The sequence below is a fragment of the Nonomuraea sp. NPDC003727 genome, assembly GCF_053586935.1.
On record NZ_JBSFNE010000013.1, the window covers coordinates 1 to 54914 of the forward strand.

The window sequence follows — 54914 nt, forward strand, 5'->3', positions numbered from 1 at the left end:
CCGTGTCATCCGGCTTGATCCGACCGGCCCCCGTCGCCGACTCATCGACCACGAACCCGCCGCCCACCGAGAAGTACACCTTCTCCCGCACCACCTGCCCGGTGCCGTCCAACGCGGTGAACCGCATCCCGTTCGGATGCTCCGGCAACGAGATCTTCCGCTCGAACACCAGGTCCTCGCCCACCACGAACGGGATCTCCCGCTCGCCGAACACCCGGATCCGCCCCGAGGCGCGCATCTCGGCCAGCCGCTCGTCGACCCGGTCGACATCGACCAGCTCCGGCTTGTCCCCCGACAGCCCCAGCAGCACCGCCTTGTCGCTGCCGTGCCCCTTACCGGTCAGCCCGAGCGAGCCGTACAGCACCACCCGCACCCGCTCCACCCGCTCCAGCAGCCCGTCGGCGCGCAGCCCCCGGGCGAAGCGGTGCGCGGCCGCCATCGGCCCGCCGGTGTGCGAGCTCGACGGCCCGATACCGATCTTGAAGAGGTCGAAGACGCTGATCGCCATTGATGCATCCCAACTCTCGGGGGGTGAATGCCGGGGCCCGGACGGACCCCGGCGGGTGTGTCAGTTGTCGCCTGACGTGAGCGCGGTGTACTCCTCCGCGCTCAGCAGGTCCTCGGGGTCGCCGGACACGCGCACCCTGAACATCCAGCCCTCGCCGTACGGCTCGCTGTTGACCAGGTCGGGCTTGTCCACGACGGCCTGGTTGACCTCGACGACCTCGCCGGAGACAGGGGCGTAGATCTCGCTCACGGACTTGGTCGACTCGACCTCGCCGATCGAGTCACCGGCCTCGAACGTCGCACCGACCTCGGGCAGCTGCACATAGACCACGTCGCCCAGCGCCTCGGCGGCATAGGCCGTGATGCCCACCGTCAGGGTCAGGCCGTCGTCGAGTCCGGCGACCCACTCGTGCTCCTTGGTGTAGCTCAGATCGTCGGGAATGCTGCTCACTTGTTCCTCCTGTAGAAAGGCAGCTCAACCAGGTCCACGCCCTCTTGGCTGCCCCGGATGTCAACGGCCAGACCTTCTTCTATCCCAGTGTCCACGTACGCCATCGCGATGGGCTTGCCGAGGGTCTGCGACGGCGCGCCGCTGGTCACCTCGCCCACGACGGCCCCGTCACTGGTGACAGGGAACCCATGGCGAGGGACCCTGCGACCCGTCGCGACCAGGCCGACGAGGCGGCGGCGCGGCGGGACGTCCTTGACCTGTTCGAGCGCGGCCCTGCCGACGAAGTCGCCGGGCTTGTCGAACTTCACCACGCGGCCGAGGCCGGCGTCGAAGGGCGTGAGCGAGACGCCGAGCTCGTTGCCGTACAGCGGCATGCCGGCCTCGAGGCGGAGCGTGTCACGGCTGGACAGGCCGGCGGGCATGATCTCGTACGGCTCGCCCGCCTTGGCCAGCGCGTGCCACAGCGCGACGGCGTCGGCGTTGGCGACGAAGAGTTCGAAGCCGTCCTCGCCGGTGTAGCCGGTGCGGGCGATGAGCGCCTCGGCGCCGGCGACCGTGCCGGGCAGGCCGGCGTAGTACTTCAGGCCCGCGAGGTCGGCGTCGGTGAGCGTGGCGAGGATCTCCTGGGCGCGCGGGCCCTGGATCGCGATGAGCGCGTACTGGTCGGAGCGGTCGTCGACGACCGCGTCGAAGCCCTCGGCGCGCTCGGTGAGGCGCTCGGCGACCATGGGGTAGTTGGAGGCGTTGGCGACGACCATGTACTCGTCGTCGGCCAGGCGGTAGACGATGAGGTCGTCGAGGACCCCGCCCTGCTCGTTGACGATCATCGTGTAGCGGGCGCGGCCGGGCGCGAGCACGGACAGGTGGCCGACCAGCGCGTAGTCGAGCGCCTCGCCGGCCTGCGGGCCGGTCACGAAGATCTCCCCCATGTGGGACAGGTCGAACAGCCCGGCCCGCTCGCGTACGGCCTTGTGCTCGGCGGACTCGCTCCCGTAGCGCAGCGGCATCAACCAGCCGGCGAAGTCGGTCAGCGTCGCGCCGAGGCTCTCGTGTACGTCTCGTAGCGGTGTCGGTCGGGACATTGTTCGCACCTCAGGATGGGTTGGATGCCAGGATCCTCCCCCTCTGTCATCGGTGCCTGAGAGCTTCACCCGGTTTTGCCGGACTTTCACCTTCGGCGAGGCCCCGCAGGCCTGCTTTCCAGAGGTCACCTTGCCCGCGCGGTCCTTTGCCTTGAGAGGTTCGCGGGGAGTGCTTGCTCCTTCAGGGGTCCTGGCCGGGTGCCAGGACGCTCTCCCGCGTGGGTTCATCGGTGTCCGTAGGCAAGACTAGTACGGATCCGGCCATCAAGGGAAAGGTGCGGGCGGGGGGACTCGAACCCCCACAGTGTCACCACCAACAGGACCTAAACCTGCCGCGTATGCCGATTTCGCCACGCCCGCGCAACCGCCATCAGCTTAGCGCCCGGGCCGGGGCCGAGATACTCGTTTGCGATCAAGCCCGCGGACTTGATCGCAAACCTCAGACCAGGCCGAGCTTCTTCTTCAGGCCGGCCACGTGGCCCGTCGCCTTCACGTTGTAGAGCGCCTGCTCGATCTTCCCGTCGGGGCCGATGACGAAGGTCGAGCGGATCACGCCGACGACCTCCTTGCCGTACAGCTTCTTGGCGCCGTACGCGCCGTAGGCCTTGTGGATCTCCAGGTCGACGTCGGACAGCAGCGGGAAGGTCAGCGCGTCGCGCTCGACGAACTTCACCAGCTTGTCGGTCTTGTCCTTGGAGACGCCGAGAACGACGAAACCCTCGTCGGTCAGCTGACCGAGGTTGTCGCGGAAGTCGCACGCCTGCTTGGTGCATCCGGGCGTCATGGCGGCGGGGTAGAAGTACAGGATGACGCGCTTGCCGCGGTAGGCGTCGAGGGAGACGGCGCCGCCGTCGGCCGCGGGGAGCGTGAAGTCCGGAGCGGCGTCTCCTGGCTGGAGCTTGGTTTCGGTCACGGGCTCAACCTAACCCCAATCGAAGGGACACGTTTCGCCCGCCGTGCGGTACGGCGGCGCGACCTGACAGACTGATCACCCTGAGAAAGGAGAGCCATGGCCGAGACCGACCCTGAAGAGCTGGAGCGCAGGATCACCCGGACGCGCGCCGAGCTCGCGCGGACCGTTGACGCCATCGCCGACCGGGTGAGCCCCAAGCGGGTGGCCCAGCGCAGCATGGACGAGGTCAAGTCGAGGGCCGAGCACTTCGTGGCGTCGGTCGGCGATCTCGTGGGGGTGACGCCGCGGCCGGTGCGCTACGACGACGACGCCGGGGACCTGTGGGAGGACGAGCGGCCTGTCGGCTCGGCGCTGATCGCCGTGGGCGCGGTGCTGGTCGTGGGCGCGGCGATCGTCCTGTGGCGCCGGCGCCGCAGGCGCTGACGGGCAGGCGTCACCGGCCCGCCGGGCGCCCCGCGAGGGGCCGAAGGACGGGCGCCACGCACCCTCGCGGACGCCGAGCCTCGCGGGCGCCGAGCCGGAGGGTGCGGGTCAGAGGGTGGCGGGTCAGAGGAAGGTCCTGCCCTCACCCCGGTAGGTCGGGACCTCCTCGACGACCTTGTCGCCCTCGACCAGCAGCAGGCTCGCGAACCGCTCGCACAGCTCGCCCGACTTGGCGTGGCGGAACCACACCCTGTCGCCGACGCGCAGGTCCTCGGCGGGCTGGCCGAGCAGCGGGGTCTGCACCTCGCCCGCGCCCTCGTCGGAGGAGTAGCGCAGCCCCGGCGGCAGGTACGGCTGGGGCAGCCGCGACGGCCCCGGCGCCCCTGAGGCCAGGTAGCCGCCGCCGAGCACGGTCACCACGCCGAGCCCTGGACGCCGGACGACCGGAAGGGCGAACAGCGCGGCGGGACGGCCGCTGAAGCCCCGGTAGAAGTCGAAGAGCCTGGGGTGGAAGAAGCCCGAGCCGGCCGCGCACTCGGTGACGGCCTTCTCCCTGACCGTGCGGTCGACGCTGCCGGTGCCGCCGCCGTTGACGAACTCGAGGTCGGCGACCTGCCTGACGGCGTTGACGATGCGGCCGCGCCGTACGATCAGCTCGCGGGCCGAGCGGGCCTGCATCAGCCTGATGGCGCGGGCGAAGGCCGCGTTGCCGGGCGGGTCGTCGCCGACGCCCGCGATCTGTGCCTCGTAGGCCATGAGGCCGACCAGGCGGAAGGCCGGCCGCTTGGCGATCTCGGCGGCCAGGTCGGCGGCGTGGGCGGGTTCGCGGACCGGGGAGCGCAGGGCGCCGGCGCGGAAGCGCCCGCCGAGGGCGACGTATCCGGCGTCGATGTCGAGGCAGAGCCGCAGGACCGGGCCGCCTGCCGGCACCGCCGACTCGATGAAGTCGAGGTGCTCGGCGGAGTCGACCATGAGCGTGATCTCCCTCACGGCCCGCTCGGTGGCGGCCAGCGCCGCCAGCGCCGTCCTGTCGGCGGTGGGATAGGCGACCAGCACGTCGCTGAACCCCTGCTCGACCAGCCACAGCGCCTCGGGCAGGGTGAAGGCCATGACGCCGCTGAAGCCGTCCATGGCGAGGATGCGTTCGAGGACGGGACGCGAGCGGACCGACTTGCTCGCCACCCTGATCGGCTTGCCGCCGGCTCTGCGGACCAGGCCCGCCGCGTTGGCCCGCAACGCCTCCAGATCGAGGATGGCGAAGGGCGGCTCGAACGCGGCGGTGGCCCTGTCGTAGCGCTGGCGGTCGTCCATAGAAGCAGGGTAATACCGATGTTCGCCGGCAAAGATCCGGCAAACCGGCGGCGGGGAAGGGCTTTGTGGCGCGGCGGCCCCCTGTACCTCTGTCGGTGTGATGACAACACTCCAGGACCGCCTGCCTGGTGGAGCCGCTCCGAGCGAGCACGAGACGCCCCGCCGCAGGGCGTCCAGGGTGCTCAGACCGGCACGAACCCCCGCCGGTGTCGCGGTGGCCTTCACGACGTCGGCCGGGCTGACGCTGCTCGCCGCCGAGGTCCTCGCCGGGCTGTTGGGCGGCGGGCTCGGCCTGCTGCCCGTCGACCAGGTGCTCGCCCTGGCCGCCCGCACCGCATGGTCGGACCCGGAGCTGATGCTGGGCGCGGTCGGCGTGGCCGGCACCGGCCTGGTGCTGCTGGGGCTCGCCCTGGTGCCGGGCCGGTCCAGGCTGGTGCCGCTGGAGACCGCCGACCCGCGGATCGTCATGGGCATCACCAGGTCGGGCCTGCGCAGGACGCTCAGGGCCGTCGCCGAGGACGTCGACGGGGTGCGCAGCGTGCGGGTACGGCTGCGCCGCCGGCAGATCGAGGTCACGGTCGTCTCCGACGCCGAGCGCACGGGCGAGATGCTGCGCAGGACCGGGGCCGCCGTCGGCGAGCGGCTGAACGGGCTCGGCGCGATGTGCGCGGGCGAGGTCGTGGTACGGCTGCGCCGGAAGGGGCTGTGATGCGGCAGTACGGCGGCAACAGGATCGGGCTCGGTGTCGTCGGTGGTGTCCTGCTCGGCCTGGGCGGCTACGCCTACCTGCGGGGTGGAGGCGAGCTCGGGACCCGCAGGAACGCCAGGGTCCTGGAGGACGACGTCGCCGGCTACGTCGCCGCGCATGCGTGGGTCTCGTGGCTGCTCGCGCTCGTGCTGGTCTTCGCCGCCCTGCTGGCCTTGCGGTGGCTGCTCATCGCGCTCGGCTGGGGCAGGCTCGGCAACCGCTCGGGCACGGGGACGGCGCTGCTGTGCGTGGGCCTGAAGGACGTGGACGGCATCAGCCGTACGGCGGTGCGGGTCGTGGGCCAGGACCGGCTGCGGATCGCGGTGACCTGCCCCGCCCTCGCCGACGTGGGCGCCGTGGTGACCAAGCTGAACCGCGAGGTCGTCGGCAGGGTGCGCCGCGACGTGGGTGTCGACGACATGGGCGCGATCGTCCGCGTCCACGTCCGCCGCTGACCCGATTGGGCCTTACTGGAAAGCTTCTTTACTTTTAAGCTCGCGGTGTGGACCTTGAGGTTCGTCACCTGAGGGTGCTGTGCGCCATCGCGGACACGGGAAGCATCTCGAAGGCCGCCGCGACCATGGGCATGTCGCAACCCGGCATCGCCGCCCAGCTGCGCAGGATCGAGCGGATGGTGGGCGGGCCGCTGTTCGACCGCTCGCACGACGGCGTCCGGCCGACCCCGCGGGGCGAGTGGTTGCTGACGCGGTCACGGTCCCTGCTCCCGGCCTTCGACGAGCTCCAGCGTGACGCCGCCCGCTACGCCTCGCCGCCGGGCGGCCCGCTGCGCATCAGGGTGGGGTGCGCCCCGACCCGGCTGGCCATCTACCTGGCGCGCAGCCTGGACGGGCTGCTTCCGGGAGCGGAGATCAGCCTGCGCACCGAGGCCACCCTGGACCCGTTGCCGGGACTGCTCGAGAGCGAGCGGATCGAGCTGGCCACGCTCGACGACTACCCGGGACACGAGCTCGTCCCGCCGCGGGGCACCCGCTACGCGGTGATCGCCACCGAGCCGCTGTTCGTCGGCCTGTCCTCCCGGCATCCTCTCGCGGGCGCGGAGGAGGTGGAGCTGGGCGACCTCGCGCAGGAGGACTGGGCGCAGCCGTCGCTACTGGAGTCGGGGCCGCGCGAGCACATGGCGGCGACCTGCGCCGAGCACGGCTTCACGCAGCGCGTCACCTTCGCGGTGAACCTGGAGGTGGCGCTCGACCTGATCGGCGAGGGCAGGTGCGTCGGGCTGTTCCAGGCCACCGCGCCCGCCAGGGACGGCATCGTGATCAGGCCGCTGCGCGGTGCCCCGCTGCGCTTCCGCCACCTGCTCGGGTGGCACGAGAAGGGCCCGCTGGCGGCGCTGGCCGGCGATCTGGTGCAGACGGTGACCAAGACGTACTGGAGCGAGGCCCGGCGGGCGCCCGTGTATCAGGCCTGGCTGAAGCGCCACGGCCGCATATAACGTCAAATTATAGGAAAATGTTGGCTTACTAAGCCTTTTACTCTCGCGGTCAACTTGGGACGACTCCTCGCCCGACACCCCCAAGGAGCACGAGAGTGAAACCCACCCTCCGGCTGGGTGCTGCCGCCATGCTCGCGCTGGCACTGGTCGTGACCACGACCGCGGCGGCGGACCCGCCCACCCCCGCCGAACGCCGCACCGCCGCGTCGGCCGCCCAGAGCGCCCTCCTGGCCCACTCCGAGGCCCTGTTCGCCACCGCCGACGACGAGTTCGCGCTCGTCTCCTCGGTCGGCGGCGTGCGCGGACAGCAGTACCTGACCTACGCCCGCACGCACGCGGGCCTGCCCGTCTACGGCGGCGACGTCGTCATCGTCACCGACGAATCGGGCCAGGTCGTCCACCAGGTGACCACGGGCCAGCGCGCCGAAGCGGCCGCTCCCGCCACCCCCACCGTGACCGCCGAGCAGGCCGCGCTCGCCGCCCGCAAGCGGGTGCCCACGGTCTCCGGCGTCGGCACCCCCACCCTCGCGATCCACGCCGCCGGCGAGCGGCCCCGGCTGGCCTGGGAGGTGGTCGTCGAGGGGAAGACCGCCAAGGCGCCCAGCAAGCTGCACGTCTACGTCGACGCGTCGTCCGGCCAGATCGTCGACGAGTGGGACGAGGTGCGCGCGGGCACCGGCAACAGCTACTACAACGGCAACCCCGTCCAGATCGCCACCTCGCCGTCGTACTCGATGGTCGACCCGACCCGGCGCGGCCTCCAGTGCGGCGGCCAGAACGGCCAGGCCTACACCGGCACCGACGACACCTGGGGCAACGGCACCGGCACCAACCTGGAGACCGCTTGCGTCGACACGCTGTTCGCGGTCCAGAAGGAATGGGACATGCTGCGCGACTGGCTCAGCCGCGACGGCATCGACGGCCGCGGCGGCGGCTTCCCCGCGCGAGTCGGCCTGGCCGAGGTGAACGCCTACTGGACGGGCTCCTACACCAGCTTCGGCCGCAACTCCGCGGGCACGCAGCAGCTCACCGCGATGGACGTGGTCGGCCACGAGTACGGCCACGGCATCTTCCACACCACCCCCGGCGGCCCCGGCAGCGGCAACGAGACGGGCGGCCTGAACGAGTCGACCGGCGACATCTTCGGCGCGCTGACCGAGCACTACGTCAACGAGCCCGCCACCCTCGACCCGCCCGACTACCTGGTGGGCGAGGAGGTCAACCTGAGCGGCTCGGGGCCGATCCGCAACATGTACAACCCGTCGGCGCTCGGCGACCCCAACTGCTTCCGGCTGCCCGCCCCCGAGGTGCACGCGGGCGCGGGGCCGCAGAACCACTGGTTCTACCTGGTGGCGGAGGGCACCAACCCGCAGGGCAAGCCGGCCAGCTCGCGGTGCGACAACGGCCCGGCGATCACCGGTATCGGCATCCGCAAGGCCGGTGAGATCTTCATGAGCGCGCTGAACACCAAGACGCTCCCGTGGACCCACGCCAAGGCCCGCGTCGCCACGCTCAACGCGGCCAAGACCCTGTACCCGGGCAGCTGTGTGGAGTTCAACGTCGTCAAGGAGGCCTGGTCCGGCGTCAGCGTGCCGGCGCAGGCGGGCGAGCCGACCTGCCAGCAGGGCAGCGACTTCACCGTGGCGCTCGACCCCGCCTCGCGCACGGTCCAGCCGGGCCAGCAGGCGACCACGACCGTGCGGACGACCGCGATCGGCACCGCCCAGTCGATCACCCTGGGCACCGGCACGCTGCCGTCCGGCGTGACGGCGGCCTTCTCCCCCGCCACCATCACGGCGGGGCAGACCTCCACGCTGACCCTGTCCACCTCGTCGGGCACCCCGGTCGGCGCCCACTCCGTCACCGTCATGGCCGACGGCACGGACGTCGACAGGCAGGCGGCCTTCACGCTGACCGTCGGCACGCCGCCCGGCCCCGGCACGCCCGACATCCCGGTGGCCAACCTCACCGCGCACCTGAGCCAGCTGCAGAGCATCGGCCCGCGCCCCTCGCCGAGCACCGGCTACACCTCGGCGCTCACCTACATCAGGGGCAAGCTCGACGCGGCCGGATACGCCACCCAGGTGCAGAACTTCACCTACGGCGGCAGGACCCACCAGAACCTGATCGCCGACTGGCCCGGCGGCCCGGCCGGCCAGGTGGTCATGCTGGGCAGCCACCTCGACAGCGTCTCCGCGGGGCCCGGCGTCAACGACAACGGCACCGGCTCCTCCTCGCTGCTGGAGCTGGCCCTCACGCTGGCCGGCCGTAACCCCACCCTGACCAAGCACGTGCGCTTCGCCTGGTGGGGCGCCGAGGAGCTGGGGCTGCGCGGCTCGCAGTACTACGTGCAGACCAGCGGCGTGTCCGGCATCGAGGCCTACCTGAACTTCGACATGACCGGCTCGCCCAACCCGGGCTACTTCGTCTACGACGACGACGCGCAGCTGCAGCGGCTGTTCAACGACTACTACGCGGGCATCGGCGTCCAGACCGAGATCGAGACCGCGGGCGACGGGCGCAGCGACCACGCCCCGTTCAAGGACGCGGGCGTCAGGGTCGGCGGGGTCTTCACCGGCGCCGAGGCGGTCAAGACGACGGCCCAGGCGGCCAAGTGGGGCGGCACCGCCGGGCAGGCGTTCGACCGCTGCTACCACTCCGCGTGCGACACCTACCCGGCCAACGTCAGCACCACGGCGCTCGACCGCAACGCCGACGCCGCGGCCTACGTGCTGTGGAAGCTGGCCGTCGGCGGCGGCGCGGCCGACGACTACACGGTGACGCTGAACCCGTCGTCGGCCACCGTGCAGCCGGGGCAGACGGCCACGGCCACGCTGTCCACCCAGGTCACCTCGGGCAATCCGCAGAGCGTCACGCTGTCGGCGGCCGACGTGCCCAGCGGGGTCACCGTCACCGTCGACCCGCGGACCATCACCTCGGGCCAGACGGCGACGCTGACGATCGCCACGGCCTCGGGTACGGCGCCGGGGGCGTACCCGATCACCGTCAACGCCGACGGCACCGCCGCCGACCACTCGGCCCGCTTCACGCTGACGGTCGGCGGCGGCGGGGAGACCACGTGGGCGGCGTGGACGCCGTACGCGGTGGGTGACGTGGTCAGCTACCAGGGCGTCCGGTACCGCTGCCGGATCGCCCACACCTCGCTGCCGGGCTGGGAGCCGCCCAACGTGCCGGCTCTCTGGCAGCCCGTCTGATCCGTTCCTAGGCGAGCGCGTCCGTACGGCAAGCGGGCCGGCGGCGACCGGGTAGCCGGTGGCTGTACGGCAAGCGGGCGGGCGGCCACCGGGGTAGCCGGTGACCGCCCGCCCATCCCGCGTACTCCAGCAGAAGAACCGGCATAATCCCCCATATGCCCCGAAGGCCCCTCCTGGCGCTCCTGTACCTGGCCCCCGCCTTCGTCCTGGCCGCCACGGTCGTCGTCACCAGGACCGTCACCACCGAGCTCGTCCTGCTCAACGACACGCTCGACCACCCGCTGCTGTTCGGCCTGACCGCCCTGGTCCTCGGCGGGCTGGGCGTGCGCGAGCTGGTCAGGCCGACACCGTGGGCCAGGGCAGTCGTCGTGATCGCGACGATCGCCGGGATGCTCGGCTGGTCGGCCTACGGGCTGCGCTGGTCGATCTTCGACTCCGTCGAGGTGGCCGCGGTGAAGGGGCCGGGCCCGCTCATCCTGATCGTGCGGGAGCAGCACGGCATCTTCGAGACCACGATGACGCTCAGCATCCGCGAGGACGCCGGCCTGCTCAGCCGCGAGTGGTCGCTGTCCTGTCCCGACCTCGATCTCGAGAGGGAGGACCTCCGGTGGGTCGGGTCGACCAGGGTCGAGGCGCGCGTCCCGGGCGAGGACGCGCCCATCGGCGTCGACCTCGACGCGAAGGGCCGTCCGCTCGGGGCGTGCGGGTAGCCGGTCAGCCGGTAGGCGTGAGCTTGACCGTGGGCACAACGCTCGGGGCGTGCGGGTAGCCGGTCAGCCGGTAGGCGTGGGCTTGACCGTGGGCACAACGGTCGGCGGCGGCACCACGGTGACGGAGGTGGTCGGCATGGGCGACGGCAGCGGCGGGCGGGCGTACGGGTAGGTGCAGGTCCGGCCGCGCGGGGTGAACCAGCACTCGGCGGGCGGCTCCCCCCGGTACCCTTCGGGGCCACCCCAGCGATACACCTCGGGGCCGCCTAAGCGGTGCCCTTCCGGGCCGTCCAACCGGTAGCTTTCGGGCCCGCCGAAGCGGTGCCTGCCATGGTCTTCCCAGCGGGCCGTCCGGGGACGGTCGCCGTGGTCGGCGACGCGGAACAGGATCGCCACGGCGGCGCCGCCGAGAACGCCGCCGGCCAACAGGCCGATGAGCCCGGCGCCGATGATCTGGGCGTGCTTCTGCCGGACGAACCCGGCGAAGGTCTCCCGCGGCGGAGGCGGCGGGGACGGCGGAGGCGGTGGTCCTGCCTGCGACGCGCCGGAAGCGGGTGGTGGGGCGCTCTCGGGGTCCGGGCCGCGCGGTGCTTCCTCTTCACCGCGCGGCCCTGCGGCGCGATCATGATCCGCCATCACGATCTCCCTTTACTCGCCCAGAGGGCGCTCCCACCGATGACAATGCCGGATGCCCCATAAATACCGCGTAAATCCGGCATGCGACCAGGGTCGTACATCAGCCTCCGACTCCAGACGGAAGGGCGGCCCCGTGGCGATACGTACAGTGATGGAGTGTTCGGCAAGATTCGAGCCTGGTCGCAGCATCGCCGCATGCTCACGGACGTCCTGTGGGTCACCCCCCTCATCGCGCTGTGCGCCGCCCTGGCGGTCTCCTACACCCAGCCCACGGTCCGTCCACCGATCGACCTGGTGGGTTACCTGGTCCTGACGGCGACGCTCGTGGTGCCGCTGTTCTGGCGCAACAGCCATCCCCGCACCGTGTTCGCCCTCGTCGCGCTGATCAGCTTCGCGCAGTGGCTGACCGAGGTCCCAGCCTTCCCCGCCAACAGCGCGGTGCTGGTCGCGATGTACGCCATGGCCAGCCAGTGCACGTTCAAGTGGGCGCTGGCGGCGGGCCTGGTCTCCGAGCTCGGCATCTTCCTGGCCCTGTCCCAGTGGGACACCGTCAGCCTCGGCATGTTCCTGAGCTGCTCGTTCTTCGTGGTCATGATCTGGCTGACCGGCATCTACGCCAACACGCGCCGCCGCTACCTGGAGGGTCTGGAGGAGCGGGCCGAGCGGGCCGAACGCGAACGCGACCAGCAGGCCAGGATGGCGGCGGCGGCCGAGCGGGCCAGGATCGCCAGGGAACTGCACGACGTGGTCGCGCACAACGTCAGCGTGATCATCGTGCAGGCCGACGGGGCGAGCTACGCCATCGACACCGATCCCGAGCAGGCCAGGCAGGCCGTCCACGCGATCTCGAAGACCGGTCGCGAGGCGCTGGCGGAGATGCGGCGCCTGGTGGGCGTGCTGCGCGAGAACGCCGCCGACCCGGCGGGCGAGGCCGCCGACTACACCCCGCAGCCCGGTCTGGCCCAGCTGGAGGAGCTGGTGCGCGGCTCCGGCCTGCCGGTGGACCTGCGCGTGAGCGGCACCCCGCAGGACCTGCCGGAGGGCGAGCAGCTGGCGATCTACCGGCTGGTCCAGGAGGCGCTGACCAACACCCTCAAGCACGGCGGACCCGGCGCGAGGGCCACGGTGGAGATGGAGTACGGCAGGGGCGAACTCGTGGTCCGTATCACCGACAACGGCAGGGGCGCCGCCGCTCCACGCGGCGTGGGCGGCCACGGCCTGCTCGGCATGCGGGAGCGGGTCTCCATGTACGGCGGAGCCGTCCAGGCCGCCCCCCGGCCGGGCGGCGGCTTCGAGGTGCTGGCCAGGCTGCCGGTGGCCGCATGATCCGGGTCATGCTGGTCGACGACCAGGAGCTGCTGCGCGCCGGTTTCCGGATGGTGCTCGGCGCCCAGCCCGATATCGAGGTGGTGGCCGAGGCCGGCGACGGCGTCTCGGCGCTGGAGCTGCTGAAGGAGGTCCAGGTCGACGTCGTCCTCATGGACGTGCGCATGCCGAGGATGGACGGCGTCGAGGCGACCAGGCTGATCGACGGCCCGAAGGTGCTCATCCTGACCACGTTCGACCTGGACGAGTACGCCTACTCGGCGATCAAGGCGGGCGCCTCCGGCTTCCTGCTGAAGGACGTGCCGCCGTCCGACCTGGTCAGCGCGATCCGCTCGGTGCACAACGGCGACGCGGTGATGGCGCCCAGCGCCACCCGCCGGCTGCTCGACAGGTTCGCCGGGCAGCTGACCGCCGAGCGGCTGCCCGACGGCAGCCTGCTGACGGCCAGGGAGCACGAGGTCATGATGCTGGTGGCGCGCGGCCTGTCCAACACCGAGATCGCCGAGCGGCTGGCGCTGGCGGAGGCGACGGTGAAGACGCACCTGGGCAGGGTGCTGGCCAAGCTGGGGGTGCGCGACCGGGCGCAGGTCGTGGTCTACGCCTACGAGGCGGGGCTGATCGTGCCGTCCGACCGGTCGCCGGAGCGGAGCCCCGACCGGCTCGCACCGCGCATCCCGGATCGGCCGAAAGGCTGATACGGGTCATCTCAGGTGTGACGGGAAGTCCCTCCTCGGGTCCCAGGGAATGCGGTTGTTCCGCCCATAGCGTCTTGTGCGTGACAGCGACACAGATATCTCTACGGCCCGCCGTGGTGGCCACCGGACTGACCAAGACCTACGGGGAGGGCGACACGCGGGTCCACGCGCTGCGCGGCGTGGACGTCTCCTTCGCCACCGGCGCCTTCACCGCGATCATGGGCCCGTCGGGCTCGGGCAAGTCGACGTTGATGCACTGCCTGGCCGGGCTCGACACGGTCACCGGCGGCCACGTCCACATCGGTGACGTCGAGCTGACCGGGCTCGGCGACAAGCAGCTCACCCTGCTGCGCAGGGACCGGATCGGCTTCATCTTCCAGGCGTTCAACCTGCTGCCGACGCTGACCGCCGAGGAGAACATCCGGCTGCCGCTGGAGATCGCCGGACGCCAGGCCGACACCGTGCTGTTCGACCGGGTCATCGAGACCGTCGGCCTGAAGGACAGGCTCGGCCACCGGCCGACCGAGCTGTCCGGCGGCCAGCAGCAGCGCGTCGCCGTCGCGAGGGCACTGATCAGCAAACCGCAGGTGATCTTCGCCGACGAGCCGACGGGCAACCTCGACTCGCGCAGCGGCGCCGAGGTGCTGTCGTTCCTGCGCACCAGTGTCCGCGAGCTCAACCAGACCATCGTGATGGTCACCCACGACCCCGTCGCCGCCTCCTACGCCGACCGTGTCGTCTTCCTGCGCGACGGCCAGCTGGTCAGCGAACTGGCCCAGCCCACGCCCCAGTCGGTTCTCGACACGCTGATGAGGCTGGAAGCCAAGTGATCAAGACGACCCTCGCAAGCCTGCGGGCGCACAGGCTGCGCCTGCTGCTCACCTCGCTGGCGATCACCCTGGGCGTGGGCTTCATCGCGGGCACGTTCGTTCTCACCGACACCATCGAGGCCGGGTTCGCGCAGAAGGTGACGTCGGACGCCGAGAAGGTGGCGGTCGCCGTCCTGCCGAAGCCGGAGAAGTCGCTCCCCGGGCCGCTCCTCGACCGGCTGCGCGACCTGGACGGCGTGACCGACGCCCAGGGCCAGGTGCGCGGCAACGCCCCGCTGCTGGGCAGGAACGGCAAGACGATCGGGGACCTGCCGACCACCGCGATCTCGGTCACCGACCGGACCACGATCACGGACGGCACCGCCCCCGCTGGCGCCGACCAGGCGGTCGTCGACGAGAACACCGCGCGCAAGCAGGGGTTCAAGGTCGGCGACACGGTCACGGCGCTCGACCGCAAGGGCGCCAAGCAGTCCTTCAAGCTCGTCGGCCTGTTCGACGTCGGCCTGGACCAGGAGCTCGGCTACACCGGCGCGATCGGCTTCACCACCGAGACCGCCCAGCGCATGACGGGTGAGAAGGGCTTTCGAGAGATCGACCTGACCGGTGACGACCCCGCCGCGCTCAAGAAGGCCGTCACGGCGGCCGTCGGCCAGGACTACGAAGTCGCGACCGGCTACGAGCTGGCCGCGGCGATGGCGAAGCGCAACGGCGTGCAGATCGAGTTCATCAAGCTCGGCCTGCTGATCTTCGGACTGATCGCGATGATGGTGGCCGCTCTGGTCATCTACAACACCTTCAACATCCTGGTCGCGCAGCGGACGCGGGAGATGGCGCTGCTGCGCTGCATCGGCGCGACGCGCGGCCAGGTGTTCGGCTCGGTGCTGCTGGAGTCGGTGGCGGTCGGCCTGGTCTCCTCCGTGCTCGGCCTGGCCGTCGGCTACGGCCTGGGCGCGGGCGCGATGGCCGTGCTGCGCGGCATGGACGCGCCGCTGCCCACCGGGCTCGGCCCGTCGCTGGCCCCCATGACGATCGGCATCGGGCTCGCGGTGGGCCTCGTGGTGACCGTGGGCGCGGCCCTGCTGCCGGCCCGCTCGGCCACCGGCGTCGCGCCGATCGCGGCGCTGCGCAGCCAGAGCGAGGAGCAGACCTTCCGCGCGGGCGTGGTCCGTGTGGTCGTCGCGGCGCTCCTCCTGCTGGCGGGGGCGGGCGCGACCGGCGCCGCGGTGTTCATGGCGCCCGGGGAGCAGGTCTCGCTGTTCGTCGCGATGGGCGGCTGCTCGCTGATCTTCCTGGGGGTCCTCGTCCTGGGTCCCGTGCTGGTCAGGCCGCTGAGCAGGCTGGTCGGCCAGATACCCAAGGTGCTCTTCGGCGTGCCGGGACGGCTGGCCGTCGACAACTCGGGCCGCAACCCCAAGCGGGCGGCCACCACCACGATCGCGCTGACCATCGGCGTGACGCTGATGACTGTCATCTCGGTGATGACCGCCTCGACCAGGGTGACGATGGCGGCCAAGCTCGACTCGCAGTTCCCCGCCGACTACCTGGTCTCCACCCAGGAGCGCGAGGCGGCGATCCCCCGCTCGGTCGCCGAGACGCTGCGGGCCAGGCCCGAGTTCGACTCCGTCCTGCAGATCCGCGACACGACCGCGAAGGTGGGCAAGAACGACAGCGTGGTCGGCACGTTCGCGGGCCCCGCCAAGCTGCAGCCGCTCGGCCCCGGGGAGGTCGCCCTCTCCGGGAGTCTCGCCAAGGAGTGGGGGCTCAGGAAGGGCTCTCCCCTCCAGCTCACCACCGAACGCGAGGGCACGGTGACGCTCAAGGTCGGCCAGTTGATCGACGACGAGAGCCTGCTGCCCGCCGTCACCCTCGCCGCGGACTCCTACGACCAGTACTTCGGCAAGAGCGCCGACTCCAAGCTCTACCTCAAGATCAAGGACGGCGTCGATCCCGACCGGACGCGCGACCTGGTCGAGGCGGCCACCGCCGACTATCCCACCGTGCAGGTGATCAGCTCGACCGACGTGCGCGGGGAGTACGACGACGCGCTCGACATGACGCTGATGATCGTCACCGGACTGCTCGGGCTGGCGATCCTCATCTCGCTGCTCGGCATCGCCAACACGCTGTCGCTGTCGGTCCACGAACGCACCCGCGAGTCGGCGCTGCTGCGGGCGCTCGGCCTGACCAGACCGCAGCTGCGCCGGATGCTGTCGGTCGAGGCACTGGTGCTCGGCCTGATCGGGGCGCTGGTCGGGGTGACGCTCGGCATCGCCTTCGGCTGGGCGGCCGTCAGGACCATGCTGGAGGGCGCGACACTGTCGGTGCCGTTCGGGCAGATCGCGCTGTTCGTGGCGCTGTCGGGGCTGGCGGGCGTGCTCGCGGCCGTGCTGCCGGCGCGCAAGGCGGCCCGCGCGTCGATCGTGTCGTCGCTGGCCGGCGGCTGACACCTCGCCGGCGGCGGCCCCGGCCCACCGGCGGGTACGGCCGGCGGTGGCCGCCGGCCGCCGGCGCCGGGGGTCAGCGCGGGTGGCGGCCCGGCCACTGCTCGGCGACCGTCTCGGGGTCGAGCAACGGCCTGATCGCCACCTCGCCGGTGCGCCTGTCGATCACGATGCACCCGCCGCCGACCGTCTCGGGCAGCACCGACGGGTCGTCGGGCTCGGACGCCTTGACCCACACCACATAGCCCTCGCCGAAGGCGTAGAGGCCCAGCTCCAGCGGCTCGGACCGGCCGCCGTTGAAGTACTCCTCCGCCACCGCGCGCGCCTGGTCCAGGTTCACCCCTGCTCACCCCGCCGGTCGACGATCGCGCAGAACACGCCGGTCACCGTCTCGTAGGGCGGCTCGACCGCCATGTGCCCGCGCTGCGCGTCGATCCAGATCACCTCGCCGTCGGCGTTGACGGCGTTCCACGCGTGGGAGCCGCCGCCGGGCCAGCGCACCACGATGACCGCCGACGCGCCGTGGCCCGCCTCCGCCAGCCGCCCGGCGATCACCGGGTAGGCCGGTCTGCCCTCGCCCACGAACTCCAGCCGCTGCCCCATCCAGCGTTCGATCCTGGCCGTGCCGCCCGACTCGCCCATGAGCAGGGGGCGGCCCACCGTGTCGTACTCGGGCTGCCTCGGCGCCGCGACCACCGGCTCGCCGTGCCAGCTGGACACCACCGCGAGCGCGCAGTCGGCCGCGTTACCCGCCCTGAACGGGTCCTCCGCGGCGCCCATGCCGTTGACCAGCCGCACCCACGTGCCGCGCGGGTCGGCGAACCTGGTGCCCGGCGGCAGCGCCTGCGCCAGGTCGGACTCGGCCTGCGGGTCGGCGCGGGCCAGCCCGCCCGGCACGCCGTACGGCCGGCACTCGGCCAGCCGCGGCGGGCGGTGCGGCAGGTCGAACCAGTCGGGATCCTGCGCGACGGGCTCCGGCACGTCGGCGGCCGCCCGCTCGTAGTCGCGCCACCGGACCCCGTCGGCGATCAGCGGGTCGTAGCGGCCCTCGGGAAGGCTCTCGCGAAACATCTCGCCGCCTCCTTCCGTCATCGACGACTGATCGTAGGGGGAGGATCGCTCACCGTCACGAGGTTCCGCCGATTTGGCTGGAGACCGACTGAACACTTGGACGGCGAGCACTCCGCAATCCCGCGATGATCCGGCGCGGTTGTCGGCCGCCGCGCATATCCTCGATCGGTCGGCCCGATGCGGCGACTGTCCGAGGCTCGTCGGCCCGGTGCGTGCCCACGCCGCTCGACTGATCAAGGCACAGGAGGGCGCTGGAGTGTTGCTGACCCGGCTGACAGCCCGCAGCCTGCCTTCGGGCTGGCCCGCGACACTGGCTCCGGTCCGCTACCTGGCCGAGCATGGTCTGAGGCTTACGGCGCCCGTCACCTTCCTGGTCGGGGAGAACGGCTCGGGTAAGTCCACGATCGTCGAAGCCATCGCTGATGCGTGCGGCATCAACTCCGAAGGCGGCAAGGCCGGCACGAAGTACGCCAGCACGGGCCCGGCCACTCCCTTGGGTGAGGTTCTCGATGCCGAGCTGACCACTCTGGGATGGCGTCTGCTGCACGGCCCCCGGCTCAAGCGGCGGGCGTTCTTCTTCAGGGCGGAAACCCTCTTCAACCTCGGGCGCAACGTCTCCGGCAGATACGGGTTCTGGGAAGAGGACCTGACGGAGCAATCCCACGGCGAGGGGTTCTTCACCGTGCTCGAGCGCATGGTGTCGGGACCGGGGCTGTACCTGATGGACGAACCCGAGGCCGCTCTGTCGTTCCACTCATGCGTGCGACTGGTCGGGCTCATGCACCGAGTAGCCCAAGACGGCGGCCAGATCATCTGCGCCACTCATTCACCGATCCTCGCGAGCCTGCCCGGAGCGCAGATCACCGAACTCGGTGACCACGGCATCGTCACCGCCACCTGGGAGAAACTCGACGTGGTGGACCACTGGCGACGCTTCTTGGCCAAGCCGGACTTCTACCTCCGCTATGCCTTGGAGCCGGATTAGCACGAGCTCCCATGGCGGCGACCCGGTGGTCGATCTTGCTGGGTCTCGGAAGCCATACGGTGTCCGGCGGTTGCGGGCGGCCTGGCCGCTCCCGGCCGGGCAACATCGATCATGCGGCGACCGGAACCGGCCAGCCAACCCCCCTCACAGGAACGACCAGAACCGGCCAGCCGACCCCTCACATGACCCGGTCAGCCAACCCCCCTCACAGGAACGACCAGAACCGGCCAGCCAACCCCTAGCGTGACCCGGTCAGCCGACCCCTCACAGGAACGACCAAAGCCGGTCAGCCGACCCATCGGACAACAGGGTCGGTCAGTCGACCCGGACCGAGATGGTGTGCCAGCCGGTCGCCCCGTCGGGCGCCACCGACGCCTGCCGTCCGGTCTGGGTACGGCCCGCCGCGTCTGTCGCCCGCACCTCGATCGTGTGGCCGCCCGCCGTCGCGTCCCAGTCCAGGGCCCACTGCCGCCAGGTGTCCGGCCCCGGCACCTCCGCCAGTCTGGCCCGCTGCCAGGCGCCTCCGTCGATCCGCACCTCCACGGCCGCGACGCCGGTGTGCTGCGCCCACGCCACCCCCGCGATCGTCGTACGGCCGCGCCTCAGCCTCGCGCCGGGCTTGGGCACGTCGATCCGCGACTGGGTCTTGATCGGCGCCTTGGCCGCCCACCCGCGCGGCGTCCAGTACGCCTCGTCGACGTCGAACCGTGTCACCTTGATGTCGACCACCCACTTGGTGGCCGACACGTACCCGTAGAGCCCCGGCACCACCTGCCTGACCGGGAAGCCGTGGTCGACGGGCAGCACCTCCCCGTTCATCGCGACGGCGAACAGCGCGTCCCTGCCGTCCAGCACGACGTCCACCGGCGTGCCACAGGTGAACCCGTCCGCCGACGTGGACAGCAGCATGTCGGCGTCGCGCTGGATGCCCGCCGCGCGCAGGACGTCCGCCATCCGCACTCCCAGCCACCGGGCGTTGCCCACGTACTGCCCGCCGACCTCGTTGGACACGCAGGTGAGCGTGATGTCGGCCTCGGTCAGCGGTCGCCTGAGCAGGTCGTCGAACGTGAGCTCGATCGGCCGGTCCACCATGCCGTGGATGCGCAGCGTCCAGGTGTTCGGGTTCACCTGGGGGACGATGATGGCGGTGTCGACACGGTAGAAGTCCCTGTTCGGCGTGACGAACGGCGACAGCCCGCCGATCCTGAAGTCGGCCCCGCGGGGCAGCGGCCCGGCGGGCGTGGCGGGTCTCGGCAGCGCCACGCCGACCCTGGCCGTGTCACCCACCCGGCGGCCGGACAGGACCTGCCCCGCGACCGCGGCCGCCCCCGCGACGGCGATCCCACCAGCCACGCCGAGCACGAACCGCCGCCGGTCAAGGGCGGGTAGCGGCTCTCCTGCCTGACTGGCCGCAGAAGAGCTGGGGATCGAAGAAGACGCCGGCGCAAGAGAAGAGGCGGGTGTCGAGGCAGATCCGGGGGTCAGGGAAGACGCCGGTCCAGGAGACGAACCAGGAGCCGAGGAAGACCCCGGTCCAGGAGACGAACCAGGAGCCGAGGAAGACCTCGGTGCCGGAGCAGACTCCGGTCCAGGAGAAGACGCCGGTGTGGCAGACGACCCCGGCGCCGGAGAAGATTTCGGGCTTGCAGAAGATCCGGGTGCCGGAGGAGATTCCGGGATCGGAGAAGACGCTGGTGCCGCGGGATACCCAGCTGCCGAAAGGGAGGCCGGTGGAGAAGAGGCCGGTGACCGAGTGAAGGTGGAGGGTGCCGGTCCGGCCGGAAGGGGCTGCACGGCGTGCCGGAACAGCAGCGTCAACGCCCACGACCCCGCCAGCGCCCCCACCACCGTCGCGAGCCCGTCGGCGGCGCCCGCGCCCGGCCTGGTGAGCACCGCCAGCAGCCCCACCATCCCGAACACCGCGAAACCCGCCTGACCGAGGCCCACACCCCGCCGTGACAGCACCCCGAGCGCGGCGGCGACGAGCGCGAGCACGACCACCACCCCGGCCACGAGGACCGTCTTGTCGCTCTCCCCGAACGTCGCGATCGCCCACTCCTTGGCGGGCGCGGGCGCCAGGTCCACCAACGCGTCGCCCACCGCGACGACGGGGAACGAACCCGGCCCCACCAACGCCGCGACCAGGTACCCGACGCCCAGCGCCACCGCTCCGGCGACCAGCCCGACGACCGCTGCCGCCCACGCGGGCACGGCCTTGCCACTCTCCACGCTCTCCACGGGAAAACGCTACGCCCGCCCCGGAGCGGGAGATCTTACGTACCGGTGACGAAACCAGGCGACGTCACGGCGGGTGCGTGTCGCCGCTGGAGTGGCGTGACGGACGGGCGGTCAGCGGTGACCGCGGTGGCCTTGACCCGGCTTGCCGTACGGGAAGGATGGCCGGCGCGGAGGGCGGATGCGTGGTCAGGAGAGTACGGCGGCGACGATCGGGGCGAGGGCGCGGAAGGCGCGGCCGCGGTGGCTGATCGCGTCCTTCTCGGCCGGGTCCATCTGCGCGGTCGTGCGCGACTCCCCGTCCGGCACGAAGATCGGGTCGTAGCCGAAGCCGTTGCTCCCCCGCCGTTCCCTCAGCAGCCGTCCCGTCAGCTCGCCCTCGACGACTCGTTCCTCGCCGGACGGCAGCGCCAGCGCGGCCGCGCACACGAACCGGCCGGTGCGCCGAGCGTCGGGCACGTCGGACACCTGGGCGAGCAGCAGGTCGAGGTTGGCGTCGTCGTCGCCGTGCTTGCCCGACCAGCGTGCCGAGAACACGCCGGGCATGCCGTTGAGGGCGTCGACGCACAGCCCCGAGTCGTCGGCGACGGCGGGCAGGCCGGAGCCCTGGGCGACGGCGTGCGCCTTGAGCAGGGCGTTCTCGGCGAACGTCAGGCCCGTCTCGGCCACCTCGCCGATCTCGGGGAACTCCTCGAGGCCCACGACCTCGAACCCGTCGAGAATCCGGCGCAGCTCGACGATCTTGCCGGTGTTGCGGGTCGCCAGCACGATTCTCATCGGCCCAGTGCCTCCTGCTGGTGCAGCGTCAGTTCTTCACAGCCCGTGGCGGCGAGGTCGAGCAGCTGGTCGAGCGCCCGCCGGTCGAACGGCGCGCCCTCCGCGGTGCCCTGGACCTCGACGAACGCCCCGGAGCCCGTCATCACGACGTTCATGTCGGTCTCGGCGGCGACGTCCTCGACGTAGCAGAGGTCGAGCATCGGCGTGGACTTCACCACGCCGACCGACACCGCCGCCACCGAGTCGACGAGCGGGTCGCCGGGGCACATCTTCCTCTCGCGCATCCACGCCACCGCGTCGGCCAACGCGACGTAGGCGCCGGTGATCGCCGCGGTGCGGGTGCCGCCGTCGGCCTGCAGGACGTCGCAGTCGAGCAGGACGGAGTTCTCGCCGAGCGCCTTGTAGTCGACGCACGCGCGCAGCGAGCGGCCGATCAGCCGGGAGATCTCGTGGGTGCGCCCGCCGATCTTGCCCTTCACCGACTCGCGGTCGTTGCGGGTGTTGGTGGCCCGCGGCAGCATCGCGTACTCGGCGGTCACCCAGCCCTGCCCGCTGCCCCTGCGCCAGCGCGGCACGCTGTCCTGGACGGAGGCGGCGCACAGCACGCGCGTGTTGCCGAATTCCACCAGCACGGAACCTTCGGCGTGCGCGAGCCACCCCCTGGTGATCTTCACCGGGCGAAGCTGGTCAGGGGCACGTCCATCCTGTCGAGACATGCAGATCACCCTATCCCCGTGTAAGAACGCCCTTGACCGTTCAGGTCAGGTCGTAGACGGCGCCGCTGCGGGCCAGCTCGATCGGTCCGCCGAAGCCGCCGTGCGCGGCCTCCTCGAGCACGGTGGCGCTGTCGTTCCATGGAACCAGGTGGGTCAGGACGAGCCTGCCCGCCTTCGCCTTGGCCGCGTGCTCGGCCGCCTGGCGCCCCGTCATGTGCAGGTCGGGCGTGAGGCCGGGGCGTTCGACGAAGGACGCCTCGCACAGCAGCAGGTCGGCGCCGTCAGCCAGCTTCACCAGTTCGGCGCACTCGCCGGTGTCGCCGGAGTAGGCCAGCGTCCTACCCGCGTGCGCGACGCGGAAGCCGTAGGCCTCGACGGGGTGGTTGACCAGGCCCGCCGTGACTTCGAAGGGACCGATCGCGAACCGTCCCGGCGCCAGCGGCCTGAACTCGAAGGCGGTCTCCAGGCCCGGCTCCTCCGGCATGCCGTAGGCGGCGGCGAGCCTTCGGGGCGCGTCGCGCGGCGCGTAGACCGGGATGCGCGGGTACGGCGCGCCCGGCCCGTAGGTGCGGACCACGTGGTAGCCGCAGATGTCCAGGCAGTGGTCGGCGTGCAGGTGCGACAGGCAGATGGCGTCGATGTCGTAGAGGCCGATGTGGCGCTGGAGCGGGCCCAGGGAGCCGCTGCCGAAGTCGAGCAGCAGGCGGAAGCCCTCGGCCTCGACCAGGTAGCAGGACGCTGGGCTGTCGGGTCCGGGAAAGCTCCCCGAGCATCCGACGATCGTCACCTTCATGCGGACCTCCCGTTCGAGGTGGTGCTACCCCCGACAGCGGCCAGCTCGACCGCCTGGATCTCGGGCCCGAGGAAGCGCCTGCCCAGTTCGGCGAAGAGCGCGGAGTCACCGGTCACGCGGAAGCGGTGCTGGGGGGAGGTGGCACCGTTGGCGAGACCGCGGTCGTGGAGGATCCGGTAGACGTCCTTGGCCGTCTCCTCCGCGCTGGAGACGAGCGTGACGTCGTCGCCCGCGACGTAGGAGATGGCGCCGGTCAGCAGCGGGTAGTGGGTGCAGCCCAGGATGAGGGTGTCGCACCCCGCCTCCTGGACGGGTGCCAGGTAGCCGCGGACGACCTCGATGAGCTCGTCGCTCATCGTCTCGCCGCGCTCCACGTACTCGACCAGGCGCGGGGCGGCCACGCTGGTGAGGGTGACGTCGGGGGCGGCGGCGAAGGCGTCCTGGTAGGCCATCGACCCGATGGTCGCGGTCGTCGCGATCACGCCGACCTTGCCGTTGCGGGTGGCCTTGACGGCACGCCTGGTGGCCGGCTGGATCACCTCGACCACGGGAACGTCGTAGCGCTCACGCGCGTCGCGCAGCACGGCGGCGCTGGCGCTGTTGCAGGCGATGACGAGCATCTTGACGTCGTTCTCGACGAGGTGGTCCATCACCTCCAGCGCGTAGCCGCGTAGTTCGGCGATCTTTTTCGGCCCGTACGGCTGGCGGGCCGTGTCGGCCACGTAGGTGATGGACTCGTGGGGCAGCTGATCGATGATCGCCCTGGCGACGGTCAGGCCGCCTACCCCGCTGTCGAAGATTCCAATGCTCGCGTCCGGCACGTTTCAGAGGGTAGGCGACCTGCGGGATCACCACAGCGTAAGAATCCTCACAAGGGCGCCCGGCGGGTCGCGTCAGCCGCGTCCCACCCGGGCCAGCTGGCGTGACTGCGCCACCAGCCGTCCGGCCGAGTCCCACACCTCGACCTCCTCGTCGAACCACCCGTCGGCGACGAGCCGTCCGCTGCCCAGCAGGGTGAGCCAGCCGGGAGCGGGCAGCGCGCGCAGGTGCCAGGTGAGGTCGACGGTCGGCGCCCAGCCTCGCTGCCCGGCCGAGAACACCACGGGCGGCAGCGCGTCCACGGCCAGCGCGAGCACGAAGGGGTCGGGGTCCTGCGGCTCGGCCATCCTGAAGTAGGCGCGCGCCTCGGGACGCCCTGTGGGCCGGCCGTGCAGCCATCCGATCGTGGGCGGGTCGAAGCGCATCTCCAGCTGCGCGTTCAACGTCATCCCCGACTCGGGCTTCGGATCGGGCAGCGTGCCGCATTCCGCGATGTCCGGCATCCCAATTACCGACTTATCCGCGTATATCGGCTCGGCGTCGGTCAAGGTGGCCGTCGTCACCAGTGATTCCAGCTGCGCGACGTCGTCCTGGACCAACCTCACCCGCGCGAACGCCGCCGTCCCTCCTGCTTTCAGCGGCTCCACCACCACCTTGGCGGGCCCGGGACGCGGCGCGCGCAGGAACTGCACGGCCGTACTGACCGGGTGCGCGTGCGGCGAGGCGTCCACCGCGGCCCGCAGGAGCACCGCCATCAGGTATCCGCCGTTGAGCGGGCCGCCGATGGAGTAGCCGGGATCGAGGCACACGTCGTAGACGCCCTCGTCGATCCTGATCGCCTGCGTCGCCTCGTCGAACTTGGTCATACCTTCTCCCGAACTAAGTTCTAGTGGCTCCATACTCTACGACATTCCGATCACAGCGCGCCTACCTGCGAAAACGCCCTCTCGATGGAAGAGTTGGATCATGGTGGGTTTGACAGCACTCATGGGCCAGTCCGTCTGGGACGCCCGGGGCGTGTGGGTCGGCTACGTGGTCGACGTCCGCGTGGTCAGGAACAGGGACGAGTCCATGCACAGCCATACCGTGATGGGGCTCGTGGTCTCCGCGCATCGCGCTCCCGTCATGCTCGGGCTGACCAGGGACCGGGAGGGCAGTCTCGGCTGGCTGTCGGAGCTGCTGGCCCGCGTCGTCTACGCGGGTTGCACGTTCGTGCCCTGGGACGCCGTCGACTCCAGCGACACCGGCGAAGTACACCTCACGGCGCTGCGCAAGGAACTGAGCAGGGTCTAGGCTGCGCGGCAAATCTTCCGGTTTCAGTACTTTGCAACCAGCTCTCTAGTCACATGCACTAACTTCTCTGTGGTCAATAAGTCCACATTGTGAGTTGAGTGATGTCGGCGAATACTCCCCCTGGCGGCCAGGATCCGGACCGGACCACGGCCTACCGATGGAACGAAGGACAACCGCAGGGCGGCCAGCCGTACCCGCAGCAGCCCTACCCGCCCCAGCAGCACTACCAGCAGCAGCAGCCATACCAGCAGCAGCCCCAGCAGCCCCAGCAACCGCAGTACGGCCAGGGACAGCAGGGCTACGGGCAGCCCGGCTACGGCCAGCAGAGTCCTGGACAGCAGGGCTATGGACAGCTGGGCTATGGCCAGCAGCAGCCGGGCCATGGCCAGCAGCAGCAGCCGTACCAGCAGACGCAGCAGTTCTCCTACGGCGAGCAGGCGCCGCAGGAGTCGGCGGGATGGCAGCAGCAGGGCCCTGAAGGGTGGGGTCCGCCGCAGCCGCAGCCGGGCAAGAAGGGTGGCAGGGGCTGGCTGATCGCGGGCATCGCGGCCCTTCTGGTCGTGCTCGTCGGCGGTGGCGGCGTCTGGGCCGCCGCCTCCTTCCTCGGCGGTGGCGGCACGCAGCCGCACGAGGTGCTTCCCGGCGGCGCGATGGCCTATGTCCGCATCGACCTCGACCCGGCCGCCAACCAGAAGATCGCGCTGTTCAACCTGGCCAGGAAGTTCACCGTCACCAAGGACACGTTCACCGGTGACGACCCGCGGAAGGCGCTGTTCGAGGCGATCAAGTCCGACAGCGACGACCTGAAGGACGTCGACTTCGCCAAGGACGTGGACCCGTGGCTCGGCAGCAGGCTCGGCCTCGCCGTCCTCCCGCCGCCCGCCAAGGACGAGGATCCCGGCATCGCCTTCGCCGTCCAGGTCAAGGACGCGGAAGCGGCCAAGGCCGGCATCGCCAAGCTGATGGGTGACGAGAAGTACGGCATCGCCTTCCGCGAGGACTACGCGATCCTCAGCGAGGACCAGGCGGCGGCCGACAAGTACGCCGCGGCTCCCACGCTCGCCGAGAGCGACGACTTCAGCTCCGACCTCGACGCGCTCGGCGAGCCCGGCGTGCTGTCGACGTGGATGAGCTTCGGGAAGATGGTCGAGTTCGCCGAGGCGGACATGGCCGGGCTGCCCGAGCAGTCGAAGCAGATGCTGGAGAAGATGAAGAACGCCCGGTTCGCCGCGGCCCTGCGCTTCGACTCCGCCTACGCCGAGTTCGCCGGCATCGTCCGTGGCGCCGAGGCGATGGCGATCGGCGACCCGCAGGCCGCCGACCTGTCCACGCTGCCCGCCTCCACCGTGGGCGCGCTGTCCATCTCCGGCTTGGACGAGGCGATCACCAAGCAGTGGGGCGAGCTGCAGACGAGCCTGGCCGCGACCGAGGAGGGCGCCGGCTTCCAGCAGTTCGTGGACATGGCCCAGCAGAAGTACGGCCTGACGCTGCCCGCGGACCTGGCGACGCTGCTCGGCAAGAACCTGACCGTCGCGCTCGACGGCGACGGCCTGGCCAACCTCGACCAGGGCGGCATGCCCAAGGCAGGCGTCAAGATCGTCACTGACCCGGCCAAGGCGCAGGAGGTCATCGGGAAGATCGAGAAGGCCTTCACCGACCAGGGCCAGCCCGCGCCGCAGATCGCCAAGGTCCCCGGCGACGGCACGTTCACCCTCGCGACCACGCCCGAGTACGCGAAGCTGCTGTCGGAGGACGGCGCGCTGGGCGACAGCGAGAACTTCAAGAACGCGATCCCCGACGCCTCCAGCGCGACCTTCGCCCTGTTCGTCGACGTGGACAAGATCGAGCCGCTGTACCTGAACAGCCTCTCCGGCGACGACCAGGCCAACGCCAAGGTCTTCAGCGCGGTGGGCTTCAGCGGCAAGCAGAGCGGCGGCGAGGCCGACTTCTCGCTCCGCGTCCTGTTCAACTGAGCCGACGATCGAAAGGGCCGCGCCCCGGGGACTCCCGGGGCGCGGCCCTTCTCGTTCCATCCGTCCGCGGCGGCCCCACGTGGCGCCCGGTCACCAGGGCAGCGGCCGGCCGTCCCTGAAGAAGCCTCCCGTCGGGCCGTCGTCGGGCAGCGTGGCCGCCCAGACGATGCCCGCCGCGCCCGCCACGACCGGACGACCACCGGGCCCGCCCATGTCGGTGGCCACCCACCCCGGGCAGATCGCGTTGACCAGGATCCCCTCGGGCCGCAACTCACCGGCAAGCATCCTGGTGAGGCCGTTGAGCGCGACCTTCGAGGCGGTGTAGGCGGGGGTGCCGCCGCCCATGCCGGCCAGCGACCCCGCCTCGCTGGAGACGTTCACGATCCGGGGATGCCTGCTCTTGCGCAGCAGCGGCAGCAGGACCTGGACCAGCCGCCACGGGCCGTACAGGTTGGTCTCGGCCGCCTCCCTGACGACGTCCAGGTCGGCGTCGACGGCTCGCTGCCACGTGTCGTAGGTGATGGCGGCGTTGTTGATGAGCGCGTCCAGGCGGCCGAACCGGTCGGCGATCTCAGCCGCCACCCGCTCGGTGTCCTCCTGCGAGGTGACGTCGAGCCGCAGCGGATGCGCCGCGGGCCCCAACCGGCTCGCCGCGGCGGTGGCCGCCTGCAGGGAACGGGCGGTGAGCAGGACGGTGTGCCCCAGGTCGGCGAGCTGCCTGCCGACCTCCAGCCCGATCCCGCGATTCCCGCCGGTCACCAGTGCGATCACGACATCGCCTCCACTCCTGCCGATGCTACATCTGCGAAGGAGAGGCGACGCCGGCCGGGGACCGTACCGGTCACGCCTGACCGACGTCCCCCGACCTGCGGTGACGTACCGGTACCGAGCGGCGCCGGGTGCCGTGGTCGCGACGTCTCCGCCCGGCGGGCGCGCGTCCCCGCATGACCGATGTCCCGGAAAATGCGTTGCGCGCCGGCCGACCGGCTCGATAGGTGTGTGGCCGCCGAACCCCTAGGGAGGGAGACACATCCCCATGCTGACCGGAGAGCGCGTACGCCTGCGAGCCCTGGAGCCTGCCGACAGCGAACTCATGTGGCGCTGGTACCACGACCCGGAGATCGGCCGCTGGATGGACGGCTCGCCGCCCATCTCGCTCGCGCAGAGCGAGGAGAAGGGCGAGAACCGGCCGCGCAACACCTTCGAGGAGATGTTGCTGGGCATCGAGACGCTCGCCGAGCAGAAGCTGATCGGGTACCTGGCGCTCGGCGACACCGACTTCGTGCACGGCGAGGCCACCCTGCAGAGCATCGCGATCGGCGACCGCGACCACTGGGGCGGCGGCCACGCCACCGACGCGCTGCGGGTGATCTGCCGGTACGCCTTCGAGGAGATCGGCCTGCACCGCATCATGCTCTGGGTCGTCGCCGACAACGCCGCCGCCGTCCACGTGTACAAGAAGGTGGGCTTCGTCGAGGAGGGCAGGCGCAGGCAGGCCTTCCGCAGCAGGGGCAGGCGTCACGACTTCCTCATGATGGGACTGCTGGAGTCCGAGCTGCGCTAGACACCCAGGGTCTGCGACCAGTACGAAGCTGTCCTGCCCCCTCGCCACCGCCGAGCCCAGCGGGGCTTGGCGGAGTGACCCGGTGCCGTGAGGGCACCGCGGCCAGGGCCGAGCCCCCTGGCCGGGATCAGGCCCAGAGCTGGCCTTCGAGCCTGCTCTCCGCCTCGTCGAGGGTTCCCTCGTAGGCCCCGGTCGACAGGTACTTCCACCCGCCGTCGGCCACCACGAACACGATGTCGGCCCGCGTCCCCGCCTTGACCGCCTTGGCCGCCATCCCCAGCGCCGCGTGCAGGGCCGCGCCGGTCGAGACCCCGGCGAAGATGCCCTCCGAGGCCAGCAGTTCCCTGGTACGGCGCAGCGCGTCACCGGAGCCGACGGAGAACCGCGTGGTGAGCACCGACTCGTCGTACAGCTCGGGGATGAAGCCCTCGTCGACGTTGCGCAGGCCGTACACGAGCTCGCCGTAGCGCGGCTCGGCGGCCACGATCTGGATGCCGGGCACGTGCTCGCGCAGGAAGCGGCCGACGCCCATGAGCGTGCCCGTGGTGCCGAGTCCCGCGACGAAGTGCGTCACGGTGGGCAGGTCCTCGAGGATCTCGGGGCCCGTCGACTCGTAGTGGGAGCGCCAGTTGGCCGGGTTGCCGTACTGGTAGAGCATGATCCACGAGGGGTTCTCGGCAGCGAGCTGCTTGGCTCTCCTGACCGCCTCGTTGGAGCCGCCCGCCGCGGGCGAGGAGATGATCTCCGCTCCCCACATCCGGAGGAGCTGGCGGCGCTCCTCGGAGGTGTTCTCGGGCATGACGCAGATCAGCCTGTAGCCCTTCAGCTTGGCCGACATGGCCAGCGAGATGCCGGTGTTGCCGCTGGTGGGCTCCAGGATCGTGCAGCCGGGGGTGAGCAGGCCGTCCTTCTCCGCCTGCTCGATCATCCACAGGGCGGGACGGTCCTTGATCGAGCCCGTGGGGTTGCGATCCTCCAGTTTGGCCCAGATCCGGACGTCGTCGGAAGGCGAGAGCCTGGGCAGGCCCACGAGCGGCGTGCGACCGACCGAGTCGATCAGGGAGTCAAAGCGCATGGTGTACGGCTTCCGCTTCGGCGTTCACAGGGATCTGGATGTGACATGACGAATCGTGCCACGAGGCTTCCGGCGTCCGCCCGCCGGGCGGCGCCCCGGCCGTCGTCCGGCACCGCACGGACCGCGCCGACCAACCAGGATCGGACGGCCGGCCCGCACCGATCTGACGTGGCCGGGAGGCTCGGCGGCCGGGCCGGCTCGGGAGACTGATCGGCGTGCCGGCTCCGGAGCGGGCGGCACGGCCTGACGGCCTGACCCGGCCGCCGCCCGAGCGCTTCCCCCGGAGGGTCCGCCCGAGCGCTTCCCCCGGAGGGAACGGGCCTCAGCGGGGTGCGCCGTTCCCTCAGGTGTGCCTACCGGTCGTTCCACCGGGTCGGCCGGGCGGAGCCCTCCGGCCCGGATCGGGAGGGACGGAGCCGGTTCGGCCCGGACCAGGCCGGAAGAGACCGTGCGACGCGAGCGAGAGGCGACCGGGCTGGCGCGGAGCGTTAGCGCGAGCCGCCCGCGACGGCCGGGAGCACGGTCACGGTGTCGCCGTCCGAGACGGGCGTCTCGAGCCCGCCGAGGAAGCGGACGTCCTCGTCGTTCAGGTACACGTTCACGAAACGGCGCAGCGCGCCCTGGTCGACCAGGCGCTCCTTGATGCCCGGGTGCCGGGCCTCAAGGTTGCTGATCAGCTCGTCGAGTGTGGCGCCCTCGGCGTCGACGGCCTTGGCGCCGTCGGTGTAGTTGCGCAGGATGGTCGGGATGCGAACCTCGATGGCCATCGCGGGTCAGTCTCCTCGTTCAAGTCGTCGTCCACCGGGCAAACACCGGTGCGGGATCTGGGATTCCGTGAAACCGCCGGTCAGCGACAGTCGTAGACGACGACGGACGGAGTGTGCGCGAAGAGGAAGCTCTGCACAGGCCGGACCGTCATGGACAGCAGTGTACCCACGGCGCGGATCGCCACGGTTCGCCGTCTCACGTGATGGTCACCTCTTCCTCGGTGATCACCCCGTCGACGATGCGGTACGAGCGGAGCTCGGGCTGGTCGCCGAGTTCCTCCCTGGTCGAGACGAGGACGTAGTGCGCGTTCGGCTCGGAGGCGTAGGACACGTCGGTGCGCGAGGGATAGGCCTCGGTGGAGGTGTGGGAGTGGTAGATCACGACGGGCTCCTCGTCGCGGTCGTCCATCTCCCGCCACACCTTCAGCTGCTCGATCGAGTCGAAGCGGTAGAAGGTGGGTGAGCGCTCGGCGTTCTCCATCGGGACGAACCGCTCAGGAACGCCGTCACGACCGGCGATCACCCCGCACGCCTCGTCGGGGTGATCGGCACGGGCGTGCGCAATGATCTTGTCGACAAGATCCTGCGAGATCGTCAGCATGCTGCAGAGATTACCCGGGCCGTCACGAGCTGCTCGACCCCGGAGGGGCGCTCCGGCGCGCGATCCCGCCAGACGGGAAACAGGGGAGACGGGGCAGCAGGAAGGCGGGAGGCGGACGGGAGTCACCAGAGCGCGCGGACGAGGGTGTCCTGGAGGTAGGTCAGCCAGTCGTAGGTCACGAACGCCGGGTACCGGGGATCGTCCTCCGACATCGCGGCGATCTCCTCGTGCACCTCCTCCGTCACCTCCAGCCGCGTGCCCAGCGCCAGCCGTAGGTCGTTGAGGGAGCGCAGCCACGCCTGCGCCTGCTCGGCCGTGAGCTCCGTGCGCCCGGGGCGGGCGGTGTCGAGCATGGTCTGCGCGTCGGCCCGCTTGCCCTCCCGCAACGTCGCCTCGGTGTAGCGGCGGAACTCCCCCGCCGCGGCGTCGTCGGCGTACGCCGAGGGGAACAGCCGGGCCAGCACCGGATCGGTGGGCTTCTCGGCCGCGCCGATGCCCAGCGCGCGCTCCAGCGGGTCGTCGCCGGTCTGACCGGGCGTGACCAGGCCGAGCACCTGCGTCACCATCGAGCGCAGGATCGAGACCTCGGCGGCCTCGAACTGCGCGATGACGCCGCCGCCGTGGCGGGATCTGAAACCCGAACTCACCCGTACCACCTCACGAGAGCGAGTCCGACTGGAGTGTCGCCCACAGGCCGTAGGAGTGAAGAATCTGCACATCGCGTTCCATCTCTTCACGCGTGCCACTCGACACGACGGCCTTGCCCTTGTGGTGGACGTCCATCATGAGCTTCTCGGCCTTCGTCTTGGAGTAGCCGAACACGGTCTGGAACACGTAGGTCACATAGGACATCAGGTTGACCGGGTCGTTCCAGACGATCGTGACCCATGGCAGATCGGGCCGGACGTCCGTTGAAGGACGCTCGACGGCGATTGGAGCGGTGCTACCCACATCCCCGAGTCTGCCCTATCTGGGCCGTAGTCTCGAACTCGTGAGTATGACCATGAGCACTGCGTTGCTTACAGATCACTATGAGCTGACGATGTTGCAGGCGGCCCTGCGGAGCGGGGCGGCGGGCCGGCGGGCGGTCTTCGAAGTGTTCGCCCGCCATTTGCCCGGAGGACGGCGGTATGGGGTGGTCGCCGGCACCGGCCGGGTGCTGGATGAGCTCGAGCACTTCCGTTTCGGTGAGGATGAACTCACCTTTCTCCGGGAGCACGGCATCGTGGACGAGCCGACTCTGGAGTTTCTCGCCGATTACCGATTTTCCGGGAGCGTGTACGGCTACCGCGAGGGCGACCTCTACTTCCCCGGCTCGCCGATCATGGTCGTGGAGGGCACCTTCGCCGAGGCCGTCGTGCTCGAGACGCTCATCCTGTCCGTCCTGAACCACGACTGCGCGATCGCCTCCGCGGCCTCCCGCATGGCCAACGCGGCGGGCACCAGGCCGCTCATCGAGATGGGCTCCCGCCGTACGCACGAGCGGGCCGCGGTCGCCGCCGCGCGCGCGGCCTACATCGCCGGGTTCTCCTCGACGTCGAACCTGATGGCGGGGCGGGAGTACGGCATCCCGACCAGGGGCACGGCCGCGCACGCCTTCACCCTGCTGCACGACAGCGAGCGGGCCGCCTTCGCGGCCCAGATCGCCTCGCTCGGCAAGGGCACGACGCTGCTGGTCGACACCTATGACGTCGCCGAGGCCGTGCGGACGGCGGTGGAGCTGGCGGGCACCGACCTCGGCGCGGTCCGCATCGACTCCGGCGACCTGGCGGCGGCCGCGCAGGAGGTGCGCGAGCAGCTCGACGCGCTCGGCGCCTTCAAGACCCGCATCCTGGTCACCTCCGACCTCGACGAGTACGCCATCGCGGCGCTCGCCGCGGCGCCCGTCGACGGCTACGGCGTGGGCACCTCGCTCGTGACGGGCTCGGGCGTGCCCACGGCCGCGCTCGTCTACAAGATGGTGTCCAGGGAGACGGCCGAGGGGACGCTGGAGCCCGTCGCCAAGCGGTCGGTCGGCAAGCCGTCGCGCGGGGGGCGCAAGCATGCCTTCCGCCTGCTCGACGAGCGCGGGCACTACGAGACCGAGCTGGTGACCACCTCCGGCTCGGCGCCGGAGGACGGCGTCGCGCTGTTGCACCAGCTGGTGCGCGACGGCGAGATCGTCGGCAGGGAGCCGTTGGACGCGGCGCGCGACCGGCACCGCGGGGCCGTCGCGCGGCTGCCGCTGGAGGCGCTGCACCTCGGCAGGGGGTACGCGGCGATCCCGACCGAGTTCGCCTGAGCCCCCTGATCTGGACAGGCCCCCGCCGCCCGGGCAGAAGCGGCACGTCGTGAGTAGGCTCGATAGTGTGAGCACCGCATTGATCATCGTGGACGTGCAGAACGACTTCTGCGAGGGCGGCAGCCTTCCGGTGCAGGGTGGCGCCGCAGTCGCCAAGGCGATCAGCGAGCACGTCGCAGCGCATCGTTACGACCACGTGGTGGCCACGCGCGACTACCACGTCGACCCCGGGGTCCACTTCGCGGACGAGCCCAACTACGCCACCACCTGGCCCCCGCACTGCGTCGCGGGCACGAGCGGCGCCGACTTCCACCCCAGCTTCGACACCTCGAAGGTGGAGGAGGTCTTCAGCAAGGGCGCGGGCGCGGCGGCCTACAGCGGTTTCGAGGGCGCCTCCGAGTCGGGTGTCCCGCTGGCCACGTGGCTGGCCGAGCGCGGCGTGCACGCGGTCGACGTCGTCGGCATCGCCACCGACCACTGCGTGCGCGCCACGGCGCTCGACGCGGTCGAGCACGGGCTGGCGGTGCGGGTGCTGCTGGGCCTGACGGCGGGCGTGTCCAGGAACACCACGCAGGCGGCGCTGGGACAGCTGAAGGACGCGGGCGCCGTGCTGAGCGGCGCCCCGATGGTCAGCTGACGCCACGCCGGGTAGACAGCGCGCAACCGCCCGATGATGTGATAGTCAAGGCGATGAGAACTCTCCGCTGCCGCGCTACTACGGAGAGCTAGCAAGCTCACCCGACGCGTAGAGGACGTCCCATGCTGTCCATCGCTCTCGGCCTCGCCTGGCTCGTGCTGTCGCCGCTGTGCCTGTGGATCGTCTTCCGCGGCCGCGTCACGGCCAGGATCGGCGCCCTGCTCACGCTGGCCGCGCTGGAGGGGGCGACGGTGGTGCTGAGCCCCGGCCATGAGGTTTCCGACGTCGTCGCGCACGACGTCCCCGCTCCCCCGCGGCCGATCGCGGCGCAGTGCCCGGCGCGGGCGCCCGTCCCGCAGACGGCACGGCTGGCCAGGGACCACCAGCGCCTGGAGCTGTTCTGGTCGGCGCGGCCCGACGAGTGCCAGACCGCCAAGGTCGTCCTGCGCCCGAAGGGAGGCCAGTTGCGGGTCTGGGTGCACGAAGGTCCCTGGGACAGCCGGCCCAAGGGGGCGCGCACCGTCCCCGTCCACGTCGCGGGCGACACGGCATGGCTGCGGATGGCCATCGAGGTGCCGCAGCGCACCCGCTACCAGCCGGTCGACGGGCGCACCGGACGCGACATCGCCGATCGGCAGGATCCCTGACGCCCTCCCGGCAGGCTCCGCGCCGCGCGTCCGTACGGCCGCGCCACGGACTCCTCGCCGTCCGCGCCACAACGACGAAGCGGCCACCAGGTGCACCCTGGTGGCCGCTTCGTCGTCAGCGGGTCAGCGGGATCGTTGCGTCGCCCACTGGCGGATCTTGTCGATGCGCTCCTGCACCTGCTCGCCCGTCGCCTGCGCGATCGGCGGACCGCCGCACGAGCGGCGCAGCTCGGAGTGGATCACCCCGTGGGGCTGCCCGGTGCGGTGGTTCCAGGCACCCACCAGGCCGTTGAGCTCCTTGCGCAGCTCGGCCAGCCGCTCGTGGGGCGACAGCTCCGGCTCGGCGGGCTTGGCCGCGCGCCGCTTGGCGGCCTGCTGGTCGGCCTGGCGCTTGCGCAGCAGCGAGGCGACCTGGTCGGGCTCCAGCAGCCCCGGCAGGCCGAGGAAGTCCTCCTCCTCGGCCGAGCCGACCGCGGCGCCCGTGCCGAACTCGCCGCCGTCGAACAGCACCCGGTCGAAGGTCGCCGAGGTCTCCATCGTCTCGAACGGCAGCTCGTCGCCGAGGACGTCGGGGCTGTCCTTCCTGCGGTTGGCGTCGTCGAGCAGGCTGTCGTCGAGGCCGTCCTCCGGCGGGCGCTTGTTGAGGACGTGGTCGCGCTCGACCTCCATCTCGTTGGCCAGCCCCATGAGGGTCGGCACCGAGGGCAGGAAGACCGAGGCGGTCTCGCCGCGCTTGCGGGCCCGGACGAAGCGTCCGACCGCCTGGGCGAAGAACAGCGGGGTGGAGGTCGAGGTGGCGTAGACGCCGACGCACAGGCGCGGGATGTCGACGCCCTCGGAGACCATGCGGACGGCGACCAGCCAGCGGTCCTGGGAGGCGGCGAACTGCTTGATCTTCTTGGACGCGCCTGGGTCGTCGGAGAGCACGACCGTGGCGCCCTCGCCGGTGATGTTGCGCAGGTGGCGGGCGTAGGCGCGGGCCGCCTCATGGTCGGTGGCGATGACCAGGCCGCCCGCGTCGGGCACGCCGCGCCGTACCTCGGTCAGGCGGCGGTCGGCGGCCTGCATGACCTGCCGGATCCAGTCGCCCTTCGGGTCGAGGGCTGCCCGCCAGGCCTGGGAGAGCTGGTCCTTGGTCAGCGGGGTGCCTAGCGTGGCGGCGATCTCGTCGCCCGCGCGGGTCCGCCACTTCATCTCGCCCGAGTAGGCCAGGAAGATGACGGGGCGGACGACGCCGTCGGCGAGGGCAGGGCCGTAGCCGTAGGAGTAGTCGGAGACGCTGCGCTTGAAGCCCTCGGCGTCGTCGGCGTACTCGACGAAGGGGATCGGGCTGTCGTCGGAGCGGAACGGCGTGCCGGTCAGGTGCAGGCGCCGGGTGGCGGGCTCGAAGGCCTCACGGATGCCGTCGCCCCACGACTTGGCGTCACCGGCGTGGTGGACCTCGTCGAAGATGACGAGGGTCTTGCGCGCCTCGGTGCGGGCCCGGTGGAGCGCGGGGTGCATGGCGACCTGGGCGTAGGTGACCGCGACACCGGTGTAGTCGCGGGAGGTGGTGCCCTGGCTGTTCTTGAACTCGGGGTCGATCGCGATGCCGACCCGCCCGGCGGCGTCGGCCCACTGACGCTTCAGGTGCTCGGTCGGCGTGACGATGGTGATCGCCCTGATCACGTTCTGCGCGAGCAGCTCGCTGGCGATGCGCAGCGCGTAGGTCGTCTTGCCCGCCCCCGGGGTCGCCACGGTCATGAAGTCCCGTGGCTCGCGTCTGAAATAGAGGTCGAAGGCCTCCTGCTGCCACGCGCGCAGCTTGGTCGCCGTGCCCCATGCGGCCCGGTCGGGATAGGAGGGCGACAGGTGGGATGCCGCGAACGTACTCACGCCATCACCTCTGGGACTCGTGTGCTTCGCTCTCTCACAGTGACCCAAGGGTAATCGGGGGCACCGACAGGACGTGCCGTGCTAAGGGGATCCTGGCCAAGCTCACCTCTGCGTGCTAGGGGGTTTGTCGCACGCTCGTCATCACCGCGTCGAGCGCGTGCCTGCTGGCGGTTTCGTCGGGTTGCAGCAGGCCGACGACGACCACGCTGCTGCCCGGCTTCGTGAGAAGCATCACTCGAAGATACGCCGGTCGGTTCACCACGTCCTTGTACTCCGCGCGCAGCGAACGCGTGTGCCCATCGTACGGGCCGACGGTGATGCGCCGGTCATCGACGACGGTCACCGTGTCGCCGTGCAGCAGCAGGCGCGCGTAGAGCGTGGCCGCCTCGGCGGTCGCCTTCGCCGCGGGAGCCAGGGCCGACCCGGCGGCGGCGGGCGGGTCGCTGGGCCGCGCCATCACCAGCGCCCCGCCCGCCGAGCGCGCGGCCGACGTGAAGCCCGTCACCGGCGGCAGGGGGTCCTGCCGCCACCCCTCGGGCAGCGGGATCGAGACGCCGGCCGCCGCGTCGACCAGCCGCGCCGCCGGCGCCTGTTCGGGTACGGTCTGCCGCAGCGCCATCACGACGAGCCCGGTCCCCAGCCCGCCCGCGACCGCCAGCGCGAGCACCGCCCCCACCCTGGAACGCCACCGGCCGACGGCCCTCCGCGGCGCGGCGGGGGCGCCGTACAGGCGGGCCGACGGCGGCAGCGACTCGGGCCGCGGCTCCGGGTCCGATCGCCGCGCCGTGCGCCTGAGCTGAGGGTTCCAGGGCGGCTCCGGGTCGCGGGAGCCGGGGGGCCACACCCGGCGATCGTCGTCCATGGCGCCGTCTTACCACTCCTTGGCGCGGCCATCAGCGGATTCGTGATCGCTGGGGCGCGAGGGGGAAATGAGTTCAGGCCCTGATCCTGGGGGCGACGGTCAGGGCCGTCAGCGCGACGGCGCCCATGAGGAGCGCGATCACCACGAAGCCGGTGCTGATCTCGGCGGGCGCGTGGCCGATCAGGTTGATCAGCGCGCCGCCGACGCCGATGGCCAGTGCGGAGCCGAGGGTGTCCATGACCTGCAGGGCCGCGGAGTTCTTGCCCTGCTCGGCCTCCGGCGACTGCCGCATCATGGTCACGCTGACCGTGGTGACGGAGATGCCCATGCCGAGGCCGGCCATGATCCAGGCGGGCACGGCGATCCAGCCGCTGAAGGCGGGCAGCGCCGTCAGCATCGTGGCCAGCACGCCGAGCAGGACCGCCACGGCGCCGGTACGCAGCAGCTTCTCCGGCGGGAAGGCGCGCTTGCTCTGCAGGTAGGAGCCGGCCGACCAGCCGAGAGCGCCCGTGGTGAGCGCGATGCCCGCCTGGGCGGTGCCGAAGTGCTGGACCTGGGTGAGGACGAGCGGGATGAAGGAGTTGACGCCGAAGAAGGCCGCGGAGTACATGCCGCGCAGCATGATCGTGGTGGGCAGTCCGCGGGCCAGCCTGAGCGCGCCCGGCGGCAGCAGCCTCGGCAGCCCGAACGCCAGCAGGCCCGCGCCGCCCAGGGTCGCCAGCGCGCCGATGACGGCGGACCTGTGCATCTGGTCGACGCCGAACAGCAGCACTCCCGCGCCCGCCGCGGTGGCCCCGGCCGACAGGATCCGCAGCGCCGCGCCCGAGCCGGACTCGGCGCCGTCGTGGACGCTCTGCCTGAGCGCCGGCAGCAGCATGACCAGCGCGGGCACGACCAGCGGGCAGATGCCGTAGAAGACCCAGCGCCAGCCGACGGAGTCTGCCACCAGCCCCGCGACCGCGGGGCCCACCATCGCGGGCACCACCCACGCGGCCGAGAGCCCCGCGAAGACCCTGGGCCTGACCTCCGGCGGGTAGACACGGGCGATCATGACGTAGATGGCGACGATGGCGGCGCCGCCACCCAGCCCCTGCACCACCCTGGCCAGGACGAACAGCTCCTTGGTGGTCGCCGCGCCGGCCAGCGCCATGCCGACGACGAAGAGCGCGACACCGGCCACGAACGGCAGCGCGTGGCCCTTGCGGTCCGACCACAGCCCGGCCACGACGTTGGCGAACAGCCCCGCGATGAGGAAGGCGGAGAAGCTCATGCCGTACAGGTCGAGGGCGTCCAGCTCGCGTGAGATCGCGGGCATCACGACGCCGACGGACATCCCCTCGAAGGCGACGAGAGTCACGCAGAGCAGGATGCCGATGGTCGCCGTGCGGTACTCAGGACCGAAGATACGAGGAGGTGCGTATGGAGTGTCGAGACTCTTCGGTGCTGTCACCCCAACATCCTAGTTGCACCGGAATCACACCTTGTCGCCGCCTCAGCGGCCCCTGACGGGGGTGACCTTCCTCGGCTTGATGCGCACCGGCCTGCCCGCCATCGGCCCGTCGGGCAGGACGTCCATCATGACCGGCACGATCGGGAAGTCTTCGGAGTCAGGGCCGGGCTGAGCCGGGGAGCCGGCAGGCGCGCCGCCCGCGGCCGCCGTACCGGGCTGGGCTCCCTGCTGGGCGCCCCCGGAAGCCGGAGCCCCCTGTTGGGCGCCCGCGGAAGCAGGGGCGGGCTGCTGGCCCGAGGGAGCCGCGGCGGGCGCCTGGGATCCCGCGGCGGCCGGTGCGGGTTGCTGGCCCCCTGAAGCGGGGGCGGGCTGCGGGGAGCCCGCCGAGGCCGGGGCCGGTTGCTGCTCCACGGCGGCCGGCGCCGGTTGCTGGCCCACGACTGCGGGCGGAGCAGGCTGCTGGGCGCCCGTGGCAGCCGGGGCCGGCTGGGCGGCAGTCCCGGCCGGGGTGACGGCCTGGGAGCCGGCCTGCGCCGGGGTGATGGTCTGGGAGCCGGCCTGCGCCGGGGCGAGCTGGGCGCCCGCCGAGGCCGCCTCCGACCGCAGCGCCCGGTAGGCCGCCCACATCTCGTGCATGCGGACCGCCTGTCCCTGGGTGAACTCCGTCATGCACCCGTCGTAGCTGTAATCCATGTAGTTGTGGATCGGGTCGAGACCCGGCTGGGCGCAGGTGTCCTTGCCCTCGGGGCAGCCCGCGGTCGGCTGCGCCTGCGGCGGCGTGTCGTCCACTCCGTCGCCGGTCCCCGTGCAGCCGTTCTCGAAGGTGTGGAACAGCCCGAGCCAGTGCCCGATCTCGTGGACGGCGGTGCGCCCGCCGTTGAAGTTGGCCAGCGAGCCGCCCGGCAGGCTGCGCCAGTCGACCACGACGCCGTCGGTGCGCGGCATGGTCTGGTACCAGAACGGATAGGTCGAGTAGCCGAGCATCAGGGGGGTGAGCTGGCCGATGTACAGGTTGAGCGTGTCGGACCCGCCCCGGCGCAGCTCCGTCTTGATCGCCGTGTCGTTGGCCAGCGGGTTGGCGAACCACTGCGGCCGGTTCGTGATGGTCACGCCGTCGAGACGGAAGCGTATGCCGGTGTCGGCGCCGCCGTACGAGCCCGCGTAGGCCGCGTTGATGATGGCCACCTGGCTGGCGACCGCCTCGTCGGTGGGCCGCAGGTTGCCGTCGGTCAGCACGTGCACCCACAGCGGCACGGTGACCGAGGCCGCCGGGCCCGCCGACCGCCCGCGCAGCCGCTCCTGAAGGTCGGCGAGCACGTCATCGACGGGTTCGTGGTGGTCGGGCTCGGCGCGGCCACCCGCGGCATGCCCGTGAGCGTCCTGTATGGCGGGCCGGCAGCCCTCAGGTGTGGTCGCGGAGGCTTCCGCGGGTGGTACGGCGACGTGCCCGACAGCGAGCAGGCACATCAGAGCAGCGGCAGACACGCGCCGAGCCATGCAATCCCCCGATACGGCATGAGCTGGTCAACATCGCGACCTTAGCTGCACCGTGGGGCGATCACCCGTGATCGACACTCACTATTTGTTACTGCTTGTTACTGCTTGTTGTCATCCCCGTCTCCGCCCTTGGGGAGACCCCCATAGATTTCCTTGCATTCAGGGCAGACGGGGTACTTCTTGGGGTCGCGGCTGGGCACCCATACCTTGCCGCACAGGGCGCGGATCGGCGTGCCGGTCACCATGCTTTCGGTGATCTTGTGCTTGTCGGCGTAGTGGGCGAACCGCTCGTGGTCGCCGTCGCCATGCGAGAGCCGCGGCGTGGTTTCCTGCTCAGGAAGGATCTTCGTGCTCACGCCAACGAGTCTATGCGGATCCGGGGCCCGTCCAGGAAAAGGCCCGGCTCCCGCCGCTCGGGGTCGGGAGCCGGGCTTTCGCGCACGGTGTGTCGTCAGCCGACGTGGACGGGCGCGCCCTCGGTCGACTGGCTGCCGCGCTTGACGAACAGCGCCAGGATCGCGGTGAGGATGGCGACGCAGGTGCTCACCAGGAAGGCCAGGTGCATGCCGTCCATGAACGCGCTGTGGACGGCGTTGGTGATCACCTGGGCGACCTGGTCCGGCAGGCCCTGGGTGGGTGCCGTGCCGAAGGCGGCCGCCTGCTCCAGCAGGTGCATCTTGTCCGCCGGGATGTCCTTGGCGACCGGGCCGAGGTAACCGGGCAGCCTGTCGGCGATCTCGCCGGCCATGACCGCGCCGAGGATCGCGGTGCCGAGCGCGCCGCCGACCTGCATGGCCGACTGCTGCACGCCACCGGCCACACCGGCGTACTGGGGTTCGACGTTGCCCACGATGATCTCGGTGGCGCCGACGAAGACCGGGGAGAGGCCGAAGGCCAGCACCAGGAACGGGATGCCGCTCTCGACGAAGGAGGCGTCGACACCCAGGCGGGACATCAGGAACATCGCCAGAGCGGTGATCACCAGACCGGCCGCCATCGTGATCTTCGGACCCAGCTTGCCGATCGCCATGCCCGCCAGCGGCGAGGCGATGATCATGCCGGCGCTCATCGGGAGCATCCGCAGGCCGGCCTCGAGCGGCGTCAGGCCGTGCACGCCCTGGAAGAAGAAGCCCAGGAAGAACATGGCGCCGAACATCGCGAAGGCGACCATCATCATCAGGCCGACACCGATGGAGACCGAGGGGTTCTTGAAGATCGACAGCGGCACCAGCGGCTGGCGCGCCATGGCCTGCCACGCGATGAACAGCCCCGCCAGCACCGCGAAGCCGATCAGGAAGCCGATGGTCTTGATGTCGCCCCAGCCCCACTCGGGAGCCTTGATGATCGACCAGACCAGCGCGAACATCGCCCCGGACAGCAGCACCACGCCCAGCCAGTCGACCTTCGACATCAGCTGGGACCTGTTCTCCTTGATGATCACCACGCCCATGATCAGCGCCAGCAGGCCGACGGGGCCGTTGATGAAGAACACCGACTGCCAGCTGACGTTCTCCACCAGCAGGCCGCCCACGATCGGGCCCGCCGCGCTGGACAGGCCGATGATGGCACCCCACGCGCCCATCGCCTGGTTCAGCTTCGGCCCCGGGAAGGCGCCGCGGAGCAGGGCGAGCGCGGCCGGCTGCAGCAGCGCGCCGAACAGGCCCTGGAGCACACGGAAGAAGATCAGCGCGGTGATCGAGCCGGTGAAGCCGATCGCCAGGGACGTCACGGTGAAGCCCGCGACACCGATCAGGAAGATCCGCTTGTGGCCGAAGAGGTCACCCAGCTTGCCCGCGGTGATCAGGAAGACCGCCAGCGCCAGCAGGTAGCCGCTGGTCACCCACTGCAGGTCGGACAGGGACGCGCGCAGTTCCGCGCCGATCACCGGGTTGGCGATGCCGACCACGGTGCCGTCGAGCATCACCATGATCACACCCAGCGACACCGCCAGGAGTGTCAGCCATGGACTGCCCTTCGCACCTCCCTCCGCCTCTGACGGCGTCGGCGCCGCCACCGTCTTGGCTTGAGCCATGGGAGCCCCCTCAGTACGGACGAATCGTTAGCCCGAGCAATTTATGACACAGACTGACAAATGACAAATGGTTTTGTTTGCCAGCACCTGACTTATGGCACACTGTGACAGGGAGGTTGCCATGGGCCTACGAGAACGTAAAAAGGAGAAGACGCGCCTGGCGATCATCGACGCGGCGGTCGACCTGTTCCTCGAACAAGGATACGAGGCGACCACCGTCGAGCAGATCGCGGGTGCGGTCGAGATCTCGGCTCGCACGTTCTTCCGCTACTTCACCAGCAAGGAGCACGTCGTCCTGTGGTTCCACGACCACAGCGAAGGGATCGTCAGCGAGGCGCTCGCGTGCCGTCCCGGTGATGAGCCCCCCTTCGTCTCGCTCCTGCAGGCGCTGCGGGTCATGTTGCACGAGTTCACCGGGGCAACGTCCGAGGACACCGCGAGGTTCCTGAAGATGCGGCAGCTCATGCAGGCCAACCCCGCACTCGCGGGCAAGAGCGTGGCCCGCGGGGTCGAGACCGAGCGGCGGCTGGCCGTCGAGATCGCCAGGCGCCAGGGCCGCGACGCCGAGACCGACCAGCTCCCCCACCTGGTCGTCGCCTACGCCATGGCGACGGTACGCGTCGGCTTCGAGTGCCCGCGCCCCCAGGAGATCGAGAACGACCTGCCGGCGATGTTCGAGCGCGTGGAGGAGGCGCTCGTCCTCGCCGAGCGGAGCTTCCGGCCCGGCTGGGACCTGGGCGGCTAGTTCAGGGTCGGATCGTCGGGGTGGGTGGCGACGAAGGCCAGCTCGCCGCGCTGCCTGCGCAGAACGGTCCGCCACAGGCCACTGGGATCGGCGTTGAAGGTGTCGCCCGCCTCCGAGTCGACGACGTACCACGCGCCTTCGGCGATCTCGCTCTCCAGCTGGCCCGACGTCCAGCCCGCGTAGCCCGCGAAGATCCGCATCTGGGCGATCTCGCCCGCCAGGATCTCCGGCGGCGCGTCCAGGTCGACGGTGCCGAGCCTGGCCACCGACGGCGTGCCGGCGTGGAGCCGCCGCCAGCCCAGGGGCTCCTCCCCGCTGGGCACCGCGGCCAGCGCAAGCGCGCTGTCGGTCTGCACGGGACCACCCTCGAACAGGACGGCGGGCCCGCTCACCAGGGTGTCCCAGACCGGCAGCACCTGGGTGACGGCGATCTCGCTCGGCCGGTTCAGCACGACGCCGAGGGTGCCGCCGTCGACGTCGTGTTCGAGGATCAGCACCACGCTGCGCCGGAAGTTGGGGTCGTCGAGCAGTGGCGTCGCCACCAACAGCCCGCCGACGTAGATCGCCTCCGCCATGCCTCCATCATGACCGGTGTACACGGCATCTCGCGCCCCCAGGTTCGCGATGTTACGGAGCGCATACATATGGGCACTGTAGGTAGCAAAGATCGCTTTCTCGTGTGCTCAGGAGGAGCCATGACCGCCGGACGCCGACTCGCCCTTCTCGTGGCGGCCGCACCGCTCGGGGCGATCTTCCTGCTGCCGTCGGCCGCCTCCGCGTGGAAGGCGGAGGAGGGCGAGCCGTTCACCATGTCGCTGCGCAGGACCTCCTGCGACACGAACATGGCCGCCGTGGTCCTGAGGAGCACCAGCGACCACCCGTCGGGGTACGCCGTCGCGAAGGACGACCGGCTGGTGGAGCAGGGCACGCTGCGGCCGCACAGGAGCACGACGGTCTACGTGCCGGTGCCGCGCGGCCGTTCGGCGGGGCTCGAGGTCAGCTACACCGCCGACGGCCAGGACGGCAAGCTGGTCGACACGCGGCGCCTGTTCAACGGCTGCCCCCAGCACGGCGACCAGGGCCGCGGACAGGGCGGCGAACACGGCGGCGAACAGGGCCAGGCCCGCTGGGCGCTGTTCGGCGACGACGACGGGCCCGGGGGGCTCTGGGACCGCGACAAGCCCCTGGGCGGCTGGGGCGCCGACGGTCCCTGGTCGAACGGGGGCGACGACAGGCCCGGCGCGTGGGGCGGCGACGGGCCAGGCGCGGACGGGGACGACGACGGCCGCCTGGCGGGGTGGGGACAGGACTGGGGCCACGGCCGCTGGGCGAACTGGCATGACCGCGACGGGCGCCTGCCGCACACCGGGCCGCCCGCGGACCTGCTGGGCAAGCTGGCGACCGGGGCCGGGCTGGTGGTGATGGGCGCGATCGTGTGGTGGTACGGCTCCATCTGGCCGCGCCAGACGCCCGACGGGCCGCTGGTCACCACTCTCACGCCGCGCCGCCGCCACCCGGACCCCGAGCGGTAGGGCGCCGGGAGCTCACCGGACGAAGGCGCCCGCCCTCGCGGCGGCGAGGGCCGCCCTGACCGCCCGCTCGGCCACCCGCTCGTCCACCGGCTCGCGGGTGACCAGCAGCCGGTAGTAGATCGGGGCCGAGACCGCCCGCACCACGTCCATCCCGTCGGTCCCCTCGGGCAGCTCCCCCCTGGCCACGGCCAGGTCGACCACCGCCGCCCACTCCCGCACCCGCCGCAGGTAGAACTCCCGCAACGCGACCTCCGCCTGCTCGTCGCAGGTGGCCGCCGCGATCACGGCCTGCAGTGTCGCCCCCAGCCGCTCGTCGGTGACCGCGCCCAGCACGCCGGTCGCGTTCGCCATCAGGTCGCCCTCCACCGACCCCGTGTCCGCGTGCGGCGCCGACTGGTCGGCCAGCTCCGTCATGAGGTCGATCACCAGCCCCGCCGGCCCGCCCCAGCGCCGGTAGACGGTGGTCTTGCCGACGCCCGCCCGGGCCGCCACCTGGTCCATGGCCAGTCCGTGGAAGCCCCGCTCCACCAGCTCATCCTGGGTGGCCTCCAGCACCGCGGCGCGCACCCTCGCCGTACGGCCGCCGGGCCGTACCGTTCCCGCCAAATGGGTCTGCTGTTCCATTAAAGCCTCCCATCGTGCTACTGTCTGTCTCATCTTAAAGGAACTTGCGACCCATTAAGGGGCTGTCCATGACCGCGTTGGACGTGTCCGCGCCCGCCACCACCATGACGGGCCGGCAGAAACTGACCCTGACCCTCCTGCTCGGCGCCCAGTTCATGCTCGCCGTCGACTTCTCGATCCTGAACGTCGCCCTGCCCGTCATCGGCCAGGGCCTGGACTTCGCGCTGTCGGAGCTGCAGTGGATCGCCACCGCCTTCGCCCTGGCCGCCGCCGGCTTCACGCTGCTGTTCGGCCGCATCGCGGACCTGTTCGGCAGGCGCCGGCTCTTCCTGGCCGGCATGGCGCTGCTCGGCGTGTCGTCCCTGGCCGGCGGGCTGGCCACCTCGCCCGGCATGCTGCTGGTCGCCAGGGTCGCCCAGGGCCTGGCCACCGCGATCGTGACCCCCGCCGGCCTGTCGCTGCTGACCACCTCCTTCCCTGAGGGATCCCTGCGCGACCGGGCGCTCGGCCTGAACGGCGCGCTGATGTCGGCGGGCTTCACCTCGGGCGCCGTCCTGGGCGGCCTGCTGACCGATCTGCTGAGCTGGCGGTGGGCCTTCTTCGTCAACGTGCCGGTCGCGCTCGCCGTCCTGGTCGCGGCGCCCGCCGTCCTGGCCGAGAGCCGACACGAGCGGCGGCCGGCGATGGACGTCCTCGGCGCGGTGACCGTGACCACGGGGCTGCTCGCGCTGGTCTTCGGCCTCACCCAGGCCGGCGAGTACGGCTTCGCCGCGCCGGTCGCGCTCGGCGCGCTCGCCGCCGGGGCGGTGCTGCTGGTGGCGTTCTGGTTCGCCGAACGCAGGGCCGTCGCACCCCTCGTGCCCGTCGCCGTCCTCAAGCGGCCGAGCGTCAAGTGGGGCAACCTGGCCGGGCTGATCGCCTTCGCCACCGAGACGTCGCTGGTCTTCCTCATGACGCTCTACCTGCAGAAGGTGCTCGGTTACTCGGCGCTGGCCACGGGGCTCGCGTTCGGCGTGCTCGGCCTGGGCACGGTCGTGGGCGGCGTCGGCGCTTCCCGCGTCATCGCCCGCCTCGGCAGCCGCGCCACGCTGATCGCCGGCTTCGCCGTCCAGGCCGCCGCGACGGCCGCGCTGGCGCTGCTCGGCACCTCGCCTGGGTGGATCTGGCTGCTGCTGGTGGCCACCTTCATCGGCGGTGTCGGCAACATGCTGGCGATCGTCGGCTTCATGGTGACCGCCACCTCGGGCCTGCCCGACTCCGAGCAGGGCCTGGCCACCGGCCTGGCCACGATGACGCAGCAGGTGGGGATCACGATGGGCATCCCGGTCATGAGCGCGGTCGTCACGGCGGCGATGGCGACGGGGGCCGACGTGCTGGGCGGGGTGCGGACCGCCGTTCTGGTCAACGCGGCGCTCGTCGTGCTGGGCGCCCTGGTGAGCGCCGTGCTGCGCCCGAAGCCCACCACGGAGTGACCGCCGCGCGACGCGACAGTGGCCGCTCTCCCTGACCAGTCGGGTCCAGGAGAGCGGCCACTGTCGCGAAGGGAGCCGCGCGGGTCAGGCCTCGGTGAAGCCGCGCGCCCGGCCACCGGCCGACTCGCGGACGGCCGCGGCGACGGCGGTCGAGACGTCGGGGTGGAAGACGCTGGGGATGATGTAGTTGGGGCCGAGCTCCTCCGGCGTCACCACCGCGGCCAGCGCGCCCGCCGCCGCCAGCAGCATCTGCTGGGTGACCTCCTTGGCCTGGGCGTCGAGCAGGCCGCGGAACACGCCGGGAAAGGCCAGCACGTTGTTGATCTGGTTGGGGTAGTCGGAGCGCCCCGTGGCCACGACGGCCGCGTGCTCGCGCGCGTCGTCGGGCGAGACCTCGGGCTCGGGGTTGGCCAGGGCGAACACCACCGCGTTCGGGGCCATGGTGGCGATGTCGTCGCCGTTGAGGATGCCGGGAGCCGACACGCCCACGAAGACGTCGGCGCCCTTGACCGCGCCGCGCAGGTCGCCGGAGTAGCCCTCGGCGTTGGTGTGCTCGGCGATCCAGCGCAGGGAGTCGTCGAGGTCGTCGCGGCCCTGGTGGACGGCGCCGAGATAGTCGCAGACGACCACGTTGCGCGCGCCCGCGGCCAGCAGCAGGCGCAGGACGGCGGTGCCGGCGGCGCCCGCGCCCGCCATCGTGATGCGCACGTCCTCGAGGCGCTTGTCGACGACGCGCAGGGCGTTGGTCAGCGCGGCCAGCACGCAGATGGCGGTGCCGTGCTGGTCGTCGTGGAAGACGGGGATGTCGAGCAGGTCGCGCAGGCGGGCCTCGACCTCGAAGCAGCGCGGCGCGGAGATGTCCTCCAGGTTGATGCCGCCGAAGCCGGGCGCGATGGCGCGGACGATGGAGACGATCTCGTCGACGTCCTGCGTGTCGAGGCAGATCGGCCAGGCGTCGATGCCCGCGAACCGTTTGAACAGCGCCGCCTTGCCCTCCATGACGGGCAGTGCGGCGGCGGGGCCGATGTTGCCGAGGCCGAGCACGGCCGAGCCGTCGGTGACGACCGCCACGCTGTTGCGCTTGATGGTGAGGCGGCGGGCGTCCTCGGGGTTGCGGGCGATGGCCATGGAGACGCGGGCGACGCCCGGCGTGTACGCCATGGACAGCTCGTCGCGGTTGCGCAGCGGCACCTTCGACTTCATCTCGATCTTGCCGCCGAGGTGCATGAGGAAGGTGCGGTCGGAGACCTTGTGGATGACGACGCCCTCGACCGCCTCCAGCTGGTCGACGATCTGCTGGGCGTGGTCGGTGTCCCTGGCCGCGCAGGTGACGTCGATGCGCAGCTTCTCATGACCCGCGTTGGTGACGTCGAGCGCGGTCACCACGCCACCCGCCGACTCTACGGCGTGGGTCAGCTGGCTGACCGCCTTGCCTCCGGCGGGCACCTCGAGCCGCACGGTGATGGAGTAGGACACGCTCGGGACGGTGGCCACGTCTATCGCTCCTTTGCGCCTGACCAAGGATGCATCCATGGTGCCACCTCCCACGAGTCCTCTCGACAGCCACCTTTACGGGCGTGTTTACGGACATTTCCGAAAAGGGAGAACTCTTTCTTGATCGGGTGTTCACCGCCTCCGGCGACCGTCGGAGGCGCCCCCACGAACCCCTCGAGGAGCCGCATGCCCCGCCTCACCGCCCTGCTCGCCGCGACCGCGCTGGCCGTCCTCACCTCGGCGGCACCGGCCGTCGGCACCACCGGCAGGTCCGACGTCAGGATCAACCAGATCCAGACGATCGCCACCCACAACAGCTACCACCGCGAGCTGACCGACGCCGAGAAGGACGTCCAGCGCAGGACCGACGCCAACTGGTGGAACCTGCAGTACTCCCATCCGGCCATCCCGCACCAGTTCGGCACGCAGCGGGTGCGCGGGATCGAGCTCGACGTCTTCCCCGACCCGCAGGGCGGCCTCTACACCAAGCCGCTGGTGCGCAGGGACGCCGGGCTGCCGCCGCTGCAGGACCCGGGCCTGGCCGCGCCGGGCTTCAAGGTGCTGCACTGGGCCGACCACGACTACGCCACCAACTGCTCGACGCTGGTGGCCTGCCTGCGCCAGGTGCGCGACTGGTCGGACGCCAACCCGGGCCACGTCCCGCTGACCATCCTGACCGAGCTCAAGCGCACCGACCCGGCCAAGGAGGCCATGGGCGGCGCCAAGAGCCCCACCTGGGACGCGGCCCTGCTCGACGCCCTCGACGCGGAGATCCGCGGCGTCTTCTCCGACGACCGGCTCATCACCGCCGACGACCTGCGCAGGCCCGGCCTCTCGCTGGAGCAGAGCGTGCTGAAGTACGGCTGGCCGCGCCTGGAGTCCGCGCGCGGCAAGGTGATGTTCTTCATGGACAACTCAGGGGCCGACGTCCAGACGCCCTACCTGACCGGCCACCCCAACCTGGAGGGCAGGGTGCTGTTCACCAACTCCAGGCCGGGCCATCCCGACGCCGCCTTCATCGGCTGGAACGACCCGCTGGGCGCCAACACCGCCCAGATCCAGGACTTCGTGCGGCGCGGCTACTACGTCCGCACCCGCTCGGACGTGCCGTTCACCGAGGCCAGGTCGGGAGACACCACCCGGCTGAAGGCGGCGCTCGACAGCGGCGCCCAGATGATCAGCACCGACTTCCCCGTCGTCGGCCTGTCGGCGCGCAACGGCAGCGACTACGTGGCCGAGTTGCCCGGCGGCGCGACCGCGCGCTGCAACCCGGTCAGCGCGGAGCGCGGCTGCCGCGACCACACGCTGGAGCCTCGCCTCAGGACAGCGCCTCAGCAGCCGTGACGACGAGCTCGACACAGACCCGCACCGGGATCGTGGTGCTGTCGATGACGAGCTGGTAGTGCTGCGGATCGGCCGGGTCGGCCCGGTAGAAATGCCGGACATATGCCGACCTGGCCCGATCGTTGTCCTCGACCACCCTGCGCGCCTCGCGCTCGGACACCTCCGCGAGCGCCGCCGTCTGCAGCACCCGCCTGCGCAGCGGCGCGTCGAGGCGCACGTGCAGGGCGCCCGGATGGTCGGCCAGCACCAGCGCGCCCGCACGGCCGAGGAACACCCCGCCCGTGGCCCGCGCCGTCTCCTTGATCATGCGTTCGGTGCGGTTGACGAACTCCTCAGGCGCCAGGGGCATCGAGCCCGGCAGGTACATGTCGACTCCCCCGAAGGTGACCGTCGGCAGCCGCATCGCCCCTGAGAGCAGCCGTCCGAGGCCGTGTTCCGCCCTGTCGTCGTGGACCAGCGCCTCTTCCAGGGAGCAGCCGAGCTCCTGGGCCACGGCGCTGGGAATCGCCCGGTCGACGAAGGGGACGCCAAGGCGCTCGGCGACGGCCGGGCCGATGACGCTCCCAGCCGTGCCGTATGTCGCCGAAATGGTGACGACCCGCATGGCTCCAGGCTAGAACAGCGCGCTCGAAAGCGCCCTACGTCCTTTCACCAGAGCCGGGTCGTCGCCGGGCAGCGCCTCGAACAGACCGAGCAGGTGCTTGCGCACGGTGTCGCGCTCCTCGCCCGAGGTGCGCTTGACCACCCCGACCAGTCTGCTGAAGGCCTCGTCGACGTTGCCCGCGAGCATCTCGAGGTCGGCGGCGAGCAGCTGCGCCTCGATGTCGGCGGGATCCTGCATGCGGCGCTGCACCTCGGCGGGGTCGACCCCGGCGGTGCGCTTGATGAGGCCCACACCGGCCAGGCCCATCCGGGCGTCCTCGTCGCCGGGCGAGCGGGCCAGCAGGCGCTCGTAGGCGTCGGCGGCCGCGTCGAGGTCGCCCTCGTCGATGGCCTTCTCGGCGGCCGCGAGGTCGGGGTCGAGGGGCGCCGCCTCGGGCGCGGGAGCGCCGTCCTCGACGGCGGACGGCCTGGCGTCCGGGTTGGCCTGGTAGAACTGCTCGACCGCGCCCATCAGCTCGTCGAGCCAGCGGCGTACCTCGGGCTCGGGCAGCACCTGCTGGAACCCGGTCACCGCCTGGCCCTGGAAGATGGCCAGCACGGTCGGCACGGCCTGCACGCGCAGCGCCTGGGCGACCTGCGGGCTGGTGTCGACGTTGACCTTGGCCAGCGTGACCCTGCCGCCGAAGTCGGAGACGACCTTCTCCAGGACGGGGGTGAGCTGGGCGCTGCCGGGGGCGCGCGGAGACCACAGGTCGAGGATGACGGGCACGCTCATCGACCGGTCGATGACGTCGGTCGTGAACGTCTCGTCGGTGACGTCGACCACCGAGGCAGCCGCCTGGGGACCCGCGGCCTCCCGCCGGGCCTGTGCCTCGAGTGCCTGCTTCCTGGCGCCCAGATCCACCGCTCCGTAGAGCGATCCGGGCCGAGAGATGTCCGCCATGCTCCTCATCTTGCCGCATCTTGGTGACTGAAGGCGCAGGAGCCCGCCACGAGCCGGGCCGGGCGCGGCCCTCTGAGGCCGAGCCGCGGGAGCCCGCAACCGGCCGCGGGCGGGCGCGACCCTCAGCCGCCGAAGTCGCCCGAGGCCACCCTGAGCGTGCGGAGCAGGTCGAACATCTCGCGTAGTTCGTCCTCGCCGTACATGGTCATGCCGAAGTCAGCGTTCATCAGGTCGCCGGTCGCGGCGGCCACGATCTCCCTCCCCTTGTCGGTGATCTCGGCGAGGACCCCGCGGCCGTCGCGCGGATTGCGCAGACGAACGACCAGACCCGCCTTCTCCAGGCGATCGACGGTGTTGGTGACGCTGGTGGGATGCACCATCAGGCGCTCACCGATCTTGGACAGCGGGAGGGCGCCGGTTCTGCTGAAGGTCAACAACACGAGCGCTTCGTATCTGGCGAAGGTCAAGTCATACGGCTTGAGGAGCGAGTCCAGTTGCGACAGCAGGATCTGGTGCGCTCTCATGATCGAAGTGACCGCGGCCATGGCGGAGGACGGCCCGAAGTGAACGCGCCAGGTCTCAGCAGCGCGCTCGATCGGATCGAACGGCAGGTTGAGCGACACACCGTTACGTTAGCGTGCCCTCGTCCTGGTTCGTATGATTACTCAGCGCAACCAGATTCACCGCTTGACCAAGAACCCGGGCGCTAATCATCACGCTCAGTTATGGTTCTCGCACGAAACGGTGACGCGGAGCCCAGGGGACGGCCATGAGCCGGTGTTCCGCGGTCGCTGATGGGGCACGGGGGGTGCTTGATGTATTTCAGCGGGGGGTTTCGCCGTGCGTGAGCACGCCGGCGTCACGCGCGAGGAACTGAAGCAGAGCGCGGCCGTCACGACGGCCGTGCTCTTGGCGCTGGGCCTGGTGGCCGCCTGGAGCGTCCTGATCCCGGGCGTCGACGCGTGGGAGAACATCGTGGTCGCGGTGATCGGGTCGCTGAAGCTGACCGGTCCCGTGGCGGCCGCGTTCGCGGCGTGGGTGGCCGTGCGCAAGCGGCGCGCGCTGCGCGGCAGGACCGTGTCGACATGGATCGCGCTGAAGGCGCCGCTGGCCATCGTGGTCGTGGTGGTGGGCTCGTTCGCGGCCACCGTGCTGGTGCTGGCGGTCAAGACGGTGCTGACCGAGCAGGCCGGGCGGCTCAACCTGGCGGGCCTGGGCATGGGCATGGCGGGGCTGGCGCTCTACGCCGTCATCGGCTGGGTGGCCGGCTGGCTCGTGCCGCGGGCGATGACGCCACTGGCGGCGGGGCTGGGCTGCTACGCGCTGTTCACCTGGCTGGCCGACGGCAAGACGTGGGTCGACAAGCTCGCTCCCGGCACCGGCGAGCCGTACGACCTGTTCCAGGGCCTGGCCGCCGCCGCCTTCCTCGACCAGACGCTGTGGCTGCTCGGCGTCGCACTGGCCCTGCTGCTCGGCTGGGCCGCGGTGGTGACCAGGCAGGCCCTGGTACTGGCCTTCGCGCTGATGGCGGTCCTCGCCGCCGGCACCGGGGTGGCCAGGCTGGTGACCGAGCCCAAGGCGGCCAGCGCGCTGCCCCTGGTCTACAGCTGCCAGGAGTGGCCGATCACGGTGTGCCTGCACCCCGGCATGCGGGGCGGGCTGACCGAGGTGGGCGACACGTTCACCAAGATCGCTTCGAAGCTGTCGGGCACTCCCGCCGCCTTCACCAGGGTCGAGCAGCGGCCGCTGGGCGAGAGCCTGCGCGCCTCGACGGGCATCGTGCCGATCCACGTGCCCGACCTGTCGACGGGCTTCGCCGACCAGGCCGCCTACGACTTCGTCGAGAGCCTGGCCGCCGACTGCTCGGGCACGACCGCCGACGGCTACCGGGAGATCGTGACGGCGTGGCTGCGCGGCGAGCCGCTGCCCGGCGGGCCGCTGCCGCAGCACCAGTACGCCGCGGCGTGGTTCTCCGGCCTGAGCGAGCACCAGCGCCGCGAGTGGCTGCGCATGTTCTACACCGACTTCCAGTCGTGCCAGCTGTCGGCCAGGCACTTCGGCGGCGGGCCTGCGCTCGCCTCGCCCGTCCCCAGCGTCAGCCAGAGCTATCCGGTCTATCCCACCTCGAGCGGCGCGAGCCAGGGTCCGGAGATGTCACCGCAGAGCTGGCGTTGATCATGTAGACACTGGTTGTATGAGGGCAGTGGTGTCTGCATGAATGTTCAGACGGCGGCCACGCGCAGGCGATGGCGATACGTGGCGGGACTGCTGGTGCTGGCGGTCCTGGTGGTGGTGGGCGCCCGGCTGGCCTGGACCTGGCTCAACCCCTTCGACGAGCGGACCGTGGACCGCAGCCAGCCGGTGCTGCTGCAGTCCATCCACGATCTGTCCAGGTTCGAGGCGGCCACCGGGTCCTTCCAGGTCGTCGTCGACCTGGAGAAGGACGCCCCGTTCCTGCCCGACGCGGTCAAGGGCTCGCGCACCCTGTTCGTCGGCGCCGGCAACGTCGACGCCTACGTCGACTTCGGGTCGCTGGCCAAGGACGCGGTGACCGTCAACGCCGACCGCACCGAGGTCACCGTACGCCTGCCCGCCGCCCAGCTGGAGAAGCCCAACCTCGACAACAGGCGCTCCTACGTCTTCGCCCACCAGCGCGGGCTGATCGACAGGGTGCAGGGCTTCCTGTCGTCGTCGCCGGACAACCAGCAGGAGCTGTACGTCCTGGCCGAGAAGAAGATCTCCGAGGCCGCGGTCGCCAGCGACCTGCGGACCCGCGCCGACGCCAACACCAAGGCGATGCTGGAGGGGCTGCTGAAGTCGCTCGGCTTCAGCAAGGTGACGGTGACCTCGACGGCCGCCTCCTAGCCCCGCTCCGCCAGGCGGTCGGCCTCCTCGAGGTGGTCGGTGAGGCCGAGCAGCTCCCAGCGCTGGAGGGCGAGCGGCACGTTGCCCTCCAGCCAGAGCCGGTCGTGGAAGGCGCCGAGGTCGAACGCCTCGCCCTGCCGGCGCGACGCGGTGGCCAGCAGGTCGAGCACCTGCAGCTTGCCGATCTGGTAGCTCAGCCCCTGTCCCGGGTTGCCGGAGAAGAACACCGCCTCCTCCCACGCCGTCGCCCGGTCCATCGGCACCGCCTCGGCCAGCACGTCCGCCGCCTGGTCCAGCGTCAGGTCGCCGAGCGCGAGGGCGATGTCCACCTCGACGCGCAGCGCCCGCAACCGCATGGCGTTGGCCACGAACACGGCGCTGTGCGGGGCGTCGTCGAACAGCCCCGACTGCAGCATCAGCTCCTCGTGGTAGAACGCGATGCCCTCGTTGGCCGCCGAGTCGTAGTAGCGGCGCCGTACGGGATCAGGGTGCCGCCACGACAGCGCCAGCTGCTGGGCGTGCACGCCCTCGTGGGCGAGCTGGGCGCGCGGGTCGCGGGCGGCGGCCAGCTCGAAGTACGGCAGGCCCGGCCGGGGCGGCT

At 71.2% G+C, this 54914-nt stretch carries 58 protein-coding genes, 1 tRNA gene and 2 riboswitches (1 of these 61 running past the window's edge); of the genes, 25 read left to right on the top strand and 34 right to left on the bottom strand.

Translation table 11 applies throughout. From position 1 onward, the window contains the following. The 5 genes from ACWDLG_RS30445 to bcp form a co-directional block, all read right to left on the bottom strand. On the bottom strand, positions 1–508 hold a 508-nt coding region (locus ACWDLG_RS30445; RefSeq protein ID WP_449926456.1), incomplete at its 3' end, for a serine dehydratase beta chain. Between the two features lie 60 nt (positions 509–568). Continuing rightward, positions 569–958 (bottom strand): glycine cleavage system protein GcvH, encoded by a 390-nt coding sequence (gcvH, locus tag ACWDLG_RS30450; protein WP_449926459.1) that lies wholly within the window; start codon positions 956–958, stop codon positions 569–571. Next, on the bottom strand, positions 955–2040 hold the full coding sequence (gcvT, locus tag ACWDLG_RS30455; RefSeq protein WP_354917467.1) for a glycine cleavage system aminomethyltransferase GcvT: 1086 nt from the start codon (positions 2038–2040) through the stop codon (positions 955–957). The genes gcvH and gcvT overlap by 4 nt, the downstream gene beginning before the upstream one ends. A gap of 33 nt (positions 2041–2073) precedes the next feature. After that, a riboswitch (glycine riboswitch) is annotated at positions 2074–2169 on the bottom strand. Beyond that, a riboswitch (glycine riboswitch) is annotated at positions 2170–2267 on the bottom strand. A gap of 49 nt (positions 2268–2316) precedes the next feature. Continuing rightward, a tRNA-Leu gene (locus tag ACWDLG_RS30460) sits at positions 2317–2400 on the bottom strand. Positions 2401–2479: 79 nt separating this feature from the next. Then, positions 2480–2953 carry a thioredoxin-dependent thiol peroxidase gene (gene bcp, locus ACWDLG_RS30465; protein WP_449926462.1) on the bottom strand — a complete coding sequence of 158 codons (474 nt, stop codon included), beginning with the start codon at positions 2951–2953 and terminating at the stop codon, positions 2480–2482. 96 nt (positions 2954–3049) lie between these two features. Here bcp and ACWDLG_RS30470 point away from each other — a divergent pair, with 96 nt between their 5' ends. Next, positions 3050–3376, top strand: coding sequence for a DUF3618 domain-containing protein (locus tag ACWDLG_RS30470; protein ID WP_354917461.1), 327 nt, complete (start codon positions 3050–3052; stop codon positions 3374–3376). Positions 3377–3499: 123 nt separating this feature from the next. Here ACWDLG_RS30470 and ACWDLG_RS30475 read toward each other — a convergent pair whose 3' ends face one another. Then, positions 3500–4687, bottom strand: coding sequence for an amino acid deaminase/aldolase (locus ACWDLG_RS30475; protein ID WP_354917458.1), 1188 nt, complete (start codon positions 4685–4687; stop codon positions 3500–3502). Positions 4688–4787: 100 nt separating this feature from the next. On the opposite strand from ACWDLG_RS30475, the gene ACWDLG_RS30480 reads away from it, so the two are divergent. From ACWDLG_RS30480 to ACWDLG_RS30500, 5 genes are all read left to right on the top strand, one after another. Further along, positions 4788–5396 (top strand): DUF6286 domain-containing protein, encoded by a 609-nt coding sequence (locus ACWDLG_RS30480; RefSeq protein WP_449926467.1) that lies wholly within the window; start codon positions 4788–4790, stop codon positions 5394–5396. Then, the gene (locus ACWDLG_RS30485) at positions 5396–5890 is read left to right on the top strand and encodes a hypothetical protein (RefSeq protein WP_449926470.1); all 495 of its coding nucleotides are present in this window, start codon (positions 5396–5398) and stop codon (positions 5888–5890) included. Before ACWDLG_RS30480 ends, ACWDLG_RS30485 begins: the two co-directional genes overlap by 1 nt. Positions 5891–5937: 47 nt before the next feature. After that, positions 5938–6888, top strand: coding sequence for a LysR family transcriptional regulator (locus ACWDLG_RS30490; protein ID WP_449926473.1), 951 nt, complete (start codon positions 5938–5940; stop codon positions 6886–6888). A gap of 95 nt (positions 6889–6983) precedes the next feature. After that, complete coding sequence (locus ACWDLG_RS30495; RefSeq protein ID WP_449926476.1) at positions 6984–10103, top strand: M28 family peptidase; 3120 nt, start codon at positions 6984–6986, stop codon at positions 10101–10103. A 155-nt stretch (positions 10104–10258) separates the two neighbouring features. Then, positions 10259–10813: a hypothetical protein gene (locus tag ACWDLG_RS30500; RefSeq protein ID WP_449926479.1), complete on the top strand. Its 555-nt coding sequence runs from the start codon at positions 10259–10261 to the stop codon at positions 10811–10813. Between the two features lie 63 nt (positions 10814–10876). On the opposite strand, the gene ACWDLG_RS30505 is transcribed toward ACWDLG_RS30500, so the two are convergent. Then, positions 10877–11449 carry a hypothetical protein gene (locus ACWDLG_RS30505; RefSeq protein ID WP_449926482.1) on the bottom strand — a complete coding sequence of 191 codons (573 nt, stop codon included), beginning with the start codon at positions 11447–11449 and terminating at the stop codon, positions 10877–10879. A gap of 81 nt (positions 11450–11530) precedes the next feature. On the opposite strand from ACWDLG_RS30505, the gene ACWDLG_RS30510 reads away from it, so the two are divergent. The 4 genes from ACWDLG_RS30510 to ACWDLG_RS30525 all read left to right on the top strand — a co-directional run bounded on the left by ACWDLG_RS30510 (position 11531) and on the right by ACWDLG_RS30525 (position 16744). Further along, positions 11531–12775, top strand: a complete 1245-nt coding sequence (locus ACWDLG_RS30510) for a sensor histidine kinase (protein WP_449926486.1) — start codon at positions 11531–11533, stop codon at positions 12773–12775. Then, entirely contained in the window at positions 12772–13470 is a 699-nt protein-coding gene (locus tag ACWDLG_RS30515) for a response regulator (RefSeq protein ID WP_449926489.1), read from the top strand. Before ACWDLG_RS30510 ends, ACWDLG_RS30515 begins: the two co-directional genes overlap by 4 nt. Before the next feature lie 80 nt (positions 13471–13550). Further along, positions 13551–14300, top strand: coding sequence for an ABC transporter ATP-binding protein (locus tag ACWDLG_RS30520; protein ID WP_354917434.1), 750 nt, complete (start codon positions 13551–13553; stop codon positions 14298–14300). Further along, on the top strand, positions 14297–16744 hold the full coding sequence (locus ACWDLG_RS30525) for an ABC transporter permease (RefSeq protein ID WP_449926492.1): 2448 nt from the start codon (positions 14297–14299) through the stop codon (positions 16742–16744). The genes ACWDLG_RS30520 and ACWDLG_RS30525 overlap by 4 nt, the downstream gene beginning before the upstream one ends. 73 nt (positions 16745–16817) lie before the next feature. On the opposite strand, the gene ACWDLG_RS30530 is transcribed toward ACWDLG_RS30525, so the two are convergent. Together ACWDLG_RS30530 and ACWDLG_RS30535 are read right to left on the bottom strand one after the other, a co-directional pair. Further along, a complete protein-coding gene (locus ACWDLG_RS30530; RefSeq protein WP_354917428.1) occupies positions 16818–17081 on the bottom strand; it encodes a hypothetical protein in 264 nt (87 codons plus the stop codon). Continuing rightward, complete coding sequence (locus tag ACWDLG_RS30535) at positions 17078–17812, bottom strand: toxin glutamine deamidase domain-containing protein (RefSeq protein WP_449926496.1); 735 nt, start codon at positions 17810–17812, stop codon at positions 17078–17080. The genes ACWDLG_RS30530 and ACWDLG_RS30535 overlap by 4 nt, the downstream gene beginning before the upstream one ends. 256 nt (positions 17813–18068) lie before the next feature. Here ACWDLG_RS30535 and ACWDLG_RS30540 point away from each other — a divergent pair, with 256 nt between their 5' ends. Then, positions 18069–18797 carry an AAA family ATPase gene (locus ACWDLG_RS30540; protein WP_449926499.1) on the top strand — a complete coding sequence of 243 codons (729 nt, stop codon included), beginning with the start codon at positions 18069–18071 and terminating at the stop codon, positions 18795–18797. A 315-nt stretch (positions 18798–19112) separates the two neighbouring features. Here the strand turns inward: ACWDLG_RS30540 and ACWDLG_RS30545 are convergent, their stop codons facing one another. Next, a complete protein-coding gene (locus ACWDLG_RS30545) occupies positions 19113–20150 on the bottom strand; it encodes a molybdopterin-dependent oxidoreductase (protein ID WP_449926502.1) in 1038 nt (345 codons plus the stop codon). A 107-nt stretch (positions 20151–20257) separates the two neighbouring features. Between ACWDLG_RS30545 and ACWDLG_RS30550 the strand changes: the two genes are divergently transcribed. Beyond that, positions 20258–20554 (top strand): hypothetical protein, encoded by a 297-nt coding sequence (locus tag ACWDLG_RS30550; RefSeq protein ID WP_449926504.1) that lies wholly within the window; start codon positions 20258–20260, stop codon positions 20552–20554. Then, on the top strand, positions 20551–20733 hold the full coding sequence (locus ACWDLG_RS30555) for a hypothetical protein (RefSeq protein WP_449926507.1): 183 nt from the start codon (positions 20551–20553) through the stop codon (positions 20731–20733). Before ACWDLG_RS30550 ends, ACWDLG_RS30555 begins: the two co-directional genes overlap by 4 nt. Positions 20734–21221: 488 nt before the next feature. On the opposite strand, the gene rdgB is transcribed toward ACWDLG_RS30555, so the two are convergent. From rdgB to ACWDLG_RS30580, 5 genes are all read right to left on the bottom strand, one after another. Next, positions 21222–21809: an RdgB/HAM1 family non-canonical purine NTP pyrophosphatase gene (rdgB, locus tag ACWDLG_RS30560; RefSeq protein ID WP_354917416.1), complete on the bottom strand. Its 588-nt coding sequence runs from the start codon at positions 21807–21809 to the stop codon at positions 21222–21224. Then, the gene (gene rph, locus ACWDLG_RS30565) at positions 21806–22525 is read right to left on the bottom strand and encodes a ribonuclease PH (protein WP_354917413.1); all 720 of its coding nucleotides are present in this window, start codon (positions 22523–22525) and stop codon (positions 21806–21808) included. The genes rdgB and rph overlap by 4 nt, the downstream gene beginning before the upstream one ends. A gap of 40 nt (positions 22526–22565) precedes the next feature. Then, positions 22566–23318, bottom strand: a complete 753-nt coding sequence (locus ACWDLG_RS30570) for an MBL fold metallo-hydrolase (RefSeq protein ID WP_354917411.1) — start codon at positions 23316–23318, stop codon at positions 22566–22568. Further along, positions 23315–24139, bottom strand: coding sequence for a glutamate racemase (murI, locus tag ACWDLG_RS30575; RefSeq protein ID WP_354917408.1), 825 nt, complete (start codon positions 24137–24139; stop codon positions 23315–23317). The genes ACWDLG_RS30570 and murI overlap by 4 nt, the downstream gene beginning before the upstream one ends. Positions 24140–24211: 72 nt before the next feature. Then, positions 24212–25003, bottom strand: a complete 792-nt coding sequence (locus tag ACWDLG_RS30580) for a thioesterase family protein (protein WP_449926512.1) — start codon at positions 25001–25003, stop codon at positions 24212–24214. A 109-nt stretch (positions 25004–25112) separates the two neighbouring features. Here ACWDLG_RS30580 and ACWDLG_RS30585 point away from each other — a divergent pair, with 109 nt between their 5' ends. Both ACWDLG_RS30585 and ACWDLG_RS30590 read left to right on the top strand, forming a co-directional pair. After that, positions 25113–25430, top strand: a complete 318-nt coding sequence (locus ACWDLG_RS30585; protein WP_449926515.1) for a hypothetical protein — start codon at positions 25113–25115, stop codon at positions 25428–25430. Between the two features lie 101 nt (positions 25431–25531). Beyond that, positions 25532–27403, top strand: coding sequence for a DUF3352 domain-containing protein (locus ACWDLG_RS30590; protein WP_449927071.1), 1872 nt, complete (start codon positions 25532–25534; stop codon positions 27401–27403). A gap of 90 nt (positions 27404–27493) precedes the next feature. Here ACWDLG_RS30590 and ACWDLG_RS30595 read toward each other — a convergent pair whose 3' ends face one another. Further along, a complete protein-coding gene (locus ACWDLG_RS30595; RefSeq protein ID WP_449926518.1) occupies positions 27494–28174 on the bottom strand; it encodes an SDR family oxidoreductase in 681 nt (226 codons plus the stop codon). A 265-nt stretch (positions 28175–28439) separates the two neighbouring features. Here ACWDLG_RS30595 and ACWDLG_RS30600 point away from each other — a divergent pair, with 265 nt between their 5' ends. Continuing rightward, positions 28440–28967, top strand: a complete 528-nt coding sequence (locus tag ACWDLG_RS30600; protein ID WP_449926521.1) for a GNAT family N-acetyltransferase — start codon at positions 28440–28442, stop codon at positions 28965–28967. Positions 28968–29094: 127 nt separating this feature from the next. Here the strand turns inward: ACWDLG_RS30600 and ACWDLG_RS30605 are convergent, their stop codons facing one another. The 5 genes from ACWDLG_RS30605 to clpS all read right to left on the bottom strand — a co-directional run bounded on the left by ACWDLG_RS30605 (position 29095) and on the right by clpS (position 32361). Next, complete coding sequence (locus ACWDLG_RS30605; RefSeq protein ID WP_449926524.1) at positions 29095–30042, bottom strand: PLP-dependent cysteine synthase family protein; 948 nt, start codon at positions 30040–30042, stop codon at positions 29095–29097. Between the two features lie 488 nt (positions 30043–30530). Beyond that, the gene (locus tag ACWDLG_RS30610) at positions 30531–30809 is read right to left on the bottom strand and encodes a MoaD/ThiS family protein (protein WP_449926527.1); all 279 of its coding nucleotides are present in this window, start codon (positions 30807–30809) and stop codon (positions 30531–30533) included. A 196-nt stretch (positions 30810–31005) separates the two neighbouring features. Next, positions 31006–31410 (bottom strand): M67 family metallopeptidase, encoded by a 405-nt coding sequence (locus ACWDLG_RS30615; protein WP_354917387.1) that lies wholly within the window; start codon positions 31408–31410, stop codon positions 31006–31008. 122 nt (positions 31411–31532) lie between these two features. After that, positions 31533–32057, bottom strand: coding sequence for a DUF2017 domain-containing protein (locus ACWDLG_RS30620; protein WP_449926531.1), 525 nt, complete (start codon positions 32055–32057; stop codon positions 31533–31535). A 10-nt stretch (positions 32058–32067) separates the two neighbouring features. Continuing rightward, positions 32068–32361 carry an ATP-dependent Clp protease adapter ClpS gene (gene clpS, locus ACWDLG_RS30625; protein ID WP_354917382.1) on the bottom strand — a complete coding sequence of 98 codons (294 nt, stop codon included), beginning with the start codon at positions 32359–32361 and terminating at the stop codon, positions 32068–32070. A 40-nt stretch (positions 32362–32401) separates the two neighbouring features. Here clpS and ACWDLG_RS30630 point away from each other — a divergent pair, with 40 nt between their 5' ends. The 3 genes from ACWDLG_RS30630 (at position 32402) to ACWDLG_RS30640 (ending at position 34975) form a co-directional block, all read left to right on the top strand. Further along, complete coding sequence (locus ACWDLG_RS30630; RefSeq protein WP_449926535.1) at positions 32402–33691, top strand: nicotinate phosphoribosyltransferase; 1290 nt, start codon at positions 32402–32404, stop codon at positions 33689–33691. A gap of 67 nt (positions 33692–33758) precedes the next feature. Then, positions 33759–34328 (top strand): nicotinamidase, encoded by a 570-nt coding sequence (locus ACWDLG_RS30635; RefSeq protein ID WP_354917376.1) that lies wholly within the window; start codon positions 33759–33761, stop codon positions 34326–34328. A gap of 122 nt (positions 34329–34450) precedes the next feature. Beyond that, positions 34451–34975, top strand: a complete 525-nt coding sequence (locus tag ACWDLG_RS30640) for a hypothetical protein (protein ID WP_449926538.1) — start codon at positions 34451–34453, stop codon at positions 34973–34975. 123 nt (positions 34976–35098) lie between these two features. On the opposite strand, the gene ACWDLG_RS30645 is transcribed toward ACWDLG_RS30640, so the two are convergent. The 6 genes from ACWDLG_RS30645 to ACWDLG_RS30670 all read right to left on the bottom strand — a co-directional run bounded on the left by ACWDLG_RS30645 (position 35099) and on the right by ACWDLG_RS30670 (position 42691). Continuing rightward, positions 35099–36850 carry a DEAD/DEAH box helicase gene (locus ACWDLG_RS30645; protein ID WP_354917369.1) on the bottom strand — a complete coding sequence of 584 codons (1752 nt, stop codon included), beginning with the start codon at positions 36848–36850 and terminating at the stop codon, positions 35099–35101. 115 nt (positions 36851–36965) lie between these two features. Beyond that, positions 36966–37712 carry a hypothetical protein gene (locus tag ACWDLG_RS30650; protein ID WP_449926542.1) on the bottom strand — a complete coding sequence of 249 codons (747 nt, stop codon included), beginning with the start codon at positions 37710–37712 and terminating at the stop codon, positions 36966–36968. Between the two features lie 73 nt (positions 37713–37785). Further along, the gene (locus ACWDLG_RS30655) at positions 37786–39069 is read right to left on the bottom strand and encodes an MFS transporter (RefSeq protein WP_449926544.1); all 1284 of its coding nucleotides are present in this window, start codon (positions 39067–39069) and stop codon (positions 37786–37788) included. 135 nt (positions 39070–39204) lie between these two features. Continuing rightward, the gene (locus ACWDLG_RS30660) at positions 39205–40647 is read right to left on the bottom strand and encodes a M43 family zinc metalloprotease (RefSeq protein WP_449926547.1); all 1443 of its coding nucleotides are present in this window, start codon (positions 40645–40647) and stop codon (positions 39205–39207) included. A 110-nt stretch (positions 40648–40757) separates the two neighbouring features. Then, on the bottom strand, positions 40758–41015 hold the full coding sequence (locus ACWDLG_RS30665) for a DUF3039 domain-containing protein (protein ID WP_354917359.1): 258 nt from the start codon (positions 41013–41015) through the stop codon (positions 40758–40760). Between the two features lie 95 nt (positions 41016–41110). After that, positions 41111–42691 (bottom strand): MFS transporter, encoded by a 1581-nt coding sequence (locus tag ACWDLG_RS30670; RefSeq protein ID WP_449926551.1) that lies wholly within the window; start codon positions 42689–42691, stop codon positions 41111–41113. A 121-nt stretch (positions 42692–42812) separates the two neighbouring features. Here ACWDLG_RS30670 and ACWDLG_RS30675 point away from each other — a divergent pair, with 121 nt between their 5' ends. Then, positions 42813–43436, top strand: a complete 624-nt coding sequence (locus ACWDLG_RS30675) for a TetR family transcriptional regulator (RefSeq protein ID WP_449926554.1) — start codon at positions 42813–42815, stop codon at positions 43434–43436. Here ACWDLG_RS30675 and ACWDLG_RS30680 read toward each other — a convergent pair. Next, a complete protein-coding gene (locus ACWDLG_RS30680; RefSeq protein ID WP_449926556.1) occupies positions 43433–44011 on the bottom strand; it encodes a YqgE/AlgH family protein in 579 nt (192 codons plus the stop codon). The two genes, ACWDLG_RS30675 and ACWDLG_RS30680, sit on opposite strands and share 4 nt — an antisense overlap. A 120-nt stretch (positions 44012–44131) precedes the next feature. Between ACWDLG_RS30680 and ACWDLG_RS30685 the strand changes: the two genes are divergently transcribed. Continuing rightward, positions 44132–44968: a hypothetical protein gene (locus ACWDLG_RS30685; protein WP_449926559.1), complete on the top strand. Its 837-nt coding sequence runs from the start codon at positions 44132–44134 to the stop codon at positions 44966–44968. Positions 44969–44980: 12 nt separating this feature from the next. Here ACWDLG_RS30685 and ACWDLG_RS30690 read toward each other — a convergent pair whose 3' ends face one another. Then, complete coding sequence (locus tag ACWDLG_RS30690; protein ID WP_449926562.1) at positions 44981–45592, bottom strand: TetR/AcrR family transcriptional regulator; 612 nt, start codon at positions 45590–45592, stop codon at positions 44981–44983. A gap of 68 nt (positions 45593–45660) precedes the next feature. Between ACWDLG_RS30690 and ACWDLG_RS30695 the strand changes: the two genes are divergently transcribed. Beyond that, positions 45661–47064 carry an MFS transporter gene (locus ACWDLG_RS30695; RefSeq protein ID WP_449926565.1) on the top strand — a complete coding sequence of 468 codons (1404 nt, stop codon included), beginning with the start codon at positions 45661–45663 and terminating at the stop codon, positions 47062–47064. Between the two features lie 84 nt (positions 47065–47148). On the opposite strand, the gene ACWDLG_RS30700 is transcribed toward ACWDLG_RS30695, so the two are convergent. Then, positions 47149–48558, bottom strand: coding sequence for a malic enzyme-like NAD(P)-binding protein (locus ACWDLG_RS30700; protein WP_449927074.1), 1410 nt, complete (start codon positions 48556–48558; stop codon positions 47149–47151). A gap of 186 nt (positions 48559–48744) precedes the next feature. On the opposite strand from ACWDLG_RS30700, the gene ACWDLG_RS30705 reads away from it, so the two are divergent. Further along, positions 48745–49902, top strand: a complete 1158-nt coding sequence (locus tag ACWDLG_RS30705) for a phosphatidylinositol-specific phospholipase C1-like protein (RefSeq protein ID WP_449926567.1) — start codon at positions 48745–48747, stop codon at positions 49900–49902. On the opposite strand, the gene ACWDLG_RS30710 is transcribed toward ACWDLG_RS30705, so the two are convergent. From ACWDLG_RS30710 to ACWDLG_RS30720, 3 genes are all read right to left on the bottom strand, one after another. Then, a complete protein-coding gene (locus ACWDLG_RS30710; RefSeq protein WP_449926570.1) occupies positions 49877–50506 on the bottom strand; it encodes a cytidylate kinase-like family protein in 630 nt (209 codons plus the stop codon). The two genes, ACWDLG_RS30705 and ACWDLG_RS30710, sit on opposite strands and share 26 nt — an antisense overlap. 9 nt (positions 50507–50515) lie before the next feature. After that, positions 50516–51448, bottom strand: coding sequence for a tetratricopeptide repeat protein (locus ACWDLG_RS30715; RefSeq protein WP_449926573.1), 933 nt, complete (start codon positions 51446–51448; stop codon positions 50516–50518). Positions 51449–51570: 122 nt separating this feature from the next. Further along, a complete protein-coding gene (locus ACWDLG_RS30720) occupies positions 51571–52071 on the bottom strand; it encodes a MarR family winged helix-turn-helix transcriptional regulator (protein WP_354917329.1) in 501 nt (166 codons plus the stop codon). Positions 52072–52288: 217 nt separating this feature from the next. Here ACWDLG_RS30720 and ACWDLG_RS30725 point away from each other — a divergent pair, with 217 nt between their 5' ends. Both ACWDLG_RS30725 and ACWDLG_RS30730 read left to right on the top strand, forming a co-directional pair. Beyond that, a complete protein-coding gene (locus ACWDLG_RS30725) occupies positions 52289–53623 on the top strand; it encodes a hypothetical protein (RefSeq protein ID WP_449926577.1) in 1335 nt (444 codons plus the stop codon). Positions 53624–53662: 39 nt separating this feature from the next. Continuing rightward, on the top strand, positions 53663–54313 hold the full coding sequence (locus ACWDLG_RS30730; protein ID WP_449926580.1) for a DUF4230 domain-containing protein: 651 nt from the start codon (positions 53663–53665) through the stop codon (positions 54311–54313). Here ACWDLG_RS30730 and ACWDLG_RS30735 read toward each other — a convergent pair. Then, positions 54310–54914, bottom strand: partial view of a DUF885 family protein gene (locus ACWDLG_RS30735; RefSeq protein WP_449926583.1) — the final stretch only. It continues 1033 nt past the right edge of the window; only the last 605 of its 1638 coding nucleotides appear in the window; its start codon lies off the right edge, out of view; the stop codon is at positions 54310–54312. The genes ACWDLG_RS30730 and ACWDLG_RS30735 overlap by 4 nt on opposite strands.

Bases quoted from the DNA above. Each gene is read 5' to 3' on its own strand.
- gcvT (WP_354917467.1), bottom strand. From the start codon at position 2,040: ATGTCCCGACCGACACCGCTACGAGACGTACACGAGAGCCTCGGCGCG.
- ACWDLG_RS30470 (WP_354917461.1), top strand. From the start codon at position 3,050: ATGGCCGAGACCGACCCTGAAGAGCTGGAGCGCAGGATCACCCGGACG.
- ACWDLG_RS30475 (WP_354917458.1), bottom strand. From the start codon at position 4,687: ATGGACGACCGCCAGCGCTACGACAGGGCCACCGCCGCGTTCGAGCCG.
- ACWDLG_RS30480 (WP_449926467.1), top strand. From the start codon at position 4,788: ATGACAACACTCCAGGACCGCCTGCCTGGTGGAGCCGCTCCGAGCGAG.
- ACWDLG_RS30485 (WP_449926470.1), top strand. From the start codon at position 5,396: ATGCGGCAGTACGGCGGCAACAGGATCGGGCTCGGTGTCGTCGGTGGT.
- ACWDLG_RS30500 (WP_449926479.1), top strand. From the start codon at position 10,259: ATGCCCCGAAGGCCCCTCCTGGCGCTCCTGTACCTGGCCCCCGCCTTC.
- ACWDLG_RS30505 (WP_449926482.1), bottom strand. From the start codon at position 11,449: ATGGCGGATCATGATCGCGCCGCAGGGCCGCGCGGTGAAGAGGAAGCA.
- ACWDLG_RS30510 (WP_449926486.1), top strand. From the start codon at position 11,531: ATGCGACCAGGGTCGTACATCAGCCTCCGACTCCAGACGGAAGGGCGG.
- ACWDLG_RS30515 (WP_449926489.1), top strand. From the start codon at position 12,772: ATGATCCGGGTCATGCTGGTCGACGACCAGGAGCTGCTGCGCGCCGGT.
- ACWDLG_RS30535 (WP_449926496.1), bottom strand. From the start codon at position 17,812: ATGTTTCGCGAGAGCCTTCCCGAGGGCCGCTACGACCCGCTGATCGCC.
- rdgB (WP_354917416.1), bottom strand. From the start codon at position 21,809: ATGAGAATCGTGCTGGCGACCCGCAACACCGGCAAGATCGTCGAGCTG.
- rph (WP_354917413.1), bottom strand. From the start codon at position 22,525: ATGTCTCGACAGGATGGACGTGCCCCTGACCAGCTTCGCCCGGTGAAG.
- ACWDLG_RS30570 (WP_354917411.1), bottom strand. From the start codon at position 23,318: ATGAAGGTGACGATCGTCGGATGCTCGGGGAGCTTTCCCGGACCCGAC.
- ACWDLG_RS30580 (WP_449926512.1), bottom strand. From the start codon at position 25,003: ATGACCAAGTTCGACGAGGCGACGCAGGCGATCAGGATCGACGAGGGC.
- ACWDLG_RS30590 (WP_449927071.1), top strand. From the start codon at position 25,532: ATGTCGGCGAATACTCCCCCTGGCGGCCAGGATCCGGACCGGACCACG.
- ACWDLG_RS30600 (WP_449926521.1), top strand. From the start codon at position 28,440: ATGCTGACCGGAGAGCGCGTACGCCTGCGAGCCCTGGAGCCTGCCGAC.
- ACWDLG_RS30605 (WP_449926524.1), bottom strand. From the start codon at position 30,042: ATGCGCTTTGACTCCCTGATCGACTCGGTCGGTCGCACGCCGCTCGTG.
- ACWDLG_RS30610 (WP_449926527.1), bottom strand. From the start codon at position 30,809: ATGGCCATCGAGGTTCGCATCCCGACCATCCTGCGCAACTACACCGAC.
- ACWDLG_RS30615 (WP_354917387.1), bottom strand. From the start codon at position 31,410: ATGCTGACGATCTCGCAGGATCTTGTCGACAAGATCATTGCGCACGCC.
- ACWDLG_RS30640 (WP_449926538.1), top strand. From the start codon at position 34,451: ATGCTGTCCATCGCTCTCGGCCTCGCCTGGCTCGTGCTGTCGCCGCTG.
- ACWDLG_RS30650 (WP_449926542.1), bottom strand. From the start codon at position 37,712: ATGGACGACGATCGCCGGGTGTGGCCCCCCGGCTCCCGCGACCCGGAG.
- ACWDLG_RS30670 (WP_449926551.1), bottom strand. From the start codon at position 42,691: ATGGCTCAAGCCAAGACGGTGGCGGCGCCGACGCCGTCAGAGGCGGAG.
- ACWDLG_RS30675 (WP_449926554.1), top strand. From the start codon at position 42,813: ATGGGCCTACGAGAACGTAAAAAGGAGAAGACGCGCCTGGCGATCATC.
- ACWDLG_RS30680 (WP_449926556.1), bottom strand. From the start codon at position 44,011: ATGGCGGAGGCGATCTACGTCGGCGGGCTGTTGGTGGCGACGCCACTG.
- ACWDLG_RS30685 (WP_449926559.1), top strand. From the start codon at position 44,132: ATGACCGCCGGACGCCGACTCGCCCTTCTCGTGGCGGCCGCACCGCTC.
- ACWDLG_RS30690 (WP_449926562.1), bottom strand. From the start codon at position 45,592: ATGGAACAGCAGACCCATTTGGCGGGAACGGTACGGCCCGGCGGCCGT.
- ACWDLG_RS30695 (WP_449926565.1), top strand. From the start codon at position 45,661: ATGACCGCGTTGGACGTGTCCGCGCCCGCCACCACCATGACGGGCCGG.
- ACWDLG_RS30705 (WP_449926567.1), top strand. From the start codon at position 48,745: ATGCCCCGCCTCACCGCCCTGCTCGCCGCGACCGCGCTGGCCGTCCTC.
- ACWDLG_RS30710 (WP_449926570.1), bottom strand. From the start codon at position 50,506: ATGCGGGTCGTCACCATTTCGGCGACATACGGCACGGCTGGGAGCGTC.
- ACWDLG_RS30715 (WP_449926573.1), bottom strand. From the start codon at position 51,448: ATGGCGGACATCTCTCGGCCCGGATCGCTCTACGGAGCGGTGGATCTG.
- ACWDLG_RS30730 (WP_449926580.1), top strand. From the start codon at position 53,663: ATGAATGTTCAGACGGCGGCCACGCGCAGGCGATGGCGATACGTGGCG.